We start from the raw sequence: 57,671 nt of genomic DNA on the forward strand, positions 1-57,671 counted from the left end.
TGACCACACTGATGTCCGCAGCGGGGACGTCCCCGATACATTCCACAGTGATGCCCGAAGGGTCGCTCGCCGTGGGATCGGTCGTATCATTGACCGTGATGGCCTGGGTGACGTTGATGCTGTTGCCTTCATCATCAGTTACGCTATAGGTCCTTGTTATTGTTCCGGGGTTGCTCCCCACAAGTCCGCTGTCGCTTACAAAAGCGACTGTAGGCGTACCACAATTGTCCGCCTCGTCGGTGACCACAGTGATGTCCGCCGCTGGGACGTCACCGATACATTCCACCGTGATGCCCGCAGGGTCGCTAGCCGTGGGGTCTTCATTGTCAACAGTTATTGTTGTGACTCCTGTTATACTTAAAACTGGGTCTCCCGTTGTTCCCCCATATTCTACCACATATCCCTGTGCTTGATATGGTCCGGAGGTAGAGGTTGTATTTGGTAAATCATTCCAAGATCCTGGTGTTGACGTCACAGAAACATCTGTAATGTGTGCGTAATCTTCATTTCCCGATTGGTTGGGTTCTCCTGCGTTCCAAAAAGCAAAAAAATCCGGTGCAGTAGTTGTACCTCCTGCAGTTCCAGACCAAAAAGGAGTTCCTGCACCTGCATTGGCAAGGCCTTCTGGACCCGTAACCCATCTCCAATCTCCTTCTGTTGCGGCATCACTACCGCCAATCCAACCCACTCCTGTAGTTTGTGAACCTGAGAAATCCGCTTCTGCCTGAGAAGTTAAGGTTGCTAAATACCCTTGCAGACCAAAATACGTTCTTAAAGCAGCCGCATCCCGAGCGGCAGTCCATGTGATATTAGGGCTAGAAATGAACTCATAATAATGACCTGTGGGTGGCAAAAAGTTAGCACTGCCTGGAGTAATTGAAAATTGCCTACTTCCTGCAGGGCTTACTGCACTGCTAGAATATTCAACAGCCAAAACTGCTGCTTCAAATTCTGCAAAAGTAGTAGGTCCTTGCAAGGTGAGCTCACCTTCGGTAGCATCCCACGTTGCCGTAATATTTGGATGTGTTCCAGTAAGCGTCAATAAATCTTCTCCATTTATATATCCTGAAGATATTTGTATATAAATCGCGTCTGTTGTTGTATCGTCTGGATCTGTTAAACTGAATGTTTCTGCTATAGGCAATGAGGTTCCTGGACAATATGCTTGGTCTCCAGTTACCGTTAGTACCGGGGGTTGATCAACCGTAGGTGAAATTGACTCACTTAAGTCATCTGAAGTTGCATTACTATCTGTTTGGTCTGCAGTTACTGAAGTAATTGTATTTGTAATGGTTGAACCGCTTGTACTACCATCAACACTAGCTGTAATATTTAAGGTTGCTGTATTTCCGTTATTCAAAGTACCAATAGTCCATACTCCTGTACCAGAATTATAGGCCCCATCATCACTTACATAGGACACTCCAGCTGGTAAAATATCTATTAGACTTACATTGGTTGCATTTGTTGGTCCATTATTTACAACACTCAGGGTGTAAACAACATTGGATCCTTCTGAAGGTGTGCTATTATCAACAGTTTTTGAGACTGCCAAATCTGTTGGAGCAGCTGCCGTACAAACCTCAATTGAAAAGCTGTTTAAAGTACCTGTATCTCCATTAAAATCATCAAATATTATTAAAGTCCAGGTTCCACTAGGGTCTTCACCAATAAAATCTGATAGATTTCCTTCGGGTCTAAAAGTACCTGTAAAAGGTGCACCTCCTGCAGTTATTGCCGTTCCTGCGGCATCATCAAAAACCGTGTTTGTATAATTATCTCCACTACCTCCATTATCATCAGATAAATTCACGGTAGTACCGGCAGGACTTCTAAGGCTTATATCTAAATCTGAATCCCAGGTATGGGTGATGTTTATGGTAACATTTACATCGGTAATTGTCCCAGATGCCAAACCGCTTACGTTGGAATTCAAGGTAGTAAGGTCAAAAATTGTTGATCCTGGTGAAGAGGAAATTGAGCTACAGCTCGATGCGGTTCCTTGTACCAAGAAATTGTCAATTTCAAAAAACTCGCTGCCTCCAGTATTGTACATGGTAATCCTGAAGTCTATAGTCCCCCCCGACAAACCAGTTACACTGTATGAAGATTGTATTGGATCAGATGGCGAAGTATCTCCAGAGGCGTTTTCAATTTCTATGTAGGTTCCTCCGTCAATTCGATACTGAATTCTAAAAACATCTATTCCGAAGTCTAATCCTCCTCCAGAATTAGCATCGAGACTGAAAGATACATTGGTATAACCAGTGATTGTTATGGGGTTTGTAGTCCAGTATGCCGTGGTATTATCTGTATTCTGACCTCGTAAAACTTGAGATCCCCCGGATGTGCGGACATCCACATCTCCATCATTAGTGGACCACGTGGCCGTACTAGTGCCTGTTCCGGCCCCTGTTTGAGTACCGTTGGCATAACTTTCAAAATCTTCTGACCAAATTGTAGTCTGGCCAGAAACGGCAAAGGTTCCTAGAAAAAGAATAAATAGGATTAAACTTTTATTATTGAGGTTTTTCATGTACAAACACTAATTTGGAAATTGACGTATCATTTCCGCATCATCAAAATCTCAATAAAAATAGATTGGAAGCCCTTGTGTGCCCAAAAAATGTTGTCTAGACCTCTATTACGCTAGTGAAGACTATAAATAATGGTGTATGTCTTTTCATTAATCCCCAAAAAATGTTAAAATTCAGGTATTTTATCGATAAGGGCTTTAAAATAGAAATCTGACAGAGAGTAGAAACCCAGTTTTTCTGCTATTTTACTAGGTAAATTCTTGAAGTAAATGGGGAGAAAATTATTCAAAAATAATAAACTCCGATCGTCTATTTAGCTGATGTTTTTCTTTGGAACAGGGAGTCCCATTTGCACAGTCATTTACCAATCTAGTTTCTCCATACCCTTCTCCTTGGAGTCGATCGGCAGAAATTCCCTTGGAAATCATATATGCTACAGTAGATTGTGCTCTTTTTTGAGATAACCATAGATTATAAGCATCGTTACCTCTACTATCTGTATGGGAATTCACTTTAATCTTTAAACTTGGATATTTCTCCATTGCCACGATAACCTTTTGAATTTCAATCTCAGCATCAGCCCGAATATCAAACTTGTTCAAATCAAAATAAATCGTACTTAATTGCAGTAGTTTAGCCAAATCATCACCAAAACCTCCTGTTACCACATCGCGTTCTAAGTAAAAGTCAACAATCCTTGGCTTTCCATATGACTTATTAAGGTATTCTTCCGCAGGAACATACCCATCTCTGGATGCTCTAACAAAGTTTCCTTTTGAGCAATCAAGGCCCAAAACGTAATTCCCTTTTGAGTCTGTAATAGTAGAGGAAACTTCATTGTTCTCTTCATCGATAATCTTTACAGTAGCTCCTACTAAAACTTCATTTGATATTCTATCCCTCACGGTTCCAGTAACGTCCTGCAAGCAATCCAAAACCAAAGGTTCAGTTTCTTCAAATTGGTAAATATCATCTTCTCCTAAACCACCCGTTCTGTTTGAGGAGAAATAACCTTTTTTGGTCTCATTCTCTAAGATAAATGCAAAATCATCATGGCTCCCATTTACAGGTTTTCCAACATTTACCACGGGTTCTCCAAAATTCCCAAAGGTGATTTTTGTGGCAAAAATGTCCAATCCTCCTAGTCCTTGATGTCCATCGGAAGAGAAATAAAGCACCCCTTCTTCTGTAATAAAAGGGAATGTTTCTCGTGAACTTGTGTTGATATTCTTTCCTAAATTAACTATTGGTCCGTAAGTACCATCGCCAATAATGTCTGTCATGAAAATATCCGATTCTCCGACAGTTCCCGGCATATCAGAAACAAAATACAACTTCTTCTCGTCTGGACTCAATACAGGGTGCGCAACCGAGTAGGAATCATTGTTAAATGGTAACTCTACTACGTTAGTCCATTCTCCATCAACCAATTCCGCGCTATAAATTTTTAATCGTATAACTCCGTTTTGATCTTTATACTTTTTACCATCCAAGAAGTTGTTTCTTGTAAAGTACATTGTATATCCATCTTTGGTAACTACGGAGGTAGATTCATGAAGTCTAGTATTGACGTCCCCCTCCAATTTTATCACTTTATTGTTGGAAACACTATCAGCGTTTACTTTGTACAAGTCCAAAAAGTCCCTAGAATTCCAGGTATGTCTGTAACGGGCCAAGTTTCCTGTATCTCTATCAGATGAAAAGATTAGTCCTTTTTCGTAGAATGAGGCTGCAAAATCTGAATACTTACTGTTGTAAGGAAAGGGCTTAACATCATATCTTCCAGAATTCTCTTCTATTTTGGCTAGGTAATCTTCATCATAAAAATCACTATAATCATTGATTGAAGTCATTTCCTTGAACTTGGTCATTACTTCTGCAGATTCATCGTAGCTTCCCAGGGTTTTTAAACTTTGGGCGTATCTAAAAAAATAATCAGGTTCAGTTCCATCTGGAAAAGTCTCTACCAGTTTTTTGTAAACATTGGCAGCTTCTTCATATTTGGCATTGAAATAGTAGGCATTTCCCAGACGTTTTAATAAATCTGAAGACACATAACCTTTGTCCAATACTTTTTTATAAATATCTATTGCAGGGCTAAAAGAATATTCATCATACTGCTCATCTGCTTTTGCCTTCACTTTTGCCTGCTGCTTCTCATTCACCTTATCTTGTGCCAAGATATTGGTTACGTATCCTGAAAAAACAATTATGAGTATAAGTATTCTTTTTAGCATTTTACACTGTAATTAAAAGAATCTAGGTGATACGGTTTTTTGAAACGCTTTTAACAACTCCAGCCTTAAAAAAACTTCAAAGGAGCCATCGTTAAATTGGGTTCCTCCTAATTCTGTTGTTTCTCTATCATAAGCCAGACCAAGCATAATCTGATCCGTTACTTGAAATCCTGCTAATGCACTGACCGCTGCATCCAATCTATATGCCGCACCAAAGCTAAATTTATCCGCAAAAAGAAAATTTGCAGAGATATCAACTTGCAATGGTGCCCCACCAACCGCTTTGGTCAACAAAGCTGGTTTAAATTTAAGATCTGCATTTAAATCAAAAACATAACCTGTGATCAGATAGAAGTTTATTCTTTCCGTGGCCAAAAAATTTACCGCTTCTGGGTTATTTGAACCATTGTCAAAGTATTCCGTTTCCAAAATGCTTGGTGCAGAAATTCCAGCATAGAATTTGTCTGTATGATAATATATCCCTAGTCCAAAATTTGGAGAAAATTGGTTATCTATATTATCTTGATTTACCACTTCTTGGTCAAAATTTCGAAGACCATTGAAGTCTAAACTGAGCATGTTACCCCCTGCTTTCAGCCCAAAAGAAAGTTTAGAATCAAGTCCTACATCAATGGTGTATGAAAGCACAGCATCCAAATATGTTTCTTGAACCACGCCATCTCCAATATTATCATTTACAATTGAAACCCCGTAACCTAATCTGCTATTGCGAATGGGTGAATGCAGGTTTAACGTAAAGGTCTCTGGAGCTCCGTCCAACCCAACCCATTGGGAACGATATAATCCTGCAAAACTTAATTGTCCTCTTGATCCAGCGTATGCAGGGTTAACACTCAATGTATTAAACATATATTGTGTGTATTGAGCGTCTTGTTGGGCAACAAGACTCTGAAATATCATTCCAATAAATAAAAACGGAATTAAAAAATGTTTTTTAATCATTCTCTTTCAATATGTTACCTACTTATGTATATGTATTCGGAGTCTGTAAAACTTCCTTCGTCCGTTTCGTAGTCAAATATATAAAAATATACTCCGGCCGGAAGATAATCGTTCGCACTCAAAGTTGATCTTCCTCTAGACCTCCCATCAAAGACATTGTTGATATTATTGTAGTCTTTTCCTTCGTATACTGCGACCCCCCATCTGTTAAAAATTCTAAGTGTACTTGTTTTAATATTTCTAACTCCTCTTATAAAAAGGAAATCATTTTTTAAATCTCCATTAGGAGTCAACATTTGGTTAACCAAAATATTTTCTAAAGATACTGTAACTGTGACAGTAGCAGTATCGCAGTTATCTGAATTAGCGGCCTCACAAATTGTATATTCAATGGTATAAGTACCATCACGGGTACCAGGAATTACACTTACAATTCCATCATCATTGATGGTCAGTTCACCTGTGGGGTTGGAAGTCAGAATCACATCTGACGAGATAATTGATTCACCATTAAGGGTGTCGTTGGAAAGTACATCACTATCCAAAATAACTCCTCCTGAACTATTAGAACTGTATGCATCATCCACTGCATCGATCACATTCATGCCAGGACCGACTTCAACGGTAACAGTTCCCGTATCACAGTTGTCCACATCTGCAATCTCACAAATCGTGTATTCAATGGTGTAAGTCCCTTCGGGGGTTCCAGGTTCTACACTCACACTTCCATCTTCAGTGATGGTCAATTCATCTGTGGGCGTGGAAGTCAGAATCACATCTGATAAGGTAACCGGTTCACCGTTAAGGGTGTCATTGGAAAGTACATCACTATCCAAAATAACTCCTCCAGAAGTATCAGAACTGTATGCATCATCCACTGCATCGATCACATTCATGCTAGGACCGACTTCAACGGTAACAGTGCCCGTATCACAGTTATCGACATCTGCAATCTCACAGATTGTGTATTCAATGGTATAAGTCCCTTCAGGAGTTCCAGGTTCTACACTAACACTCCCATCTTCAGTGATGGTCAGTTCATCTGTGGGCGTCGAGGTTAGAATCACATCCGACAAGGTAACAGATTCACCGTTCAAGGTGTCATTGGAAAGTACATTTCTATCCAAAATCACTCCTCCCGAGCTATTGGAGGTGTAAGCATCGTCCACTGCATCGATAATATTTAACATGTTGGGGTCCAAGTAGTCAGGGGTGCCGTCTTCATCCGTATCATCGTTGGTGGGGTCACCGTCCTGATCCACATCCTCGTCAGGGGTGTCGATACCGTCACCGTCATCATCAAAATCCCTATAGTTCACGTCCTCGGTACCGTCCGTATCGGGAAGGTCGTTCGAAGGGTCGTCTATCTCATCGTTGACATCATAGCCATCGTTCACATCACTGCCCTCATAGCCATCGTCCAATCCGTCGTTGTCCGTATCGGTGCCCGTGTACGTCTGGTCGGGAATCCCATCAAAATTGAAGTCGTTCCCTTCATTGTTGTCCGCCACTAGGTCGTTGTCACTGTCATCGTCCAGATAATCTGGCTCGTCCTCGCCATCCGTGTTCTCGGGGGTAAGACCGCCAAGGTAGGCAGAGTTCACTCCGTCGTTCGCAGTATAGGTCGCCTCGTCATCATCGTTCGGTGCAATATATCCCGTAGTGGGCTGTGCCTCAACATTGTCCGGAATGCCGTCATCGTCACTGTCGATGTCCAAATGATCGGGGCGGCCATCACCGTCACTGTCCAATGGATCCGTCAACGGATCGTTGTCATTGTCAAGGTTCGGGTCCTCCACAGTGTCCAAGATACCATCGTTGTCGTCATCTAGGTCAACACTGTCAGGTACGCCGTCATCGTCCGTGTCATCACCATCTTCATTAGGGTCTAAGTAGTCAGGGGTGCCGTCTTCATCCGTATCGTCGTTGGTGGGGTCACCGTCCTGATCCACATCCTCGTCAGGGGTGTCGATACCGTCACCGTCATCATCAAAGTCCCTATAGTTCACGTCCTCGGTACCGTCCGTATCGGGAAGGTCGTTCGAAGGGTCGTCTATCTCATCGTTGACATCATAGCCATCGTTGACATCACTGCCCTCATAGCCATCGTCCAATCCGTCGTTGTCCGTATCGGTGCCCGTGTACGTCTGGTCGGGAATGCCATCAAAATTGAAGTCGTTCCCTTCATTGTTGTCCGCCACTAGGTCGTTGTCACTGTCATCGTCCAGATAATCTGGCTCGTCCTCGCCATCAGTGTTCTCGGGGGCAAGACCGCCAAGGTAGGCAGAGTTCACTCCGTCGTTCGCAGTATAGGTCGCCTCGTCATCATCGTTCGGTGCAATATATCCCGTAGTAGGCTGTGCCTCAACATTGTCCGGAATGCCGTCATCGTCACTGTCGATGTCCAAATGATCGGGGCGGCCATCACCGTCACTGTCCAATGGATCCGTCAACGGATCGTTGTCATTGTCAAGGTTCGGGTCCTCCACAGTGTCCAAGATACCATCGTTGTCGTCATCAAGGTCAACACTGTCCGGTACGCCGTCATCGTCCGTGTCATCACCATCTTCATTAGGGTCTAGGTAGTCAGGGGTGCCGTCTTCATCCGTATCGTCGTTGGTGGGGTCACCGTCCTGATCCACATCCTCGTCAGGGGTGTCGATACCGTCACCGTCATCATCAAAGTCCCTATAGTTCACGTCCTCGGTACCGTCCGTATCGGGAAGGTCGTTCGAAGGGTCGTCTATCTCATCGTTGACATCATAGCCATCGTTGACATCACTGCCCTCATAGCCATCGTCCAATCCGTCGTTGTCCGTATCGGTGCCCGTGTACGTCTGGTCGGGAATGCCATCAAAATTGAAGTCGTTCCCCTCGTTATTGTCAGCCACTAGGTCGTTGTCACTGTCATCGTCCAGATAATCTGGCTCGTCCTCGCCATCAGTGTTCTCGGGGGCAAGACCGCCAAGGTAGGCAGAGTTCACTCCGTCGTTCGCAGTATAGGTCGCCTCGTCATCATCGTTCGGTGCAATATATCCCGTAGTAGGCTGTGCCTCAACATTGTCCGGAATGCCGTCATCGTCACTGTCGATGTCCAAATGATCGGGGCGGCCATCACCGTCACTGTCCAATGGATCCGTCAATGGATCGTTGTCATTGTCAAGGTTCGGGTCCTCCACAGTGTCCAAGATACCATCGTTGTCGTCATCAAGGTCAACACTGTCCGGTACGCCGTCATCGTCCGTGTCATCACCATCTTCATTGGGATCTAGATAATCAGGGGTACCGTCACCATCGGTATCGTCGTTGGTGGGGTCACCGTCCTGATCCACATCCTCATCTGGGGTGTCGATTCCATCTCCGTCATCATCAAAGTCCCGGTAGTTAACTTCCTCAGTGCCATCCGTATCGGGAAGGTCGTTAGCAGGATCGTCTATCTCATCGTTCACATCATAGCCATCGTTGACATCACTGCCCTCGTAGCCATCGTCCAATCCGTCGTTGTCCGTATCGGTGCCCGTGTACGTCTGGTCGGGAATCCCATCAAAGTTGAAGTCGTTCCCCTCGTTGTTGTCAGCCACTAGGTCGTTGTCACTGTCATCGTCCAGATAATCTGGCTCGTCCTCGCCATCCGTGTTCTCGGGGTTTATTCCTTCCTCTTCACCGCCATCATAAGCATTATCTAGCCCATCCTTATCATCATCTTCTCCAGTAGGTGGAATATAACCTGCTGTAGATTGCCCTTCCACATTATCAGGAAGACCATCATCATCACTATCTATGTCTCTAAAATTGGGAAGTGGATCATCATCACTGTTAACAGGCGTAATACCCTCACCGCCACCAGGGTGAGACTCATAATGATCATCCAATCCGTTACCATCACTATCAACACCGCAAGGTGCTTGAAAGTAATCTGTTTTTTGTGCTTCTACATTGTCGATAATACCGTCATCGTCACTATCAATGTCTCTAAAATCTGGGTGATGGTCAGAATCTGTATCTATTGGAGTCAAGCCTTCACCTCCACCTGGGCAACTTTCGTAATGATCATCCAATCCATTCTTATCCTTATCTATTCCGCAAGGCGCTTGAAAATCTGTTGTGGTTTGAGCCTCCACATTATCCAAAATGCCGTCATCATCTGAATCTATATCTACATAATCTGGGTGGTGGTCATAATCGGTATCAATTGGGGTTAATCCTCCACAAGCACCTGGAGTTTCTTCATAAGCATCGTCTAATCCATTACCGTCTTTATCTTTTCCTGATGGTGGTATATATCCGTGGGTTGTTTGCGCCTCAAGGTTATCTAGAAGACCATCATCATCAGAATCTATATCCAAGTAATCTGGAATATTGTCTCCATCCGTATCTGTTGGATAGGTCCAATAACAATCATCCCCATCTTCATTTTGATCTTCAATGGTATTAATTATTCCATCTCCGTCAATATCTATATCTTTTTTATCTGGAACCCCATCACCATCTGTATCGATATCGGGAAGAACGAACAGTTCCAAATCTATTAAAGTGTCAGGAGCATTACTAAATGAAGTGACCGTAAGATATACGGCAAATCCTGCTATTAAAAAAAGACTGTATGAAACCTTTTTCTTAAAATCTAAGAAAGTATTTTTTTCCATAAATGACAGTTTTGGTCAACTAATCACCATGGCCTGTAGTTCTCGTAAGTGTAAGAAAATGGGGCTTTTCTTATTAAAAAATGGTTATTTGTGTTCTCCTTGCACCAAATAATCTCAAACGCATAATTAATGCATTTAAAGCTTATCACCTATTTTTATCGATAAAAGGCTTATTCCTCATCATTACTAACCACTTATATTAATACGTAGGGTTCTCATAAAAAGATTACGATATAGTAAAAAACAAAAACCTTAAGCGTACGAAAATTACTTTACTTTTTATTTTTAGAGGCCATTTTTTTTCTTTTTTTGTTCTAATTATATTAACAATTATTTATAAACCCCCTAATTAATTATAACAGGGATATTTACGTTATTTTTGCCGAAATTTTCTCCGATGGATTTTGATAAAGAGATAGCAAGACGAAGGACTTTTGGCATTATTTCTCACCCAGATGCCGGTAAAACAACACTAACAGAAAAGTTATTGCTTTTTGGTGGTGCCATTCAAGAGGCTGGTGCGGTAAAAAACAACAAAATCAAGAAATCAGCTACGAGTGATTTTATGGAAATTGAACGCCAAAGGGGAATTTCTGTTGCCACATCGGTGTTGGCATTTATTTACAATGATAAAAAAATCAATATCCTTGATACGCCAGGGCACAAGGACTTTGCTGAAGATACTTTTAGAACCTTAACCGCCGTGGATAGTGTTATTGTGGTCATTGATGTGGCCAAAGGTGTAGAGGAACAAACTGAGAAATTGGTAGAAGTCTGTAGAATGCGGAATATTCCCATGATTGTCTTTATCAACAAATTGGATAGAGAAGGGAAAGATGCGTTTGACCTTTTAGATGAAGTTGAACAAAAACTAGGTTTATCCGTTACCCCTCTTAGTTTTCCCATTGGGATGGGTTATGACTTTAAAGGAATCTATAATATCTACGAAAAAAACATCAACCTCTTTAGTGGGAATAACAAGAAAAACATTGAGGAAACGATTGCTTTTACTGATATAGAAAGTACAGAACTTGAAAACATTATTGGTGAATCTGCTGCATTAGAATTAAGGGACAATCTGGAGTTGGTGAACGGAGTTTATCCGGAATTTGATAAAGATTCCTACTTAAAAGGTCAACAACAACCTGTGTTCTTTGGATCAGCGTTGAACAATTTTGGAGTACGAGAGCTGTTAGATTGTTTTGTTGAAATTGCACCTCCACCAAGGCCTAAAATGGCAGAAGAACGTTTGGTGGAAGCAAGTGAAAAAGATTTCTCAGGCTTTGTATTTAAAATACATGCTAATATGGACCCGAAACATCGCGACCGTTTGGCATTCATAAAGATTGTTTCTGGTACTTTTGAGCGGAACAAACCCTATTTACATGTGAGGCATGGTAAAAACTTGAAGTTCTCAAGTCCGAATGCATTTTTTGCAGAAAAGAAAGAAATCGTTGATATTTCCTATCCCGGGGATATTGTTGGGCTCCATGACACCGGGAATTTCAAAATTGGAGATACGCTTACCAGTGGCGAGAAATTAAGCTATAAAGGTATTCCAAGCTTTTCTCCGGAGCACTTCAGATATATTAACAATGCTGACCCCATGAAGGCCAAACAACTATATAAAGGTATTGATCAACTCATGGATGAGGGTGTTGCCCAATTGTTTACATTAGAACTTAATGGTCGCAAGGTTATTGGTACCGTTGGTGCGCTTCAATATGAAGTTATTCAATACAGGCTAGAGCATGAATATGGGGCCAAATGTACGTACGAAAACTTTCCTGTGCACAAGGCATGTTGGGTAGAAGCAGATGACGCCTCCAATGATGAATTTAAAGAGTTCAAAAGAGTGAAACAGAAGTTTTTGGCCATTGATAAACGAGGGCAGTTGGTCTTTTTGGCCGACTCTCATTTTTCATTACAGATGACACAGCAAAAATACCCTTCAGTTAAGCTTCATTTTACTTCGGAGTTCGACTAGAAATAAGTTTGATAAAAAAAAGCCCATAATCTATGATTATGGGCTTTTTTTACGCCTCTCCTGTAGGCCCAAAATTTAAAGGGATTGGAGGCTGTTCATAATCCTTTATAGTACCATGAGCTTTTTCAAACCTAGTAACGTTATCATTCAAGGCTTTCAAAAACTTTTTGGCATGTTGCGGTGTCAAAACAATTCTGCTCTTAACCTTGGCTTTAGGTGCCCCTGGCATCATACTAATAAAATCTACTACAAATTCGGACACTGAATGATTGATGATTGCCAAATTGGAATATATTCCCTCTGCAGTTTTTTCATCCAATTCTATATTTATTTGCTTCTGGTTTTGATTTTTCTCCGCCATTGTATTTTCATGTATTTGTTAAAAAGAAAACCCTGACGATATCGCCAGGGTTTGTTCATTAGAATTTGAATTCCTCTTTTCGGGCCATGATTTCATCGTATTCCTCCTTTGAGCCTACAATGATACTGTCATAATCCCTCATACCAGTACCGGCAGGAATTTTATGTCCTACGATAACATTCTCCTTCAAGCCTTCTAAGGTATCGACCTTACCACTTACCGCGGCCTCATTCAATACTTTGGTAGTCTCTTGGAAGGATGCAGCTGAGATAAACGATTTTGTCTGCAACGAGGCACGTGTAATACCTTGCAAGATTGGGGTTGCAGTAGCTGCAACGGCATCTCTTGCACTAACAAGGGCTTTATCGGCTCTTCGTAATACAGAATTTTCATCCCTTAATTCACGTGCAGAAATAATCTGTCCCGCTTTAAAGTTTTCAGAATCTCCAGGTTCTTCAACAACCTTCATTCCAAAAATCTCATCATTTTCACGAATAAAGTCATCTTTATGCACCAATTGATTCTCTAAGAAAGTCGTATCTCCCGAGTCTTCAATACGTACTTTACGCATCATTTGTCTAACAACAACTTCAAAATGTTTATCGTTGATTTTTACACCCTGTAAACGGTAAACTTCTTGTACTTCATTTACCAAATACTGTTGTACCGCTGATGGTCCTTTGATTGCCAAAATATCTTCTGGAGTAATAGATCCATCGGACAAAGGCATACCTGCACGAACGTAATCGTTCTCTTGTACCAAAATCTGATTTGAAAGTTTCACCAAGTATTTCTTGATTTCACCCAATTTTGATTCAATAATAATCTCACGATTACCACGCTTTATCTTACCAAAAGAAACTACACCATCAATCTCAGAAACAACTGCTGGGTTAGAAGGGTTACGTGCTTCAAAAAGTTCCGTTACCCTTGGCAGACCTCCTGTAATATCACCTGCTTTTGCAGATTTACGTGGAATCTTAACCAAGATTTTTCCTTCTTTGATCTTATCTCCGTCATCCACCATAATATGTGAACCAACAGGCAAGTTGTAAGAACGTAGTGTTTCTCCCTTACCATCTTTAATCAATAAGGTCGGTATCAGTTTCTTATTCCTTGATTCAGAAATTACTTTCTCTTGGAAACCAGTCTGTTCATCAATCTCAACTTGGTATGTAACTCCTTGCTCAATGTTTTCATAAGCAATCTGACCAGGGAATTCGGAAACAATTACACCGTTATATGGATCCCATTGACAAATTACAGTTCCTTTCTTGATTTTATCTCCGTTCTTAATGAACAATTGTGAACCGTATGGAATGTTATTCGTACTTAAGGTAATTCCTGTGGTACCATCAACAACTTTTATTTCCGAAGTTCTAGAGATTACAATATTTGCTTTTTCTCCATCACTGTTTTCTCCAACAACTGTTCTTAAATCTTCGATTTCTGCAACACCATCAAACTTCACCTCCAACTTGTTATCCTCAGAAATGTTACCTGCAATACCACCAACGTGGAATGTACGTAAGGTCAACTGTGTACCTGGTTCACCAATGGATTGTGCTGCAACGACACCAACAGCTTCACCTCGCTGAACCATTTTATTGGTTGCAAGGTTTCTACCGTAACACTTACCGCAAATTCCTTTTGGTGCCTCGCAAGTTAAAGCAGAGCGTACTTCAATACTTTCAATTGGAGCCGCTTCAACTCTTTTCACATCAGCCTCAGAAATTACTTGGCCAGCGGCCAATACCAATTCCTCATTCAATGGATTATATACATCATGAAGTGACACCCTTCCAAGAATACGTTCTCCAAGAGTTTCCACTACTTCCTCATTCTTCTTCAAGGCTTTTACTTCAATTCCTCTTAACGTACCACAATCTTCAATATTAATGATCACATCTTGAGAAACATCTACCAAACGTCTTGTCAAGTATCCTGCATCTGCAGTTTTCAAAGCGGTATCGGCAAGACCTTTACGAGCACCGTGAGTGGAGATAAAGTATTCCAAAATAGATAACCCTTCCTTAAAGTTGGAAAGAATAGGGTTTTCAATGATCTCCCCACCTCCGGCAGTAGATTTTTTAGGCTTAGCCATCAAACCACGCATACCTGTCAACTGACGAATCTGCTCTTTAGAACCCCTTGCACCAGAATCCAACATCATATATACAGAGTTGAAGCCTTGCTGGTCTTCGCGAATTCTCTTCATCGCCAATTCAGTCAACATGGCATTGGTAGAAGTCCAAACATCAATAACTTGGTTATATCTTTCATTATTTGTAATAAGACCCATGTTATAGTTGGCCATGATTCCATCAACTTGCCCATTGGCTTCGTTGATCATTTCATGCTTTTCCGGTGGAATGATAATATCACCTAAACTAAAGGACAATCCTCCTTTAAAGGCAAAATCATATCCCATTGATTTTATCTTATCCAAAAATGCCGCGGTAGTAGGTACGTCTGTAACCCCAAGAATATCCCCAATGATATTTCTTAGTGATTTTTTGTTCAATACTTCGTTAATATATCCTGCTTCTTCAGGAACAACGGTGTTGAACAGTACTCTACCAACAGTTGTAGCAATAATCTGACTTACAAGCTCTCCTTCTTCATTAAAATCTTTGGCCCTAACCTTAATTCCTGCATTCAAATCAACCATTCCTTCATTAAAGGCAATTTCTACTTCTTCTGCAGAATAGAACGTTAATCCTTCACCTTTGATAGGAACTTCTTTTGTTGATTTTCTTTCCTTGGTCATGTAGTAAAGACCCAAGACCATATCCTGTGAAGGAACGGTAATTGGAGAACCATTTGCAGGGTTCAAGATATTTTGAGATGCCAACATCAATAATTGAGCTTCCAAAATAGCTTCTGGGCCCAATGGCAAATGCACCGCCATCTGGTCACCATCAAAATCCGCATTAAACGCCGTACAAGCCAATGGGTGCAAACGAATAGCTTTACCTTCTATAAGTTTTGGCTGGAATGCCTGTATACCCAATCTGTGCAATGTAGGGGCACGGTTCAATAATACCGGGTGTCCTTTTAGGACATTTTCAAGGATATCCCAAACAACAGGCTCCTTTTTATCTATAATTTTCTTTGCAGATTTTACGGTCTTTACAATACCTCTTTCTATCAGTTTTCTGATAACAAAAGGTTTGTACAGTTCCGCTGCCATATCTTTTGGAAGACCGCATTCGTAAAGGTTCATTTCTGGACCAACAACAATTACGGAACGAGCAGAATAATCCACACGTTTACCCAAAAGGTTCTGACGGAAACGACCTTGCTTACCTTTCAATGAATCTGAAAGTGATTTTAAAGGTCTGTTCGATTCTGTTTTTACCGCCGAAGCTTTTCTTGTATTGTCAAAAAGAGAATCCACAGCTTCTTGAAGCATACGTTTCTCATTTCTCAAGATTACCTCAGGAGCCTTAATTTCCATTAATCGCTTTAAACGATTGTTACGGATAATCACTCTACGGTATAAGTCATTTAAATCTGAAGTAGCGAAACGACCACCATCCAACGGCACCAACGGACGTAATTCTGGTGGAATAACCGGAACTACCTTCATGATCATCCATTCAGGTCTGTTTTCTCTATTATCTTGAGACTCACGTAACGCCTCAACAACTTGAAGCCTTTTTAAAGCTTCTGTTTTACGTTGTTTTGAAGTCTCTGTGTTCGCCTTATGTCTTAGACTGTATGAAAGTTCTTCCAAATCAATTCTAGACAGTAAATCAATTAGGCACTCCGCACCCATTTTGGCAACAAACTTGTTAGGGTCTGTATCTTCCAAGTACTGGTTTTCTGCTGGAATGGATTCCAAAATATTAAGGTATTCCTCTTCGGTCAAGAAATCCATTTTATTGATTTCTTCACCTTCTGGCCCTTTGGCAATACCAGGCTGGATTACAACATATCTTTCATAATAGATAATCATATCCAACTTCTTGGATGGTAATCCCAATAAGTATCCTATTTTATTTGGAAGTGAACGGAAATACCAGATATGCGCCACAGGAACAACAAGGTTAATGTGCCCAACACGATCTCTACGTACTTTTTTCTCTGTTACTTCAACACCACAACGGTCACAAACAATACCACGGTAGCGGATACGCTTATATTTACCACAAGCACATTCGTAATCCTTTACAGGACCAAAAATACGCTCACAGAACAGCCCATCACGTTCGGGTTTGTGCGTTCTATAGTTTATAGTTTCGGGTTTTAAAACCTCTCCACGGGACTCAGCTAAGATTGACTCCGGAGAAGCCAGTCCTATGGAAATTTTATCAAACCTTTTTGGTGCGTTATTATCTTTTATTCTAGCCATAACAATATGGAGATGATATAATTAAAAATGCTTTTCTATAGTATTCTACTCTTCCAGTCTGATATCTAAACCTAATCCCTTAAGTTCATGCATCAATACATTGAAAGATTCTGGCAACCCAGGTTCTGGCATGGTTTCACCCTTAACGATGGATTCATACGTTTTTGCCCTTCCGATAACATCATCCGATTTAACGGTCAATATTTCTCTTAGTGTGGCAGAAGCTCCATACGCCTCAAGTGCCCAAACTTCCATCTCACCAAAACGCTGACCACCAAACTGAGCTTTACCACCCAATGGTTGTTGTGTAATCAACGAATATGGTCCAATAGATCTAGCGTGCATTTTGTCATCTACCATGTGTCCTAATTTCAACATGTAGATAACACCAACGGTAGCTGCTTGGTCAAAACGTTTTCCTGTTCCACCATCATAAAGGTGTGTATGTCCAAATCTTGGTACGCCAGCCTCATCAGTAAGTTCATTGATCTGATCCAAGGTAGCTCCATCAAAAATTGGGGTTCCATACTTTCTTCCCAATTTAAGTCCGGCCCATCCCAACACGGTCTCATAAATCTGACCAATGTTCATCCTAGAAGGTACCCCCAATGGGTTCAATACGATATCCACAGGAGTTCCGTCTTCCAAGAAAGGCATATCTTCTTGACGCACAATACGCGCAACAATACCTTTGTTACCGTGACGTCCTGCCATCTTATCACCAACCTTTAGTTTACGTTTTTTAGCAATGTAAACCTTGGCCAACTTCATAATACCTGCTGGCAGCTCATCACCCACTGAAATGGTAAACTTATCTCTTCTAAGATTTCCTTGAATATCATTCAATTTAATCTTATAATTGTGCAACAAGTCTGCAACCTGTTCATTGGTTTTGCTATCGGTTGTCCAACTTCCACCCACTAAATGAGCAAAATCATCAACAGCGTTCAACATTTTGATGGTATATTTCTTTCCTTTTGGAAGTACTTCTTCACCAAGATCGTTCATTACACCTTGCGAAGTTTTTCCATTGATCAACCCAAACAGTTTTTCAATGAGAACATCTTTCAATTGTTCAAACTTCACTTCGTAATCCATCTCCAATCTAGAGATCGCTTCCTTATCTTCTGAACGTTTTCTCTTATCCTTTATAGAACGTGAGAATAATTTCTTATCGATAACGACACCTCTTAAAGATGGTGATGCTTTTAGTGAAGCATCTTTTACGTCTCCTGCTTTGTCACCAAAAATAGCGCGCAACAGTTTTTCTTCTGGTGTTGGATCAGATTCACCTTTTGGTGTAATCTTACCAATCAAAATATCACCAGGTTTAACCTCCGCACCTATTCTGATCATCCCGTGCTCATCCAAATCTTTGGTAGCTTCTTCAGAAACGTTAGGGATGTCATTGGTAAGTTCTTCAGCACCTAGTTTGGTATCTCTTACTTCAAGCGCATACTCATCAATATGGATAGAGGTAAAGATATCTTCGCGTACTACTTTCTCAGAGATTACGATGGCATCCTCAAAGTTGTAACCTTTCCAAGGCATAAATGCCACTTTTAGGTTTCTACCAAGTGCCAACTCTCCTTTTTCTGTTGCGTAACCTTCACATAAGACCTCTCCTCTTTTAACCTTATCTCCTTTTTTAACAATTGGTTTTAGGTTAATACTTGTCCCTTGGTTCGTTTTTCTAAACTTGACCAAGTTGTACGTCTTGGAGTCTTCCTCAAAACTTACTAAGCGCTCATCTTCAGATCTGCTGTACTTAATTGTTATTTTCTGTGCATCTACATATTCTATAACACCGTCTCCTTCCGCATTGATCAATACTCTAGAATCTGTAGCCACTTGCCTTTCCAATCCTGTTCCCACAATTGGAGATTGTGGTTTTAACAATGGAACTGCCTGACGCATCATGTTTGATCCCATCAAAGCCCTGTTTGCATCATCATGTTCCAAAAATGGAATCAAAGATGCAGATATTGAAGCAATTTGATTTGGAGCAACATCTGTATAGTTAACTTCACTTGGATCTACTACAGGGAAATCACCTTCTTCACGTGCAATGACTTTATCATCCTGAATCTTCCCCTTCTCATCCATTGGGATGTTTGCTTGGGAAATTTTCATTCCTTCTTCTTCCTCTGCACTTAGGTATCTAAACTCTTTAGTATCAACAACTCCGTTTTCAACCTTGCGGTAAGGAGTTTCCAAGAAGCCCATTGGGTTTACTTTTGCAAATACGGACAGCGAAGAAATCAAACCAATGTTTGGTCCTTCTGGAGTCTCAATAGGACATAATCTTCCGTAGTGCGTATAGTGAACATCACGTACTTCAAACCCTGCTCTTTCTCTAGAAAGTCCACCAGGTCCTAATGCCGATAATCTTCTTTTGTGTGTAATCTCTGCCAATGGATTTGTCTGGTCCATAAACTGAGATAGCTGGTTGGTACCAAAGAACGAGTTGATTACAGAAGACAATGTCTTAGCATTAATCAAATCTATTGGTGTAAACACTTCATTATCACGAACGTTCATACGTTCACGAATGGTACGCGCCATACGTGCCAAACCAACTCCAAACTGAGATGACAATTGCTCACCAACAGTTCTTACACGACGGTTGGACAAGTGATCAATATCATCAATCTCTGCTTTTGAGTTGATCAACTCAATCAAATATTTGATGATCGTGATGATATCTTCCTTGGTCAAGACTTGTTTGTCCATTCCAATGTACAACTGTAATTTTTTGTTCATTCTATAACGACCAACTTCACCAAGGTTGTAACGCTGATCCGAGAAGAACAATTTGTCTATGATACCGCGAGCTGTTTCTTCATCTGGCGGTTCTGCATTACGCAATTGTCTATAGATGTGCTCTACCGCTTCTTTTTCTGAGTTGGTAGGGTCTTTTTGCAATGTATTATGGATAATTGCATAATCTGACTGCGCATTGTTCTCTTTATGAAGCAAGATAGTTTTTACATCTGCTTCTATAATTTCATTTATATGGTCTTTTTCAAGAATGGTATCACGATCTAAAATAATCTCGTTTCTTTCAATAGAAACTACTTCACCCGTATCTTCATCCACAAAATCCTCATGCCAAGTATTCAAAACTCTTGCGGCCAATTTGCGGCCCAATACTTTTTTAAGACCTGCATTAGAAACCTTTACCTCCTCAGAAAGGTCAAAGATTTCCAAAATATCCTTATCTCTTTCAAAACCGATTGCACGGAAAAGTGTGGTAACCGGTAATTTTTTCTTTCTATCAATGTAAGCGTACATAACGCCATTGATATCTGTTGCGAATTCAATCCAAGAACCTTTGAAAGGAATTACTCTTGCTGAATACAACTTTGTTCCGTTTGCATGGAAAGACTGTCCAAAGAAAACCCCTGGAGATCTATGCAATTGCGAAACCACAACACGTTCGGCACCATTGATCACAAAGGTTCCACTAGGTGTCATGTATGGAATTGTACCCAAATACACATCTTGAACAATAGTTTCAAAATCTTCGTGCTCTGGATCGGTACAATATAATTTTAAGCGTGCCTTTAACGGAACGCTATAGGTAAGTCCACGTTCTATACATTCTTGAATGGAATATCTTGGCGGATCTATAAAATAATCAAGAAACTCAAGTACAAACTGGTTTCTGGTGTCTGTAATTGGAAAATTTTCCATGAAGGTATTGTAGAGACCTTCATTTCCTCTTTCATCAGATTTTGTTTCAAGTTGAAAAAAGTCTTGGAACGATTTAATCTGAATGTCCAAGAAATCCGGGTATTCCGGTATGTTCTTAGCGGATGCAAAATTTACTCTTTCAGTATTGTTTGTGAACATCTATGGACAAATTTTGATAGTGAATTCTCTAAAGGGTAACGTGTGCCATCACACGTTGCTGTAAAAACAGGCTAAGGTCTAACCGTTTTACGGAAAGACCTTAACCAATATTTGTATGGTAAAAGCTATTATTTAAGCTCAACTTCTGCTCCTGCTTCTTCCAATGATTTTTTGATACCTTCTGCCTCATCTTTGGCAACACCTTCTTTAACAGCTTTTGGTGCGCTGTCAACGATGTCTTTAGCATCTTTCAATCCTAAACCAGTTAATTCTTTAACTAGTTTTACTACTGCCAATTTAGAACCACCGGCAGCTGTAAGGATTACATCAAATTCTGATTTTTCCTCAGCAGCCTCAGCTTCACCACCACCAGCTCCGCCAGCAGCAACAGCTACTGCAGCAGCAGCAGGCTCAATACCGTATTCTTCTTTTAATATGTCGGCCAACTCATTTACCTCTTTTACTGTAAGGTTTACCAACTGTTCTGCAAAATCTTTTAAATCTGCCATTTTTCTATCGTTTAATCAAATTTTTAAAAATATACTTAGTTTATTGTGCGCGAATTATTTTTCAGATAATGTTTTAAGGATACCGGCCAATTTACCACCACCAGATTTAAGCCCAGAAATAACATTCTTGGCAGGTGACTGTAGCAGTCCGATAATATCCCCGATAACCTCTTCTTTAGACTTGATATTAACAAGTGAGTCAAGGTTTTCATCACCTACATAAACAGCCTCCTCTATAAAAGCTCCTTTGAGTAGTGGTTTATCTGATTTTTTTCTGAAATTTTTGATAAGCTTTGCTGGAGCATTTCCTGTTTCGGACAACATCAACGATGTATTTCCTTTTAAAACATCTGGAAGTTCTCCAAACTCCTTATCAGAAGCTTCCATTGCTTTTGCAAGCAAGGTGTTCTTAACAACTGCAAGTTTAATGTTAGCCTTAAAACAAGCCCTTCTTAAATTTGAAGTGGCCACAGCATCCAATCCTGAAATATCAGCTAAATAAATATTAGCGTTATCAGCCAACTGTGCAGTCAAATCTTCTATTACGATTGCTTTTTCTTCTCTTGTCATAGTTAAAATATTGAACTACCAGTTACGAAACTGCTTTTGGATCTAATTGAACACTAGGACTCATTGTACTGGATAAATAAATGCTTTTCATGTACACACCTTTTGCTGCTGCCGGCTTCATTTTTACCAAAGTATCTAACAATTCTTTGGCATTACCAGCAATTTTATCTGCAGAGAAAGATGTTTTTCCAATTGCAGCATGTACTATTCCAGTCTTGTCCACTTTAAAATCAATCTTACCGGCCTTAACCTCGGATACTGCCTTCGCTACATCCATGGTTACCGTTCCAGTTTTTGGATTGGGCATTAAACCTCTAGGCCCTAAAACCCTACCTAATGGTCCTAATTTTCCCATAACGCTTGGCATAGTTATGATAACATCAACATCTGTCCAACCGCCTTTTATTTTATCCAAATATTCATCTAACCCTACAAAATCGGCACCGGCCGCTGTAGCCTCTGCTTCTTTATCTGGGGTCACCAATGCTAAAACTTTTACGTCTTTACCAGTACCGTGAGGTAGTGTAACAACGCCACGTACCATTTGATTAGCTTTTCTTGGATCTACACCCAAGCGAATCGCCAAATCAACGGAAGCATCAAATTTTACATTAGTTATTTCTTTTACTAAAGCAGATGCCTCATCCAAAGAATACAATTTATTCTTATCTATTTTGGAATGGGCCTCCTTTTGCTTTTTTGTCAATCTTGCCATTATAAATTGCTTTAAGATTTTAAAAAGGTCTTTTGCCTGCTACTTTTAAACCCATAGATCTAGCGGTACCTGCAACCATACTCATTGCAGACTCCACTGTAAAAGCATTCAAATCGACCATTTTGTCTTCAGCGATTTGCTTTACTTGATCCCAGGATACAGAACCATTTTTAACTCTGTTAGGCTCGCCAGATCCTTTTTTAATCTTAGCTGCTTCCATCAATTGAACTGCCGCTGGTGGTGTCTTTACAACAAAATCGAAAGATTTGTCTTTGTAAACGGTGATCACAACAGGTAATACTTTACCCGGTTTGTCCTGTGTACGAGCATTAAACTGCTTACAGAACTCCATGATGTTAACACCTGCAGCACCTAAGGCGGGTCCAACCGGTGGCGACGGATTCGCAGCACCTCCCCTAACTTGTAATTTAACTACCTTATCTACTTCTTTTGCCATTGTTTTTAATTAAATTGAAAGTGTGTCAATTGGAAGCAACACAACTTTATATGTAACAGCTCTCTTATACTTTTTCTACTTGCATATAACTTAATTCCAACGGTGTTTTTCTTCCGAAAATTTTCACCATGACCTCAAGTTTACGCTTTTCCTCATTGATTTTCTCCACAGTTCCATTGAAACCATTGAAAGGACCATCAATAACCTTAATTGTCTCACCCAGCACAAAAGGAATCGCCACGTTGTCTGTATTGACAGCAAGCTCATCCACTTTTCCTAACATTCGGTTGACCTCCGATTTCCTTAAAGGAACCGGGTCACCCCCTTTGGTCTCACCCAAGAAACCTATTACATTGGTAATGGAGCGAATAATATGTACCATTTCTCCACCCAAATTGGCTTTTATCATTATGTATCCTGGAAAGTAAACTTTTTCTTTATTGATTTTCTTTCCGTTACGGATCTGCACTACTTTTTCTGTTGGAACAAGAACTTCTTCTAGATAGTCGCCAAAGCCATTGCGTTCCACTTCACTTTCGATATAGCCCTTGATCTTATTCTCCTGGCCACTTACCGCTCTAACTACATACCACTTTTTCTCCAGAACCTCAGACATACCCAACTATCCTATTACGTTATCAAAATACAATCTAATCAACTTACTAAATAGGGAGTCTACACCCCATGTGGCCAACGCGAACAAAATTGAAAAAACAGCAACCACTACCATTAAATTAGAAGCTTTCTCCCGATCTAACCAAGTTACATTGCTCTTTAACTCCTCGAATGATTCCTTTATGTAAGTGAACATATTCTAATTGTATTTTCTAGCACGGGCGGAGAGGCTCGAACTCCCGACACCTGGTTTTGGAGACCAGTGCTCTACCAACTGAGCTACGCCCGTAAATATGGCGTCTTACTATCTCAAAATATCAGAGATGAACTACACCCGCTTCTATTTACGTCGAAAGGTATCCGTCAAATGACGGACACCCTCTTAACGTAAACTATGATTATATAATAATTTTAATCTAAAATCTTAGTAACCTGACCAGCACCTACTGTTCTACCACCTTCACGGATAGCGAAACGTAGACCTACACTTAGTGCAATTGGCTGAATCAACTCTACAGTAATAGTCAAGTTATCTCCAGGCATAACCATTTCAACTCCACTAGGAAGAGCAATGTTACCTGTTACGTCTGTTGTTCTAACATAGAACTGTGGACGGTAGTTATTATGGAAAGGAGTGTGACGACCACCTTCTTCTTTCTTAAGGATATAAACCTCAGCTTCAAATTTAGCGTGTGGCTTAACAGAACCTGGCTTACAGATTACCATTCCACGGCTAATCTGAGCTTTCTCAATACCTCTTAACAAGATACCTACGTTATCTCCAGCTTCACCTCTATCCAATATCTTACGGAACATCTCAACACCAGTGATTGTAGAAGCCAATTTCTCAGCACCCATACCAATGATATCTACAGCGTCTCCTGTGTTTGCAATACCAGTCTCAATACGTCCTGTAGCAACAGTTCCACGACCAGTAATCGTAAATACATCTTCAACAGGCATTAAGAAATCTTTATCAACATCTCTTTTAGGAAGCTCGATCCACTCATCTACAGCAGCCATCAATTCCATTACAGTGTCAACCCATTTTTGCTCTCCGTTCAACGCACCAAGTGCAGATCCAGAGATAACAGGTCCATTGTCACCATCGTACTCGTAGAAAGAAAGCAATTCTCTTACTTCCATTTCAACAAGCTCTAAAAGCTCCTCATCATCAACCATGTCAACTTTGTTCAAGAAAACAACGATTCTTGGAATACCTACCTGACGTCCTAGAAGGATGTGCTCACGAGTTTGAGGCATTGGTCCATCAGTTGCAGCTACAACCAATATTGCACCATCCATTTGAGCAGCACCAGTAACCATGTTCTTTACGTAATCCGCGTGACCCGGACAGTCAACGTGCGCATAGTGACGGTTTTCTGTTTGATACTCTACGTGAGATGTGTTAATTGTAATACCCCTTTCCTTTTCTTCAGGAGCATTATCAATAGAATCAAAGCTTCTAAGCTCTGACAACCCCGCATTTGCCAATACAGTAGTAATAGCAGCAGTCAATGTTGTTTTACCATGATCCACGTGTCCAATAGTACCAATATTTAAGTGCGGTTTGGAACGATCAAAAGTTTCCTTTGCCATTTTAAATAATTTTAATCTTAGTTTATATTAGTGTACAAATCGTTTTGAGCCAATGACGGGAATTGAACCCGTGACCTCTTCCTTACCAAGGAAACGCTCTACCCCTGAGCTACACCGGCGTAAAGTGTTGAAACAACTACTTTAAAATAGTCCTCCCATAATTGGAAGAGATTCTTGTCTTCACAAGAATGACTTTAGAGCGGGAGACCGGGTTCGAACCGGCGACATTCAGCTTGGAAGGCTGACGCTCTACCAACTGAGCTACTCCCGCATTTTTTTTGGGCCAACACCCAAAATAATTCAATATTTCAAATTTAAAATTCCAAAAACCGTTTTTAAACAGGTTTTACTAAAGGAATTTCAACGCTCCTACTTTTTGTGTGGGGAGAGCAGGATTCGAACCTGCGAAGACATAGTCAGCAGATTTACAGTCTGCCCTCGTTGGCCGCTTGAGTATCTCCCCATTCTTGATTTCCAGTACATTAAGAGCCGATGGAGGGACTCGAACCCACGACCTGCTGATTACAAATCAGCTGCTCTAGCCAGCTGAGCTACATCGGCATTTTACCACCTTTTTAACACAAAAAAAGCCCGCTATTTCTAACGGACTGCAAATGTATATATTTATTTATTTAATCAAAATAAAATCGCAAAAATTTTACTTAAGCTTTTGCTCTCATTTTTTCTTTCTTTTTTACTAATTTTCTTTCCAATGAATGGCAAGCGGAATCTACTGCTTCCTCAAATGATTTACATTGTTTTTTTACAATCAGCTTATCTCTGGGCACTAATAACTTAATCTCTACTATCTTATTTTCTTTTGCACTTGTGTTTTCAACTTTTAAATATACGTCAGAACCAATGACCTTATCATAAAAATGTTCTAGCTTGTCCATTCTCTTTTGGATAAAATCCATAAGTTTTCCATCCGCAACAAAATTTACCGATTGTGCATTTACTTTCATAAGATGTAGTTTTTAGTGCTACCAAATGGCAGCTAGGTTAAACAATACAAGGAATATGCTACTCCTTGTTTCTAGGATGGGCCTTTAGGTGAACCTTTTTTAGTTCAGCTATACTATTGTGGGTATATACTTGCGTAGATGCCAAACTTGAGTGACCCAATAATTCCTTAACAGAATTTAAATCCGCTCCCCTGTTAAGTAAGTGTGTTGCAAAAGTATGTCTTAAAATATGTGGACTCTTTTTTACCTTTGGGGATACCAAACTAAAATACTTATTTATAGTCCGATAAACAAGTGTTTCATAAATTTTAAGACCGCCTTTTGTTAAAAACAGATATGAATTATCGGTTATTTTTTCCAGTTTAGATCGGAGCGATACATATTCTTGCAGCATATAAACTGTAGATGTCAAGAGGGGAAGAATGCGCTCTTTGTTTCTTTTTCCCAATACTTTCAAAGTATTATTTGAATTATTGATGTCCTTTAGCTGAAGACCCACCAATTCTGCCCGGCGAATACCTGTAGTATACAGCAACTCTATGATGAGTTTATCTCGAACACCCTCAAAATCATTATTAAATGGTATTTCTGATAATATTTTTTCCATCTCTTTTTCTGAAAAAGGGACTTCTATCTTTTTATTGGTTTTAAGGGCTTTGTGCTTAACTAAAGGTGAAACACTTATTTGATTGATTTTTTGTAAAAATCTATAGTAGGCCCTCAATGAAGAAATCTTTCTATTTATTGTCCTGTTTGTTACTCCTGCATTGGACATAAAAACAATCCAGCTTCTAATAATGGAATAGTTTACCTCAATAATGGTAGCCATATTGTAGTGAGCCGCACAGAATTCAGAAAATTCGGTTACATCTTTTTCATAAGCGCCTATTGTGTGTTGGGAATAGTTTTTCTCTAACCTTAAATATGATATAAACGAGTCTATAGGCATTGTTCAAAGTTACCTAAATCTATCATATAGAATTACAAAACGAAAAAATCCCGCTCCAATAGGATTGGAACGGGATTTGTAAATATCATTGGCAGAAAACCTTAAATTTCTTCTTGGTCTCTTAGTCCTTGTATATATTCAGCTTTTTGAATTTCAGCTCTTCGTTTTACTGAAGGTTTGGTAAACTGCTGCCTTTTTCGCAACTGGCGCATAGTGCCGGTCTTATCAAACTTACGCTTGAAACGCTTTAAAGCTCTATCGATGTTTTCTCCTTCTTTTACTGGTATTATTAACATTGGCTACAACCTCCTCTCTTTAAAATTATACCCCGTGTTGAACGGGGGTGCAAATATACAAATGTATTCTTGGCAGAAAAAGATTTATTTTAAAATATTTTTTGAAATAACCACTTTCTGTATTTCTGTAGTGCCCTCACCAATTGTACAGAGTTTAGAGTCTCTATAAAACTTCTCTACAGGAAAGTCCTTTGTATATCCATATCCTCCATGAATCTGTACAGCCTCATTCGCAATTTTTACGCAAACTTCCGAAGCATACATCTTAGACATTGCGCCAAGAGTGGTAACCTTTCTTCCAGAGTTTTTTAAGAACGCTGCCTTATGCAATAAAAGCTCAGAAGCCTCAATTTCCGTAGCCATGTCCGCTAGTTTAAAAGATATTCCTTGAAACTCACTGATTGGTTTACCAAACTGCACTCTTTCTTTTGAGTATTTTAATGCCGCCTCATAGGCTCCCTTGGAAACCCCCAGTGACAAAGCTCCAATTGAAATTCTGCCTCCATCCAACACTTTCATAGATTGAATGAATCCATCCCCAACTTCACCTAAACGGTTTTCATCAGAAATTCTACAGTCAGAAAAAATGAGCTCGGCTGTCTCACTAGCTCTCATGCCCAGTTTGTCTTCCTTCTTTCCACTGGTAAAACCGGGAGTACCTTTTTCAATGGCAAAAGCTGTCATACCATGGCTATCTCCTTTCTCACCAGTTCTGGCAATTACAACTGCAATATCACCGCTTTTTCCATGTGTAATAAAGTTTTTGGCCCCATTCAGCACCCAAGAATCTCCATCTTTTACAGCTGTAGTATTCATACCCCCTGCATCTGAACCTGTATTGTGTTCGGTCAAGCCCCAAGCGCCTATCCACTCTGCAGTAGCCAATTTAGGAATCCATCGCTGCTTTTGCTCATCGTTACCAAAAGATAGAATATGATTGGTACATAAAGAATTGTGAGCAGCAACAGAAAGCCCAATAGAGGGGTCAACTTTTGAAATCTCTTCTAAAATCGCAATGTACTCATGATAACCCAAACCGGAACCGCCCAATTCTTCTGGCACCAAAACCCCCATAAATCCCATTTCCCCGGCTTTTTTAAAAACCTCAATTGGAAATGTTTGCGACTCATCCCATTCCATTACATGAGGTAGAATATAATGTTGTGCAAACTCTCTGGCAGATTCTGCGACCATCTTTTGGGTTTCCGAATAATCAAAGTTCATTGTGGACAAAGTATCCGTTATCATAGTACAATTTTATAGGGTCAAATATAGCTTAATTCTATCAATCCTCTCAACAGGAAACGTCTTAACGCCTACTAATTCGTCTACCTTCCCATATGCACCGTTAACTTCTCTAAAAGCAACTATTTCCTTGGCCAAATCATAGTTGATATAGACCAAACGGGACAGTTCTTTTGCTGTAGCCGTATTAATATTGATTTTTTCTATTTTGGGTGGTTGAACAACCTTGAAATTACTCAATACTCGTTTTACCACATCTGGTTTCAATCCGTAGACATCGTTCAATTGTTTATTGATAACAAAACCACCCAATCGATCTCTAAACTTTACTATACGAGCCGAAAGCTTGTCACCTATTCCCCTAATGGTTTTGAAATCATCAATTGTGGCCAGATTTAAATCCCTGACCTTATCAACTTCCTTTTCCTTGAACTGGCTTTTTGAGTTGTTATGTACCGGTATTTGCCTATTCTTCTGGGTCCACTCAGGAAATTTAAAATAGGGGGCGATGGTCTTTAAAAGAGAATCTGAAACCTTTGTCACCTTTTGAAAACTTTCTGCAGAATTAACAAACCTCTTCTGTTTTCTATATGCAAACAATCGGTCCAGTTCTTCAGGAGACATACCTAAAGTATAGCCTTTATAATCTGTAATATAATTTGGATTGAAAGGGAAAATCTTTTTTGAGTCTTTTTGGTGCACCAGCTTTTTGATACTGTCCAATTTAGATTCCGCCAACATATTTACCGAAACTTTTGGTGAAGTATCAAAAGGATTTGCCTTTACAAAAAAACTCACCCCATATAAGGCTATGATAATAAATAGCAAAAAGAAAATCCCACTCCGTTCCTGTTTATTGAACTTAAAGTGGGACTTGAAATTATTCAATTAAACGATATTATTTATTCTTAACAAAGTTCTTGATATCCGTAAGATATTTGTCCATTTCTTCTCGAACTTTTGGAAACAGAAATAGAAGTCCTATCATATTTGGGAAAACTAGAGCCAAAATCATTGCATCTGAAAATTTGATTACAGCATCAAGCGTGGCCGCAGCTCCGACAACGACGAATAATAAAAACAATACCTTATAAACGATATCCGCTGTTCTGCCTCTTCCAAAAAGAAATTTCCAAGACTGCAATCCATAGTATGACCAAGATATCATTGTAGAAAATGCAAAAAGAATAATAGCAATGGTCAAGACATACCTAAATCCTGGTATTACGGAATCGTATGCCATAGAGGTCAAATCCACTCCACCAACATATGCTCCAGATTCACTAAGCAGAACTGTACTACCAACTGCATTTCCATAATCAAAAGCTCCGGCGTCCATATTAAAGAAGATGATTACCAAAGCTGTCATGGTGCATATTACCACGGTATCTATAAATGGTTCCAATAATGCAACCACACCTTCACTAGCAGGGTATTTTGTTTTAACCGCTGAGTGGGCAATTGCCGCTGAACCAGCACCTGCTTCATTAGAAAAGGCCGCTCTCTGAAAACCAACGATGATAACACCTACAATACCACCTAAACCGGCTTCTGGAGTAAATGCTCCGGCAAAAATCATCCCAAAAGCATCTCCTATGTATTTGATATTGGCAAAAATGATGACCAACGAAGCAAGCACATAAACCCCTGCCATAAACGGTACAATTTTCTCCGTTACACTGGCAATTTTCTTGATACCGCCAATTATTACGATTCCAACTAGAATAGCTAAAATTACTCCAATGATGACACCTATTGCACCACCTTCAAGATTAAGCATTGTGGTTAATTGAACTGCGGCTTGATTTGATTGAAATGCATTTCCACCTCCGAAGGAAGCTCCAACACAAAGAATTGCAAAAATTACTGCAAGTACTTTTCCCAAACCTTTAAAACCTCTTTCTTTAAGTCCTTTTGACAAATAATACATTGGCCCGCCATATACCGTTCCATCCGGTCCAACATCTCTATACTTTACTCCCAGGGTACATTCCACAAATTTTGTTGACATTCCTATTAAACCACAAACGATCATCCAAAACGTTGCTCCGGGTCCACCAAGAGCTATTGCTACCGCAACCCCTGCAATGTTCCCTAAGCCAACTGTTCCTGAAACTGCTGTCGCCAGTGCTTGAAAATGACTTACTTCTCCTTCTTTGCTTTCATCTTTTATAGTGTGCGGTAAATCTCCATCTACAGTATTCAGTTCCGTTTTTTCAACGCTATGATGATCCAACTCATCATATTTTCCTCTGACCGTGTTAATGGCAAGTGAAAATTTTGTAATGTTTGGAAACTTAAATGCAATCGTAAAAAAGGTGGCCCCTGCAATAAGAAGGATAAGTACAATTGGCATATTGTAACCCCCGATTGGTATTGTTGTCAAAACAAAACCTTCCCACCAAGTAGCAAAAGGCATGAATGCATCGTTCACTTTTTCATCTAAACCTTTCTCTTGAGCTATACTTAAAAAGGGAATCAAAAGCGAAAAAACTGTAAGAAGTCTATACTTCATAATGTATTATTTGGTTATGTTAATTTGATGTAAAGGCGACAATATCCTAAAAAAATTCAACGGAATCAAATATAAAAGTTATAAAACTATCCTATCTGAAACATTTCATTAAGCTTTCTAATTTGTTCCGGCCTCCCTAAAACAATGACTTTGCCTTTTGGTTGAAGTACCAAATCTGCCTCTGGGTTGATAATGTAATTGCCACCTGGTTCTATGTAACCTATTATTGTACATCCGGTTTTCTTTCTTAGATCCAAATCTCTAAGTGAATTACAATCAATTTGATCCGTAAAATCCTCAATCTCCACTTCCTCCAAATTTGTGGTATGTTCTCCCTCCATAGAGAGCTTGTCCATAAAGGTTATCAAATCTGGCATTACTACTAGCGAGGCCATATGGTCCCCTCCAATTTTATCTGGCATTATCACTTTATTCGCGCCTGCCAATTGCAATTTTGCCTGCGAGGTAATTTGTGATGCCCTGCTTATAATAAAAAGATTCTTGTTTAGCTGACGTGCAGAAAGCACAATGAACAGGTTTGCCGCGTCATCTGGCAATGCGGTGATAAGGTATTGTGCCCTTTCAATTCCCGCGGCATACAGGACCTCATCTTCATTGGCATCTCCTTCTATAAAAAGAACATCGTCCTCATGGTGTTCCACTATCTCCTTATCTCTTTCAATTACAACAAAAGGTTTCTTGTACTCTTTTAATCTTTCTGCCGCTTGCATGCCGTTTCTTCCATATCCGCAAACAACAACATGGTTGGTCAAATTATCTATTCTCTTTTTCACTTTTTTCTTTTTTAATATCTGAAGCGAATTTCTTCCTAATAGGTATTCCGTAATAACGGATAAAGCAAAACCAAAAATAAAAACACTGGTAACGATTAAAAATACAGTAAAAATCTTTGCATTTGGGTCTAGTGGCCTAACTTCAGAAAAACCAACTGTGGTCACCGTAATGATGGTCATGTAAATTGCCTCGACCCATGTAAAACCAGATATAATCTTATATCCTATTACACCAAACAGCAACACAAACAACATTAAAGAAAATGCCCAAACTATTTTAGAACGCAATAATCTTATCATAATTAGAGGTCAAATACTGAGGTTCTTTTAGTGTAAATCAAATCTTTTATTCGTAACCAAAATGCCATAAAAAGGTAAAGGGCAAAACCAAAGCCCAAAGTTGCAAAGGTTAAATATATAAAGGTAGTTCTAACCACTCTGGCTCTAATGCCTAAACGCTCCGCAATGCGCCTACAGACCTCAAAGCCTCTTTTTTGGAAGTAATAGAGTGTATTGTAAAACAAACTCATACCTAAAATTATGTATTTCTGTTCAATAAATGTGCTCCTAAACTACACTGTAAACATTTATTTTTTGAACAATAGTTATTATAAAGTTGAATTTTTGCTTGGCTCTGCAACGCATTTCTGGTTTTGGACCCAAGATTTTCAAAACCAGAAATTACTGAATTCTCCTCTTTTTTCACTTGTGAAATCAACATCATTAAGTCATCATTCATATCCTTCCCCAAATGTTTGGAATAGCAAAATTTCATAGGAACAATCGTGTTGATCACAAGCAAATCTACAAAACGCTTGGAAAGCTTCTTTTTTCTTTTTTTGGAAACTTTACCAAAAGTGAAATGATCATCCCAATAATGGCTGGCGGCAGTTTCAAAAATGGTGTATACATCTTCAATACCATCTGTTTGCATTAGTTTTGAAAACAGGTTTTGGTGTTTTGCGTACAAATTGGCAAATTGAGATAAGCGAATTGTGGGAAAGTTAGATGGTCTTAATCCAAAGAATTCAGGTTTTTCAGTAGTGGTGGATAATTCAAACTTTTTGGAAAGATACTCGTATTCCTTTTTTAATGTTAAAAAATAATTGTCTGGGCAGTCCTTATCCTCCAATAATCCAAAATAACCAAAAAGCAGGCTTTCTAATTCCTCCAAACTATTTCTGGATTTACGGATAATGGAAAAATTTAGGCTTTTGGCTCTCTCTAAAAAGAACTCGCCATTCACTTTGGAACCAAAGTTCTTCATCAGCATTACAAAAAGAACTTTCTCCCAATCATTCTTTGATTTTTTTAAAAGATCAAAAATCAAACTGGATTTCTGTTCTAAACGATCAATGTACAGTCTATCCATCCAATTTTGAAACAAAAAATCATCAATCGCCCCAAAATCCTTTTCGCAATTAATAAAGGAAGAGTTTGAATGTTCCATCAAACTCTGGTACTTTTCCAAAAGTTGGAAAGAGACATGGTCATTTAATCTTAACGTTGGAATAATTGTGCCATCCTTTCTAAAAACATGCATATCGTCTTCCCAAACAACATGAAGTATCACATTGTCATACTTGGGATCCTTTTCATGGTGGTGCGCATACCAATCTGATGATTTAAGGTGCATCTCTACATTACCTGCCCATGTTTGGCCATTGATCTCCACTATAGCATTGAAAAAATCCGGGCCTGAAAACTGGTTCAAGCTTCCAGAATTCTTTATTTCTATTTGCTCCAGGGCAGAGGTAACAAGTTGTTTTCCTCGGAGTTTATTATGCCTCCAAATAAAATGAAGTAGGTCTTCTCGCATGATTTGGGATTAACGAGAACTATTCGGCTACTTCACCCTCCCAATTCATGAATCCACCTTCTAGGTTATAGGTGTTTTCTATTCCAACACTGTTCATGATCGCGCATGCCTGCGCACTTCTGTTGCCAGATCTGCAGTATACATAATAGTTTTTTGACTTGTCCAGCTTTTCAATTTCATTCAGAAAATCTTGACCCAAATAAATATCTATATTGGCGGAATTTGGTATATGGCCTTCCTCTACTTCTTCGGTTGTTCTTACATCCAATACAAAGGCGTTATCATCATTGCTTAACTGATCCGCCCATTCTTCTTGTGATAAATCTGACATTTTTAAAAGTTTAAGTTCTGCAAAAATAAAAATCCGGAGCATAACCCCGGATTTAAATCTACTTATTCTTCTTATTAAACTTTTATACTGCATCCAATGGCCCGTGTAGTGGTAACCTTTATCTCCTTTCCGGCCAACATTGCATCCACAGCATTTTCCACAAATTTTTCTTCAACGTTGGACGCATCTCCGGAGTTGTCATCTATTGCGCCGATATATTTTACTACGTTACCTTTTAAAGTTTTCTCTAGCAAGAAAACATGCGGTGTTCTTTTTGCTCCGTATTCTGGGTATATTTTTTGCCCTTCATCCAATAAATAGGGAAAGGTAAATCCTTTTTCTGTGGCCCTGGTTTTCATAGCTGCAAAACTATCTCCAGGTTTTTTTTCTGGATTATTGGGGTTTATGGCGATGACCGGGACACCTAATGGCTTGTATTTGGCATCCAAAGCATTTATTCTATCTTCATATGCAACTGAGTATGGACAAGTATTGCAGGTGAAAATCACTAAAAACCCTTTTGCACTTTTGTAATCTGAGAGCGAAATCGTTTCACCATCCACGTTTTTTAATGAGAAATCCGTAGCAGTATCTCCTATATTGTAACCATTATCAATAACAATTGATTTTGAAGAAAACCCAGCCAGCGTGATTAGTACTGCCAACAGGACAAAAGCTTTAAGTGTTTTCATTATACTTTAGTTTATGAATTTGTTCAACTCTTCATTTAGTTCTTCATAGGTAAACCCTTGTTCATAAAAACTACGCTTATCTTTATTGTAGATTAAAGTAGCGGGTATTCCCCCACCCCATTCTTCCGCAACTTTTGGAATCCAATCATTTTGTTTGGGATCATCCAGAATAACAACAGTAGACTTAATCTCTTTCTTCTCAACAAAAGGTTCCAGTTTGGATTTCCACATGGAAGGCATATCAAGACTTACTAAAATCACCTCAACATTGTTATCTTTCTGTTCAGCATTTAACCTTTCAAAATAAGGAAGTTCCACAATGCATGGCTTGCACCATGTGGCCCAAAAATTTACCACATAGGTTTTGTCATCGTCCTTGTATAACAATGGCTCAAAGCTTTGAAAATTATATATGGGAAATTTAACCTCATCATTCACTTTAGATTGAATTTCAGCATATTCAGGCTGAGAGTCTTTCACTTTTTCTTCGCTCTTGGCTTTGTTGTTACAACTAAATATCATTACCAAGACTATGGGACCCAAAAGCAACAAATGTTTCATTCTCTGCATTTTATGGTATTAAAAGTAAATAAAGTGATATTCCACAATTTTTTTTTAACAAAATTTTATCTGTTAAAGATGTCAAAATCAAGAATAACCATTATACATTTGTATATACAATTATTGTATAAACATGAATGTTGAGGAAATCATAAAGACAGAAAAGGAGCTCCCTTTAAAAACAAGGACCATGATTCATTTTGCCTTGGTAAGCAATAAAATAAGTGAGCAATTTGCATTAGCTCTTAAACCATATGAAGTTTCCGAACAACAATTTAACGTATTGAGAATTCTACGTGGGCAAAATAACAAGCCCGCGAACCTATCCACTATAAATGAAAGGATGGTCACAAAAATGAGCAATACAACACGCTTAGTGGACAAACTTATTGCAAAAGGCTACGTGAAAAGGTGGGTATGCGAATCCAACAGACGTAAAGTAGAGATTTTGATTACCGATAAAGGGAAAACTATTTTAGAAAAAATAGACAAGACCATGGAAGGTGCAGAAAAAGAAATTCTCAAGAATTTTACTGCAAAAGAACTTACAGAGTTAAATATATTATTAGATAAATTTTAAAAATGAACAACGTTTTAGAAAACAGAACATGGCGTTACGCCACTAAAAAATTTGACAGCACAAAAAAAGTATCAGATAGTGATTTGGAAATATTGCTAGAGGCCACCCGACTCAGCGCTTCTTCATATGGTTTGCAGCCCTATCACGTTTTTGTAATTGAAAGTCAAGAGATAAAAGAACAATTGAAGCCGGTTTCCTGGGGGCAATCACAGCTAACAGATGCTTCCCACATAATCGTTTTTGCCAACATCACGGATTTTGGGGAAGAGCTTATGGATGATTATTTAAATAATGTTAGCACAACCAGAAACATACCATCAGAGGGGTTAAAAGGCTACAGTGATTTTATGAAATCTAAATTACTGGATTTACCCGAAGACACAAAGGGTGTTTGGACAGCAAGACAAGCCTACATTGCCTTTAGCAATATGATGCAGGCTGCCTCAGAATTAAAAATTGACACCTGTCCCATGGAAGGTTTTGAGTCTGAAGCTTACAATGAAATTCTAGGCCTTTCGGAAAAAAACCTTAATGCTTCCGTAGTACTGGCAGTGGGTTATCGCTCAGATGAAGATGAAACCCAGCATTATGCAAAAGTTAGAAAGTCAAAAGAAGAATTATTTACCATTATATAAATATTAAACCTTAATTAAAACAAGAATTAAAGCACACAATCATGAAAAAGACAATTTTAAGTTTAGCGTTGACAGCAGTATTTGGGTTAACTGCTCTTGCCAATCCAATTGACGGCGAAAAGAAAGCTGTAAAAGTTGATGAAAGTACCGTAACATGGAAAGCCTACAAAGTAACGGGCTCACATACGGGTACCATAGCACTAAAATCAGGTAATTTAGAATTTGATGGAGACAAACTTACAGGCGGGGAATTTGTGGTAGACATGACTTCTATAACAAATACCGACCTGGAAGGCGAGTATAAAGGGAAGCTTGAAGGACATCTAAATTCAGATGACTTTTTTGCGACCGCAACAAATCCAACATCTAGTTTGGTGTTTACAAAAGTTGAAGCCTCTGGAAAAAACTCCTATAAGGTAACTGGAGATTTAACCATTAAAGGAATTACAAAACCCGTTGCATTTGACGTATCTATTTACGGAAGCAAAGCCACCGCTACCTTAAAAGTGGATAGAGCGGCTTACAACGTAAAATATGGTTCTGGCAGTTTCTTTGACAACTTAGGGGACAAAACAATTTATGATGAATTTGATTTGGTAGTTGATCTACAACTATAATCAATGCTAGTTTAGTGTTTGGAAATCCCGCTTAAGGCTATCTTAAGCGGGGTTTTTATTTTTAAAGACCAAAATTTGCCAGTTTCAATTTCCTTTCTATCTTTGATACAATGAATTTAAGAACAGTTAATACTTGGTGGTGGATTAATTTACGTCGAATGTCGTGAACCAGTCCCCCATTGTAATCATATAGAGGCTTGTCATCACGACAAGCCTTTTTTAATTTATCACTATTTTGAAATGACCTATACATTACAAACACATTATAAAAAAATACTAGCGGACACCATTACTCCAGTGAGTGTTTACCTAAAAATTAGGGATAAATTCCCAAACAGTATCCTCTTGGAAAGTAGCGATTACCACGCCAACGATAATAGTTTCTCCTATATCTGTTGTAATCCAATTGCTTCCATAAAGGTTCAGAACGAAATTATTACTCAAATCTTTCCAGATGGCACAAAAGAAGAGCTTCCAATTTCATCTACAACCGATGTTACCGAAGTGATACATGATTTTGGTAAAAAGTTTTCTGTTTCCAACAATGGCTTCAAATTTATAAACAATGGCCTTTTCGGTTATATGTCTTACGATGCAGTTCGCTATTTTGAAGATGTGGAGATTTCGTCCAAGGAAAACTCTATTCAAATACCGGATATTTATTATGCGGTCTATCAGAATATCATTGCCATTAACCATTTTAAAAATGAGGCATACCTCTTTGCCCATTGTTTTGGGAGCGAAAGCAATGTTGATGAAATAGCTCAATTGTTCAATGTAAGAAACTTTGCGTCTTATAATTTTTCAAAAGAGGGAGAACCAAAATCCAACTTAGAAGATGAGGAATATAGGGAGCATGTGAAATTGGCCAAAAAACATTGTCAGCGAGGTGACGTATTCCAGTTGGTGTTGTCACGTAGATTTTCCCAAGCCTTTAAAGGAGATGAGTTTAATGTATACAGGGCATTGCGGTCCATAAATCCATCACCCTATCTCTTCTATTTTGATTATGGTGACTTTAAAATTTTCGGTAGCTCACCAGAAGCGCAACTCATTGTAAAAGAAGGAAAAGCTGAAATCCACCCTATTGCCGGCACTTACAAAAGAACAGGAAATGATGAGCAAGATGCTGAATTGGCAAAAAAACTAGCCCAAGATGATAAGGAAAATAGTGAACATGTAATGTTGGTGGATTTAGCACGAAACGACCTCAGCAGAAATGGAAACACCGTGAATGTGGAAACCTATAGAGAAGTGCAGTATTTCTCTCATGTTATCCACTTGGTATCTAAAGTAACAGGGCAAAAGAAAAAGGATATCTCAACCATGAAAGTTGTTGCGGACACCTTCCCAGCTGGTACTTTGAGCGGTGCACCAAAACATATGGCCATGCAGCTGATTGAAAAGTATGAGAAAACTGGGCGCGCATATTATGGTGGTGCCATTGGCTTCATGGATTTTAAGGGAAACTTTAACCATGCCATTATGATCAGAACTTTTTTAAGTAAAAATCATGAATTGCATTACCAAGCAGGTGCTGGTCTTGTAGCTGCATCTGACCCAGAAATGGAATTACAAGAAACCTATAATAAATTAGGTGCTTTAACCAAAGCATTGGAAATAGCGGAAACAATCTAAACATGGGAAGAAAGATTTTAATGATAGACAATTACGATAGTTTCACCTATAACCTGGTGCACTATTTAGAAGACTTGGATTGCGACGTTACCGTAAAACGTAATGACCAATTGACTTTGGAAGAGGTTGATGCTTTTGATGAAATTGTCCTGTCTCCTGGCCCTGGAATACCAGATGAGGCGGGTTTTCTCAAAGAAATCATCAAAACCTATGCTCCCAAAAAGCGTATTCTTGGAGTTTGCTTAGGGCAACAGGCCATCGGAGAGGTTTTTGGCGGAACACTGGTCAACCTTGATCAGGTATATCATGGGGTTGCAACCTCCATAACGATTACCAAAAAAGATGTCATTTTTGAGGGTATGCCCAATACAATAGAAGTAGGACGCTACCATTCTTGGGTTGTGCATCCAGACTTGCCAGAAAGTTTAGAAGCTACCTCAGTTGATGAAAATGGACAGATAATGTCCCTAAAACACAAAACGTATGATGTAACTGCAGTTCAGTTTCATCCGGAATCTGTTTTGACACCAGAAGGAAAACAAATGCTAAAAAATTGGTTAGAAAATGAAAGAGACACTCAATAGACTCATCAATCACGAAATACTCTCCAAAGCTGATGCCAAGCAAATCTTGGTGAACATTGCCAAGGGTGATTACAATACATCACAAATAGCAGCATTTCTTACAGTTTATATGATGCGCAGCATCACTATAGAAGAGCTTGAAGGCTTTAGAGATGCTCTTTTGGAGCTTTGTATGGCAGTAGACCTATCCGACTATAACGCTATTGACCTCTGCGGTACCGGAGGAGACGGAAAGGATACCTTCAACATATCTACATTAGCATCATTTGTTACGGCCGGGACAGGAATAAAAGTAACCAAACACGGAAATTACGGGGTTTCCTCTAAATGTGGTAGTAGCAATGTCATGGAGTTTCTAGGCATTAAGTTTAGTAATGAAGCGGACTTTCTTAAAAAATCTATTGATAAAGCAGGAATATGTGTTTTGCATGCCCCACTATTCCATCCAGCCATGAAACATGTAGCCCCAATTCGTAGGGAACTTGCCGTTAAAACTTTTTTTAATATGTTGGGGCCAATGGTGAATCCTGCATTCCCCAAAAACCAAATGGTGGGGGTTTTCAATTTGGAATTGGCCAGAATGTATGGATACCTCTATCAAAACACCGATAAAAACTTCACTGTTCTGCATGCGTTGGATGGCTATGATGAAATTTCTTTGACTGGAGCCACAAAAACCATTTCCAAAGATTCAGAAGGAATGCTCACTCCTGCAGATTTTGGAGTGAAAAGCATTTTACAAAAAGAGATAACAGGAGGAGAAGATGTAGCACAATCAGCCCAAATATTTTTGGATATTCTGAACGGCAGAGGTACCCAAGCACAAAACAATGTGGTCTGTGCCAATGCCGGAATTGCCATTTCCACGGTTGAAGGTACAACACCAAAACAAGGTTTTGAAAAAGCAAAAGAATCGCTCTTAAGCAAAAGAGGATTAGGAGCATTAAAAAAATTACAAGAGTTAAGTGCCCAATGAACATCCTTGATAAAATAGTAGCGGACAAACGCAATGAGGTCGATTTAAGAAAATCATTGATTCCTATTTCGCAATTGGAACAATCGGTGCTTTACAATAGAAACACTGCCTCTTTAGCTGCCGCATTAAGAAATAGCAACTCTGGAATTATAGCAGAACACAAACGACGTTCCCCTTCAAAATCCTTAATCAACCAAAAGTTGAATGTTCAAGATGTGGCAACAGGTTATGAGCAAGCCGGAGTTTGCGGAATGTCTGTTTTAACCGATAGCAAGTATTTTGGGGGCTCTTTGGATGATTTATTGCTGGCTAGATCGGTTACAAAGATTCCATTATTGCGAAAAGAATTTATTATTGATGAATACCAAATTTTGGAAGCAAGGGCACATGGTGCAGATGTAATCCTGTTGATTGCGGCCATTCTATCAAAAAATGAAATTAAAACCTTATCAGAAGCGGCTAAAAGCTTAGGGCTCGATGTACTTTTGGAAGTTCATAATATAGAAGAGCTCCATAAATCCATTATGCCCAGTTTAGATATGTTGGGGGTAAACAACAGAAACTTGAAGACTTTCGAAGTAAGTCTAGAGACCAGTAAAAATCTATCAAAGCTTATTCCAGATGAGTTTGTAAAAGTTTCGGAAAGTGGTATCAGCTCAATTGAGGCGATAAAAGATTTAAAACAATATGGATACCAAGGTTTTCTGATTGGAGAGAACTTCATGAAAACAGAGAATCCTGGAAAGTATGCATCCGAATTTATTAAAGAATTGGAATCATGAAACTAAAAGTCTGTGGAATGCACCATAATCCAAAAGATGTTGCTCAATTGCAACCAGATTATTTGGGCTTTATTTTTTGGGAACCTTCCACCCGCTATTTTGATGGTGACATGCCCGATTTGCCAAAATCCATTAAAAAAGTCGGGGTTTTTGTAGACGAATCAGTTACCAAAATTATCTATAAAATTATGAGTCATAAGCTTGATAGTGTTCAATTACATGGTACTGAAAGTGCTAAATATTGCCAAGCTTTAAGAGACGTCATCCTAGAAAATGAAATTGGAGAAGACAACTTTGAAAGAATCCAATTTGATATCATCAAAGTTTTTTCCATCAAAGATGATTTTGATTTTTCAGTTCTTGAAGCGTATGAAGCATCCTGTGATTATTTTATGTTCGATACCAAAGGAAAACTGCCAGGAGGCAACGGATATACATTTGATTGGAATATTCTAAAAGAATATCCGTCCACAAAACCTTACTTTTTAAGTGGGGGTATTGGACTAGAAGAAATGGACAGTTTATTGGCTTTTTTGGAGAGTCCAGCCTCAAAACAATGCTATGCCATTGACGTAAACAGTAGGTTTGAAGTAAAACCAGGTCTAAAAAGCATTGAACAACTAGAAAAATTTAAAAAATTGCTGCTAAACTAGCATCAACTTTAAACTGTTACCCAGATATGAGTTATCACGCTAACGAAAAAGGATATTACGGAGAGTTTGGAGGAGCATTCATCCCAGAAATGCTTTATCCAAATACGGAGGAATTACGGCAAAATTACATTCGCATTATGGAAGAACCTTCTTTTAAAGAAGAGTTCAACCAATTACTCAAGGATTACGTAGGGCGCCCTACCCCACTCTATTTCGCTGAGCGACTATCCAAAAAATACAACACCAAAATCTACCTGAAACGAGAAGATTTGTGCCATACCGGTGCGCATAAGGTCAACAACACCATAGGTCAGATATTAATGGCCAAAAAGCTCGGCAAAAAAAGAATCATTGCAGAAACTGGAGCTGGCCAACATGGTGTTGCAACGGCCACCGTTTGTGCCTTAGCTGGTATTGAATGTGTGGTTTATATGGGTGAAATTGACATTGCCCGTCAAGCGCCAAATGTAGCACGTATGAAAATGTTGGGCGCAGAAGTACGCCCTGCGTTATCAGGCAGTAGAACCTTAAAAGATGCTACAAATGAGGCAATTCGTGACTGGATCAATAATCCTGTTGATACCCATTACATTATTGGTTCTGTAGTAGGACCACATCCGTACCCAGATATGGTGGCTCGTTTTCAATCGGTGATCTCTAAAGAAATCAAAAAACAATTGCTAGAAAAAGAAGGGCGTGAAAACCCAGATTATATTGTTGCTTGTGTGGGTGGAGGAAGTAATGCCGCTGGTGCCTACTATCACTATTTAGACACTCCAGAAGTTGGAATCATAGCCGTAGAAGCCGCTGGGAAAGGCATTGATACTGGAGAAAGCGCTGCCACTTCGGCCTTGGGAAAGGTGGGAATCATTCACGGTAGCAAAACGCTGTTAATGCAAACTAAAGATGGTCAAATTACTGAGCCCTATTCCATTTCTGCAGGATTGGACTACCCTGGTGTTGGGCCAATGCATGCCCATCTATTCAAATCGGGTAGAGGAGAATTCATCTCTATAACAGATGACGAAGCCATGACGGCGGGATTGGCGTTATGTCAACTGGAAGGCATTATTCCTGCCATTGAATCATCTCACGCGTTTGCGATTTTAGAACATAAAAAATTTAACCCTTCAGATATTGTTGTCATTAATCTATCTGGGAGAGGTGATAAAGATTTACAGAACTATATTGATTACTTCAAATTATGAACAGAATCAACCAAAAATTGAAGGAGGATAAAAAACTTCTCTCCATATACTTTACTGCTGGTTACCCAAATTTAAATGATACTGCAAAAATCATTCATGACCTTGAAAAGTACGGTGTGGACATGATTGAAATAGGTCTACCTTTTAGTGACCCTTTGGCTGATGGACCAACAATACAAGAAAGCTCCACCGCTGCGTTGCGCAATGGTATGCATACTGAATTACTCTTTGAACAACTCAGAGATATTAGAAAAACAGTTTCCATTCCACTAATAGTAATGGGGTATTTTAATCCTGTATTTCAATACGGTGTTGAATCCTTTTGCAAAAAATGCCAAGAGATAGGTATCGATGGTATTATTTTGCCAGATCTACCCTTAGATGTTTACCAAGAAGAATATAAAACCATTTTCAAAAAATTTGGGTTGATCAATGTCTTTTTGATAACTCCACAGACCAGTGAGGAAAGAATTAGACAGATTGATGCTGTTTCTGATGGTTTTATTTACATGGTAAGTTCTGCCAGCACTACTGGAGCAAAAACAGGCTTCGAGAACAAAACCCAAACCTATTTTGAACGAATCAATGCAATGAATCTTAAGAATCCCCAAATTGTTGGTTTTGGTATAAGTAATTCAGATACTTTCAGTCAAGCCACCAGAAAAGCAAAAGGGGCTATTATTGGTTCAGCATTTATTAAGCATCTCACTAAAAATGGGGTGGAAAAAATTGATGAGTTTGTGAATGGAATTCGTTAAATTGAACTCAAAATAAATTCAATGTCAACACTCAAAAGATTTACATTTCTATTTACTGTAATCTCTTGTTTTTCAGTTTTTTCCCAAGATTCTATTGCCGTAAAATCTCAAGTGGCCAATGCCATAGAAGAGCTAAAGGATTTTGTTTCCATCCCTAATGATGCTCTTAATGCTGAAGATATAGATGACAATATTTTTTGGTTAAGGAAAAAGTTTGGTGAACGTGGATTTAATACCACAGTGTTGGAAACAGAGAATTTGCCACTTTTTTTTGCGGCCTTGCCCATGGATGACTCCAAACCGACCATGCTTATTTATATGCATTTGGACGGCCAATCCGTGGACCCATCAAAATGGAATCAACCCAATCCATATGAAACTGTTCTGAAAAAACCCATCGAAAATGGGTATGAAACCATTTCTTTTGATGCTTTAGGTGATGATGTTAACTATGATTGGAGACTATTTGGTCGTTCCACTTCTGATGATAAAGGGCCCATAGTCATGTTTTTGAATGCCATTGATTTGCTAAAAAAAGAAAACAAAGAGCTTCCTTTTAACATTAAGGTCATTTTGGATGGCGAGGAAGAAAAAAGCAGTAAACCACTGCCCAAAGCTGTAAAACAATATAGAGAATTACTTGATGCTGATTTTTTGGTCATAAATGATGGTCCCGTTCATCCTTCAGGAGACCCAACTGTAATCTACGGTTGTCGTGGCATCACCTCATTGACCTTAACCACTTATGGTCCAATAACGCCACAGCATAGTGGGCATTATGGAAATTATGCTCCAAATCCAGGATTTCAACTTTCTCAATTGTTGGCGAGCATGAAAGACAAGGAAGGTCGTGTAATCATTCCTGGGTATTACAATGGAATTTCCTTGGACGATACTGTTCAGGAGGTTTTAAAAAGTGTGCCTGATAGTGATGCCACCATTGCGGAGAAACTTCAATTTAAATCTGCTGAAAAAGTAGGAGGCTTCTATCAGGAGGCCCTGCAATATCCATCCTTGAACATTAGAGGGCTAGGTTCTGGCTGGATTGGAAAAAAAGCGCGAACCATAGTCCCCGAAAGTGCAACCGCAGAACTCGATTTACGTTTGGTGCCAGAAAGTGATGGCACTCGTTTGAAAGGGCTGGTTAAAGACCACATTACCAAACAAGGATATTATGTCTTGGACCACATTCCATCCAAAGAAGAGCGTATGGCACATGATAAAATCGTCACAGTGACCGAGGGCAGTGTCACTGACGCTTTCCGCACCAACTTGGACAATTCCTATGGAAAATTCTTGGTGGAGGCCCTACAGACAGCTTTCAAAAAAGATGTGGTACGAATTCGAATCATGGGAGGAACCGTTCCCATTGCCCCTTTTATTAACGAATTAAAGATTCCTGCATTTATTGTTCCTATGGTAAACGCGGACAACAATCAGCATAGCCCCAATGAGAACTTGAAAATTGGACAATTGGATTACGGGATTAGAGCGTTTTACAGCATCATTTCCACTCCGATAAACTAATCGCAAGGCTCTATACTCTAGCTCCGCAAACTGCAGTTTACTTCGATTAACAAAAAACCTGTTCTCCATGAAATGGATAAAATCATGATTTTATCCTGATAAAAAAGTAATACATCCTATTTTTCTTTACAATAGTGTAGGCAAAACTAACTTTGATTCAAGTTATTTACCTACTTATTATGAAATATAGTACCATAGTTATTGATGATTCGTCAATTCAGCGTTTAGCTACATCTGTATTGGTCAAAAATCACCCAAATCTCCACTTTGTTGGTTCTTATGAAAGTCCATACAAAGGAATAAAAACCATTTATGATCAAAAGGTGGATATTGTTTTTCTTGATGTGTTGATGGAGAACGTAGATGCTTTTGAGCTACTTGACAACATTGAAATAAATTCGGCCATTGTTTTGAACTCCACCTGGGAAAATTTTGCTGAGAGGGCTTTTGATTATGGGATAAATGATTTTTTAATGAAACCCATGCCCAAAAGGAGGTTTGATAAAGCAATAGACAAAATCATCAAGCAAATTGAACAAAAGAAGGTCAAACAAATCAAAGTCTTTCCTTTTTCAGAGTTGTTATCCAATTTTGACCTTAACTAAGAGGTTCCTAAAAAAACTCTTCGTACTGCATCACTCTGAAATCCAGCGTGTTGAAATAAGGATTTTTGTTTTTTAAATCTTTATAGGCTTGCAGGCTACCAACTGCTCTATTGGCAGCACCAGAGGGTGCAGTCAACGATACCGTTTTAATCATTCTAGATTTATTGATTCCTCTCGAAGTGACCGGAAGCATAAACTGATGGATTCTTGGCACTTCTCCAGAAACCACTTCTAATTGCAAGCCATATTCTTTCAATTGTTTCCTAAAAAAGTATTCAGGGCCATTTTTGCTATTTCCTCCAGTGAACAAAAGTGTATTTATATTGGTATACTTCTGTAGATACTTTACCAGGTTCCGAAGTTTAGCATTTTGCATTCCCAGATCAGAGGCATCAATTTTACTTCTCTCTGCACTTCCCACAATATCACAAACACCTATTTTTCTTTTCAATAAGAACTTTTTACGCTGTTCCGCAGCTTCGTCAGTGGTTTCATACTTAAGGTTCAAATTAAAAATCCTGTCCAAAATAGGCCAGAGCATGCCATTTCTGCTACCGTAACAAAAGTCAACATCATCGTCCTTTAACTCACCGGTAGTGAATCTTGGTGGCGGAAGGGTACCTACAATCAGTTTTGTGGCCTCCGGAAAAAGAAATGGCTCATAAGGATGGGTATGAACGAACAGTTTTGAGCTCAAGATTGTAAATTGTTATTAAATCTATTTTCAAACTTAATGGTTTAAACCCTAAGCTGAATTTCTACTGGCATTAATGTTACCGTATAGTGACCTTGTAACTATTTTTTCGTACAATTCCTTGTATTCGGAATTCTGGGTAATATGGTACAATGCGTTTTGTTGAATGACCAACAATGGAAGAACGATCTTTTCTCTAATCTTTACAGATTCTCTTGAGACCGCTTCGTCCTCCATTAAAATCTTATGCCCAGAAATCTCTAAAAGCATCTTTTTAGATAGTTGATATTCATCATGGAGTATGTTCCAAAATTCTCCGAACTCTTTATCTTCTCTCATATAACTGGTCAACTCAAAATTGGTCTTGGCCAATGACATCATACTATTCATCATCAATGCTCTAAAGAACGGGACTTCTTTGAACAGTTTTTTTACTTCTTTCAACCTTCCTTGTTCCCTAAAGGCCTCAATAGCTGACCCTAATCCAAAATAACCGGGGACATTCTGCTTTAGTTGGCTCCATGATCCTACAAACGAAATCGCCCTTAAATCTGAAAGCTCCAACTGTTTTTTACTGCCTCTTTTTCCTGGACGACTTCCAATATTAGCTTTGGTATAATACTTTAACGTACTCCTGTTCTCTAAATATGGAATAAACTTTTCATGTTTTTTTAAGGCATCATACTTGGCAAAACTTAATTCTGACAGCTCTTCTATCAACTTACGTTCCTTGGTCGAAATCACATGCTCTTTGCCAAAAAGGTTATTGCTCAACCCAGCTGTGAGCAACTGTTCGGCATTATGAATAAACTGCTCTTTGGTACCGTAGGTACTTGTAATGGTCTGGCCCTGTATGGTAAGCTGTATCTCGTGATTGGCCACATCTTTGGTCTGTGCCGCGTAAAAACGGTGTGTTTTGCCTCCACCCCTGGCCGGTGGTCCTCCCCTGCCATCAAAAAACATGGCCCTTATACCATTCTTTTTACAGACCTTACTTAGGGTCTCCTTTGTTTTAAGAATAGACCAATTTGCTTTTAGATAGCCACCGTCTTTGGTCCCATCTGAAAAGCCCAACATGATGGTATGGTCATTTCTCCTACGCTCTAGGTGAGCGCGATAACTAGGGTTATCAAAAAGGGTTTGCATTACTTCTTCAGATGCATCCATCCCTTTCATCGTTTCAAAAAGTGGCACAATATCGAAGGTAATATCCTTTTCTTCCCAACCACACCATCTAAACAATCCAAAAACAAATAGAACCGCATAAATGTCTTCAGAATTGCTGATTATGTACCGATTGCATCCCTCCTCACCATTCTTAGATTGAATCTCTTTTAATTGTTGAATGTTGGTTATGGTATCTTTAACTATTTCTTCGTTGTAATCTTTTGGATTTAGCTTTAAATCTTTTTCTAACAGCCATTTTATTAATTCTTTATCACTAAGCTCTTCTATATTCTCTTTAATTGCCCCGTTCTTTTTTAAGATTGACTCCACCGTCAAATAGTGCTTGCTATGGTCTTGACGAATATCTAAAGTGGCAAAATGTGTTTTAAAAATATGAACTCTGTCTATTAGGATATTTAGGTCATCTAAATACAATCCGTGATAATCCTCATTTAATGTCTCACGGATTTTAATAAGTGATTCAATTATTTCAGGATAACCAATAATGAACTTGGCATCAAACATGGCGCGATACAGCTTATTGCTTAGTCCCGTCAAGTCCTGTTGCAAATTTTTAAAAGTCAACTTTTTCCGTAATGCCTTTAGCTCGTTGTAATAACATTTCATCAGTGTCAACCTAAGTTCGTCTGCCACTTGTCTTGTTATTTCCGCTGTAACGAATGGGTTGCCATCACGATCGCCTCCTGGCCAAAAACCCAATTTCATTATGTTGTAGTTGGAAAAGTCTTCTGCCCTAATATTACTTTTTACATACTGAAACAATTCACCAATAGCATCATAATAAGTGTGCCGTAAAATATAGATGATATTTTTTGCCTCATCCAAAGGTGTGGGCTTCTTTGCGTTTATAAGAGATGTCAATCCCAATTGTTGCAGGGTAACATCAATTTCATTGACCTCATCCTCATTGATCAACGACTGCATTTTAGAGATAATGTCCAATACCGCAGGGGTGTAGAATTGGGTAGGATGAGCCGTGAGCACAATTCTTGCACTGAATGTTGACAATTTCTTGGCTATTTTATCCCAGTTCTTATTTTGATCCACCAACTCAAAATAGTCCTTTATAGAAAGTGAATTGCTATATTCCTGTAATTTAGAAAATGCGGCGTCCTCAACACTATCATACAGCACAACCTGGCGTTCAACGTATTGAATAATTCTGAACATGAAATCCAACCTTTCCCTCTCATCTTTGATTTCCACAAAATTTGTAAAAAAAGTGTCCAAAATTTCTTGAGGGGTCTTCCCATCTTTTAAACCTTTTTCGCATTGATCGAACAAAAGTGGGACCAACATGATTACATTTTCTATATGTCGATATGGTAATGTTAAAAATAGGCTGTTATAAATATTGAATTTATTGGTTACCGATTTTTTAAACTCCTCTAAACGCTTTGCTTGTTGTACTGAATTCATCGGTGAAATGTATTTCTAGATTAATTTTAAAGAATCAAAGATGGTGATAAAAGTCAAAATTAGCGGCCTATTTTATTTACATCACAATTTAAAGCGTGACAAGGCATAAACCTAACATCTTTGCAAAAAAAATGGGTGCAAACAGTAGAAATTACCTGATAAAAACAGGTTGATTTTCTTTTAGGGTATGTTCAGCACTAAACACATAATTGTCATAATCAAAACCTTTGACGTCCTCCAAAGTCTGTGCATTGGTATCCAAAATATAACGGACCATTGAACCACGTGCCTTTTTGGCAAAAAAACTAATAACTTTTAGCTTGTCATTTTTCCAGTCCTTAAATATTGGTGTGATTACTGGTACTTTAAGCTTTTTCTCGTCTATCGCCCCAAAATATTCGTTGCTAGCCAAGTTGATAAATAGCTCCCCATCTTCCAATTCAGAATTTAAATGTTCCGTTAATTGTTTGCGCCAAAACTCATAAAGGTTCTTTTTACGTGCCACTTTTAATTGAGTTCCCATTTCCAGACGATAAGGCTGTATCAAATCAAAAGGTTTTAAAATTCCATAAAGCCCAGATAAAATACGAAGCGTATCTTGAAGTTTATCCAACTTGTTCTCTGGAATGGTATGGGCATCCAACCCCTGGTATACGTCTCCATTAAATGAAAATACTGCAGGCCTTGAATTTTCTGTGGTGAATGGAGTTGAAAATTGTTGGTTTCTTTGCCAATTAAGCTCAGCCAAATTATCTGATATTGACATAAGCTTGGACAATGCCTTTGGCTTTTTCTTGGCCAATACAGCGTTCAACTTTTTAGACTGCTCCAAAAATTCGGGTTGGCTGTATTTTGATGTAGGCAAGGTCGTTTCAAAATCTAACGACTTAGCTGGAGAAATAACAATTTTCATGAAAACTAATTTTAAGTAAAAATATGGAGAAAAAGCATTTTTATGTTATTTGTGCAACAGGTGTTTTCAATCCTTCAATTGAGGAAAACTATTGTTCACTTTGCTTTGTATAATTTCTCCATTTTTCAATACAATTTACCATATCCTCTGGCAGTTCAGTGTTAAATCGCATAAATTCTCCGGTTTTAGGGTGTTCAAAACCCAAGGTTTTGGCATGAAGTGCTTGTCTGGGTAATATTTTAAAGGCGTTTTCCACAAATTGCTTGTACTTGGTAAAAGTGGTTCCCTTTAAAATTTTGTTTCCTCCATACCTTTCGTCATTAAACAATGTGTGTCCTATATACTTCATATGAACACGAATCTGGTGGGTCCTTCCGGTTTCCAATTGGCAAGAAACCAAGGTGACATAACCTAATCGTTCAACTACTTTGTAATGTGTAACAGCTTCTTTTCCTTGGTCTCCATCTGGAAAAACCATCATTTGCAGTCTATTTTTAGGGTTTCTGGCTATATGCCCCTCAACGGTTCCCTCATCTTCCTTTAAATTGCCCCAAACCAATGCCAAATACTCCCGTTCACTACTTTTCTCAAAAAATTGTTTGGCCAAATGAGTCATGGCAGTTTCTGTTTTGGCTATTACCAGAAGACCAGAGGTATCTTTATCTATACGATGCACCAATCCTGGTCGTTCAGAACTGTTCTTGGGCAAATTATCAAAATGGTGGACCAAGGCATTGATTAGAGTTCCTGAATAGTTACCATGACCGGGATGCACAACCATTCCTGCGGGTTTGTTCACCACAAGAAGTGTTTCATCCTCATAAACTATTTCCAATGGAATATCCTCTGGAGTAAGCAAAAACTCATAGGGAGGGTGTTCGAATAGCACTTTTACCTCGTCCCCAGCTTTAACCTTATAGTTTTGTTTTACTATACTATCATTCACCCAAATATGTCCCTGTTTGGCTGCCTGTTGAATCTTGTTTCGGGTAGCGTTCTCTATAAAATTCATTAGAAATTTGTCTACCCTCAAAGGTTCTTGTCCTTTGGATGCTACAAATTTATGGTGCTCAAAAAGTTCATCTTGCGAGGGCTCTGTATTTTCTGAAGTATCCATAGTTATTGGGAATCTGCCTGTACGCGAGCACTCCCTGTAATTGTTCCATTACCACAAATCAACTCTATCTTAGACGTTTTGGGCAGCTTATCACCAGGTTTTAAATACTTTCCCTTATACTTCATTCTATAGACCATATCTTTCCCCAACTCATCTATATAGGTAACTCGCTGGACATCTAACCCTACCGCTCTTAGCATAGATGCCGCATTGCGTTGGGTAACTTGTATAATATCCGGAACAGTCACCTTTTTATAGCCTGAAGGGTTTACGGTGAAATATATTTTTCTATTGGATTTTACCTTGTTTCCAGCTGGCGGTTCTTGATCTAAAATTGAAAATCTAGGATAATCTGGGTTATAATTGGATGAATCCAAAACCTGATAACGAAGCCCTGCATTTTCCACTGCATCCCTCATTTCCATTACTGACATTTTTGAAAAATCTGGCACTTCCACAAACTCTCCATGATTTGTAGAACCTTTTAACCATTGCAACACCAAAAAGCAAAAGAGTACAACAGCAACCAAGGCCAAACCAATTTGGATTAGGAAAATCTTACTTTTTAAAAAACTTAAAAAATGTTTCATGCATATGCCTTATCTGAACAAATATAGGAAAGCCAGTCCTTTTTTCTTTACTTTGACATAGTGATATTCGATAAGCTGATGAAAAAAAACATTGCCATCATTATGGGTGGTTACTCCAGTGAATATGAAATTTCTATTAAAAGCGGTAACGTGGTACATCAATATTTGGATAAAACTATCTATGCTCCATACCGTATTATCATCACGGACAAAAAATGGGTTTACTTAGATGAAGATAATATAGAAACCCCAGTGAATAAATCCAATTTTAGTATAAAAGTTGAGGGTGAAGCAATCCATTTTGACTGTATTTTTAATGCAATCCACGGAACTCCTGGTGAAGATGGATTATTGCAAGCTTATTTTGAATTGTTGCAAATACCCCAAACATCCTGTGGCCATTATCAAGCTGCTCTTACCTTTAACAAGCGCGATTTACTAAGCGCTCTTAAGCCATATGGAATACTTTGTGCCCAGTCTTTCTATTTAAATTTGGGAGATCCAATTAATGCAGACACCATTGTAGACAAAGTAGGTCTTCCTTGTTTTGTAAAAGCCAATAGGGCCGGTAGCAGTTTCGGTATATCTAAGGTCTACGAAAAAAAGAATCTAAACAAGGCCATATCAAATGCATTTAAGGAGGACAATGAGGTCATAATTGAATCTTTTTTGGATGGAACAGAAGTATCTGTGGGGGTAATTACATATAAAAATCAAATCAAGGTACTCCCCATAACCGAAATAGTCTCAGAAAACGATTTTTTTGATTATGAGGCAAAATATCAAGGAAAATCACAAGAAATTACACCAGCAAGAATTTCCAAAGAACAAGAGGAACGCGTTGTAAAATGGGCAGAATATATTTATAAGACACTAGGATTAAAGGGTTACACCCGCAGTGAGTTCATTTTTATAAAAGATGAGCCCTATCTACTAGAGGTAAACACCACACCCGGTCTTACCAAAGAAAGCATCTTACCGCAACAGGCCAAAGCCGCAGGAATATCTTTAAAAGAGCTATTTGGTAGTGCTATAGAAGAAACATTACGATAGAAAATCTGTATTTTTAAACAAACTTTCCAAACATGAGACGCGCCATTTTTCCTGGTTCTTTTGACCCACTTACTTTAGGCCATTACGATATTATAAAAAGGGGCATTACTTTATTTGATGAACTTGTGATTGCAATTGGCATAAATGCGGATAAGAAATACATGTTCTCTTTGGAAGAAAGAACAGAATTCATTGAAAATGCATTTAAGGACGAACCAAAAATTAAGGTTGTAACCTATGAAGGGCTTACGGTCGATTTTTGTAAAAAAATAGATGCCAATTTTATTTTAAGAGGGTTGAGAAATCCAGGAGATTTTGAGTTTGAAAAGGCCATTGCGCATACCAATAGAAAGCTTTCCGAAATTGAAACGGTATTTTTGCTTACCTCTTCTGGAAAATCTTATATCAGTTCATCCATTGTAAGAGATGTGATTAGAAATGGTGGAGACTACACTGGCTTGGTCCCAGATACCGTGATAGTTAAGCCATAGCAATCATTCACAACATTCTAAATTTTGTAAAAATCTGTGGTAAGTCATAATTCTTTGATCTTCCACCTTTCTAACTTCTTGTTTCGTATAAGAAACAACAGATTTGCGTTAGTTCACAACAATAAATAAGAGAAAAAGGTTAATACCTATATTTTAGTAAGAAATTTCTTATAAATTAAAGAACCCCCAAATCTCAACCTTATTTTGAAAACTGTTGAATCTGTTCCCCACAATTACCTAATTAAGCAACTACCCAAAGCCACTGCTCTTGTTGACACTAAGTATTCGGTGGTTGAAGCCTCAAACTCATGGTTGTCCATTTTTGATTTAGAACCAAAAGACACTCGTGGAAATAACAAGAATATTTTTGGTTTTTACGATAATCATGAAGAATTTTCAGCTAAAACCTTGAAGGAATGCTTTCTGGAAAATTGTAAGCATGTCATTCGTCATAAAAAAAAGAACAAGGAAAACGAGAAATGGTTCGAAAGTGTTTTTGTACCCTGGTTTGATGAAAAAGAAAACATAATTGGAACAATTGTACAAACCGAAGATATAACACATATTATTGAAAAAGAACTGGAACTGGAAAGAACCAAAACTTTACTCAAAGCAACATCAGAAGTTTCATCAGTTGGTAGTTGGGAATACGATATTGCAACAGAGAAACTTAATTGGTGTGAGGTAACAAAACAGATTCACCAAGTCCCAGATGACTTTGAACCTAAAATAAACCAAGGTATAGAGTTTTATAAACAAGGGTATAGTAGAAACAAAATTTCTATGTTGTTCCATAAGGCATTGGAAGAGGGAACACCTTATAGTGAGCGTTTAATCATAATCACGCACAAAGGAGAAGAGAAATGGGTAACAGCAGGTGGAAAAGCAATCAGAAAAAATGGGAAAATAGTCAAGCTTTTTGGAACTTTTCAAGACATTAACGATCAAGTTTTAGCGGAGATCAAAACAAAGGAAAGTGAACAGTTACTGACCACCTTGATTGATAATCTTCCCATAAACGTTTTCATAAAAGATAAGGACTCTCGAAAAATATTGGTAAACAAAGCAGAGTGCGAGTATTTGGGAACAAAACCAGAGGATCTAGTAGGGAAAACGGATTTTGATCTTTATGATGAAAAAGTGGCGCAAATTTCTAGAGACGAGGACCTAGAGGTAATGCGCACATTAAAACCCATGATTGGGAGAGAGACCATTAACATAAAAAAAGATGGTAGTGCCACCAATTTCCTTACCTCAAAAATTCCTCTTCTGGATATAAAAGGCAAAGCATACGGACTTATAGGTATGAGTATGGATATTACCCATATAAAACAAAAGGAAGATCAATTGCAAGACTTAATCAACGTAACTGCAATACAAAACAAAAAGCTTATCAATTTTGCGCATATTGTTTCACATAATCTGAGGTCGCATACTGCTAATTTTTCAATGCTTTTGGAATTTCTCATCAAAGAAAAAGAAGAAAAGGAAAAAAAGCGAATCATGAAAATGTTGTCTCATGCATCTGACAACTTATTGGATACATTGGAAAATCTTAATGAAGTAGTTGATATAAGCACCAATGTTAATCTAGATAAGAAATCATTAAATCTAAATGAAAACATCCTTAAAGTTCAGCAAAATTTGGCTGGTTTCTTAGTAAAGAACAAGGTGAAATTCATCAATTCGGTTCCAGACAACGTAGCGGTCATGAGTGTTCCCGCTTATTTGGAGAGCATCATTCTAAACTTGATAACCAACGCGGTAAAATATAGCAAGCCAGAAGAAAATGCAGTTGTTGCCCTAAATGCCAAAAAACAAGATAAAAGTGTTGTTTTAAGTGTAAGTGACAAAGGCTTGGGCATTGATTTAAACAGGTATGGAGGTAAAATTTTTGGAATGTATAAAACCTTCCATAACAACAAAGATGCTAGAGGTCTAGGACTATATATCATAAAGAACCAGGTAGAAGCAATGGGCGGAAATATAACTGTAAGTAGTGAAGTGGATAAAGGTTCCACATTCAACGTTTATTTTAATGAAGAAGATTAACAGTATATATATCATAGATGATGACCCAATAACTATTTTCGGCATAAAAAAAATGTTGAAAACCACTGTTATTTGTAAGGATATTAAGGCCTTCGAAAATGGAAAAGCTGCATTGGAGGGATTGACAAAAAGGATTCATAAGGGAGCATCCATACCAGAAGTTATCTTTTTGGATATAAATATGCCCATTATGGACGGATGGGAATTTTTACAGGAATTTGTGAACATGGATGTCAAGGAAAAAATAATCATTAATGTTATCACATCATCGATAGATCCATTAGATTACCAGAAATGGAATGACTTTAGACTAAAGTCTCCGCACTATCTTAATTTCAAAAACAAACCTATTTACAAAATTGAAGCTTCTGACCTTAACAGGGTCAATATAGCATCATAATTATTTTATTGACTATTTTTATCATTGGAAAGAATTTTCCCCCAATTTATTTTCAACTAGCATTCCACACCTTGAAGTATTTTGTTCTTTTTATATTACTAATGTTCTTTTTATCCTGTGAAACACAAACACAAGATAAAATAGACTCCTACCAAACTTTTTTTGAGACCACAGAAGGAAAAGAAACTCCAACTTACCTGGAAACCATTGCTTTTTATATAAAATTGGCCAAGGATTTTCCTGAAATCAATATTCAAACATTGGGAAACACAGATAGTGGATATCCATTGCATATGGTCACCTTCAATCCTGATGGAGATTTTAATTTTGAAAACGTAAGAAATGAAAAAGCCATTATCCTAATAAATAATGGCATACACCCGGGAGAGAGCGACGGCATTGATGCTACCATGCTTCTTTATCGTGATTTGGCAACCAAAAAAATAGCTCACCCAAAAAATTCCATTTTGGTGACCATTCCTGTTTATAATATTGGAGGAGCACTGTATAGAAATTCAACTACCAGAGCAAATCAAAATGGACCCATAGAATATGGTTTTCGTGGTAATGCCTTGAATTATGACCTTAATAGGGATTTTATAAAAATGGACACTAAAAATGCGAAGACCTTTACACAGATTTTTCATTTAGTGGAACCTGACGTTTTTATTGACAATCATGTTAGCAATGGAGCGGATTACCAGTACACGCTTACTCACCTTTTTACTCAACATAACAAATTGGGTGGAAAACTCGGTAATTACCTACATAAAGAATTTATGCCAAAAGTGGAGAAATCATTGGCAGAAAAAGATTTGGACATTACACCCTATGTTAATGTCTACAATAGGCCACCAGAATACGGGTTTAGCCAATTTATGGACCATCCCAGATATTCAACGGGATACACGACCCTTTGGAGTACCTTGGGTTTAATGGTGGAAACCCACATGCTAAAACCTTATGCAAAAAGAGTGGAAGGTACATACGAACTTATGCAAAGCATGATATCTGTTGTTGAAAAAGAATATGGAACAATAAAAACCATGCGTAAGGAAACTTTGGAAGGGAACACAAAACTCTCTGAGTATTATTTTGATTGGCAGGTAGATACTACACGAACATCTGAATTAAATTTTAAAGGGTATGAAGCTGAACAGATTAAGAGCGAAGTAACAGGGCTGTCCAGGTTAAAATATGACCAATCCAAACCTTTTACAAAAAAGACCCCTTATTATAATTATTATAGCCCACAAGATACTGTAACCGTTCCTGCCGCCTACATTGTTAAACAGGGTTGGCAAAAAATAATGGATAGACTGAATGCCAACAAGGTTCAATATTTTAAGATAGAGAAAGATACTGTACTAACAGTGGAATCCTATAAGATTTTGGATTACGACACCAGAGAAAACCCATATGAGGGCCACTATCCACACTATAATACTCAAGTTGATAAAAAAATGGTCAAAGCCACCTTTAGGGCAGGTGATTTTATAGTGCCCACAAGTCAACAAGGAATTAGATATTTACTGGAGACCTTGGAACCTATGGGAGCAGATTCCTTCTTCAATTGGAACTTTTTCGATACCGTGCTTCAACAAAAAGAGGGGTTC

At 38.6% G+C, this 57,671-nt stretch carries 49 protein-coding genes and 5 tRNA genes (1 of these 54 running past the window's edge); 18 read left to right on the forward strand and 36 right to left on the reverse strand.

The features are described from left to right. The 4 genes from DKG77_RS15565 to DKG77_RS15580 all read right to left on the reverse strand — a co-directional run. Positions 1 to 2,536, reverse strand: a 2,536-nt coding sequence (locus tag DKG77_RS15565; RefSeq protein ID WP_207785472.1) for a proprotein convertase P-domain-containing protein, incomplete at its 3' end; no start/stop codon positions are given. 282 nt (positions 2,537 to 2,818) lie between these two features. Continuing rightward, complete coding sequence (locus tag DKG77_RS15570; RefSeq protein ID WP_109665048.1) at positions 2,819 to 4,774, reverse strand: OmpA family protein; 1,956 nt, start codon at positions 4,772 to 4,774, stop codon at positions 2,819 to 2,821. Between the two features lie 12 nt (positions 4,775 to 4,786). Beyond that, complete coding sequence (locus DKG77_RS15575; protein WP_109665051.1) at positions 4,787 to 5,737, reverse strand: PorP/SprF family type IX secretion system membrane protein; 951 nt, start codon at positions 5,735 to 5,737, stop codon at positions 4,787 to 4,789. Positions 5,738 to 5,751: 14 nt separating this feature from the next. Further along, positions 5,752 to 10,383, reverse strand: coding sequence for a T9SS type B sorting domain-containing protein (locus tag DKG77_RS15580; protein ID WP_109665054.1), 4,632 nt, complete (start codon positions 10,381 to 10,383; stop codon positions 5,752 to 5,754). A 397-nt stretch (positions 10,384 to 10,780) separates the two neighbouring features. On the opposite strand from DKG77_RS15580, the gene DKG77_RS15585 reads away from it, so the two are divergent. Further along, on the forward strand, positions 10,781 to 12,370 hold the full coding sequence (locus DKG77_RS15585) for a peptide chain release factor 3 (protein ID WP_109665057.1): 1,590 nt from the start codon (positions 10,781 to 10,783) through the stop codon (positions 12,368 to 12,370). Positions 12,371 to 12,419: 49 nt separating this feature from the next. Here the strand turns inward: DKG77_RS15585 and DKG77_RS15590 are convergent, their stop codons facing one another. The 27 genes from DKG77_RS15590 to DKG77_RS15720 form a co-directional block, all read right to left on the reverse strand. Next, positions 12,420 to 12,731, reverse strand: a complete 312-nt coding sequence (locus tag DKG77_RS15590; RefSeq protein WP_109665060.1) for a DUF3467 domain-containing protein — start codon at positions 12,729 to 12,731, stop codon at positions 12,420 to 12,422. Between the two features lie 58 nt (positions 12,732 to 12,789). Next, complete coding sequence (rpoC, locus tag DKG77_RS15595) at positions 12,790 to 17,088, reverse strand: DNA-directed RNA polymerase subunit beta' (RefSeq protein WP_109665063.1); 4,299 nt, start codon at positions 17,086 to 17,088, stop codon at positions 12,790 to 12,792. A gap of 45 nt (positions 17,089 to 17,133) precedes the next feature. Then, entirely contained in the window at positions 17,134 to 20,943 is a 3,810-nt protein-coding gene (gene rpoB / locus DKG77_RS15600; RefSeq protein ID WP_109665066.1) for a DNA-directed RNA polymerase subunit beta, read from the reverse strand. 128 nt (positions 20,944 to 21,071) lie between these two features. Continuing rightward, positions 21,072 to 21,452, reverse strand: a complete 381-nt coding sequence (rplL, locus tag DKG77_RS15605) for a 50S ribosomal protein L7/L12 (RefSeq protein ID WP_109665069.1) — start codon at positions 21,450 to 21,452, stop codon at positions 21,072 to 21,074. A gap of 54 nt (positions 21,453 to 21,506) precedes the next feature. Further along, positions 21,507 to 22,022: a 50S ribosomal protein L10 gene (gene rplJ, locus DKG77_RS15610; protein WP_109665072.1), complete on the reverse strand. Its 516-nt coding sequence runs from the start codon at positions 22,020 to 22,022 to the stop codon at positions 21,507 to 21,509. 22 nt (positions 22,023 to 22,044) lie between these two features. After that, the gene (gene rplA, locus DKG77_RS15615; protein ID WP_109665075.1) at positions 22,045 to 22,737 is read right to left on the reverse strand and encodes a 50S ribosomal protein L1; all 693 of its coding nucleotides are present in this window, start codon (positions 22,735 to 22,737) and stop codon (positions 22,045 to 22,047) included. Between the two features lie 19 nt (positions 22,738 to 22,756). Next, positions 22,757 to 23,194: a 50S ribosomal protein L11 gene (gene rplK, locus DKG77_RS15620; RefSeq protein WP_109665078.1), complete on the reverse strand. Its 438-nt coding sequence runs from the start codon at positions 23,192 to 23,194 to the stop codon at positions 22,757 to 22,759. Between the two features lie 64 nt (positions 23,195 to 23,258). Beyond that, complete coding sequence (gene nusG / locus DKG77_RS15625; protein WP_109665081.1) at positions 23,259 to 23,810, reverse strand: transcription termination/antitermination protein NusG; 552 nt, start codon at positions 23,808 to 23,810, stop codon at positions 23,259 to 23,261. Between the two features lie 6 nt (positions 23,811 to 23,816). Further along, a complete protein-coding gene (gene secE, locus DKG77_RS15630; protein ID WP_109665083.1) occupies positions 23,817 to 24,005 on the reverse strand; it encodes a preprotein translocase subunit SecE in 189 nt (62 codons plus the stop codon). 20 nt (positions 24,006 to 24,025) lie between these two features. After that, positions 24,026 to 24,098: transfer RNA gene (locus DKG77_RS15635), tRNA-Trp, on the reverse strand. Between the two features lie 122 nt (positions 24,099 to 24,220). Further along, a complete protein-coding gene (gene tuf, locus DKG77_RS15640) occupies positions 24,221 to 25,408 on the reverse strand; it encodes an elongation factor Tu (protein WP_109665086.1) in 1,188 nt (395 codons plus the stop codon). Positions 25,409 to 25,455: 47 nt separating this feature from the next. Further along, positions 25,456 to 25,527: transfer RNA gene (locus DKG77_RS15645), tRNA-Thr, on the reverse strand. Positions 25,528 to 25,606: 79 nt separating this feature from the next. Continuing rightward, positions 25,607 to 25,679 (reverse strand) — tRNA-Gly (locus tag DKG77_RS15650). Between the two features lie 110 nt (positions 25,680 to 25,789). Next, a tRNA-Tyr gene (locus DKG77_RS15655) sits at positions 25,790 to 25,871 on the reverse strand. Positions 25,872 to 25,895: 24 nt separating this feature from the next. Next, positions 25,896 to 25,969 (reverse strand) — tRNA-Thr (locus DKG77_RS15660). A 101-nt stretch (positions 25,970 to 26,070) separates the two neighbouring features. After that, positions 26,071 to 26,373: a ribosome hibernation-promoting factor, HPF/YfiA family gene (gene hpf / locus DKG77_RS15665; protein ID WP_109665089.1), complete on the reverse strand. Its 303-nt coding sequence runs from the start codon at positions 26,371 to 26,373 to the stop codon at positions 26,071 to 26,073. A gap of 58 nt (positions 26,374 to 26,431) precedes the next feature. Then, positions 26,432 to 27,322, reverse strand: coding sequence for a tyrosine-type recombinase/integrase (locus tag DKG77_RS15670; protein WP_109665091.1), 891 nt, complete (start codon positions 27,320 to 27,322; stop codon positions 26,432 to 26,434). Between the two features lie 101 nt (positions 27,323 to 27,423). Beyond that, positions 27,424 to 27,618, reverse strand: coding sequence for a 30S ribosomal protein S21 (gene rpsU, locus DKG77_RS15675; RefSeq protein ID WP_055393644.1), 195 nt, complete (start codon positions 27,616 to 27,618; stop codon positions 27,424 to 27,426). A gap of 84 nt (positions 27,619 to 27,702) precedes the next feature. Further along, positions 27,703 to 28,842, reverse strand: coding sequence for an acyl-CoA dehydrogenase family protein (locus DKG77_RS15680; RefSeq protein WP_109665437.1), 1,140 nt, complete (start codon positions 28,840 to 28,842; stop codon positions 27,703 to 27,705). A gap of 33 nt (positions 28,843 to 28,875) precedes the next feature. After that, positions 28,876 to 29,751: a ComEA family DNA-binding protein gene (locus tag DKG77_RS15685; protein WP_109665094.1), complete on the reverse strand. Its 876-nt coding sequence runs from the start codon at positions 29,749 to 29,751 to the stop codon at positions 28,876 to 28,878. A gap of 10 nt (positions 29,752 to 29,761) precedes the next feature. Continuing rightward, on the reverse strand, positions 29,762 to 31,378 hold the full coding sequence (locus DKG77_RS15690; protein ID WP_109665096.1) for an alanine/glycine:cation symporter family protein: 1,617 nt from the start codon (positions 31,376 to 31,378) through the stop codon (positions 29,762 to 29,764). An 86-nt stretch (positions 31,379 to 31,464) separates the two neighbouring features. After that, positions 31,465 to 32,472 carry a potassium channel family protein gene (locus DKG77_RS15695; protein WP_109665099.1) on the reverse strand — a complete coding sequence of 336 codons (1,008 nt, stop codon included), beginning with the start codon at positions 32,470 to 32,472 and terminating at the stop codon, positions 31,465 to 31,467. 2 nt (positions 32,473 to 32,474) lie between these two features. After that, positions 32,475 to 32,702 carry a PspC domain-containing protein gene (locus tag DKG77_RS15700; protein ID WP_109665102.1) on the reverse strand — a complete coding sequence of 76 codons (228 nt, stop codon included), beginning with the start codon at positions 32,700 to 32,702 and terminating at the stop codon, positions 32,475 to 32,477. A gap of 8 nt (positions 32,703 to 32,710) precedes the next feature. Further along, positions 32,711 to 33,991 (reverse strand): DUF2851 family protein, encoded by a 1,281-nt coding sequence (locus DKG77_RS15705; RefSeq protein ID WP_109665105.1) that lies wholly within the window; start codon positions 33,989 to 33,991, stop codon positions 32,711 to 32,713. Between the two features lie 19 nt (positions 33,992 to 34,010). Then, positions 34,011 to 34,322, reverse strand: coding sequence for a rhodanese-like domain-containing protein (locus tag DKG77_RS15710; RefSeq protein ID WP_109665440.1), 312 nt, complete (start codon positions 34,320 to 34,322; stop codon positions 34,011 to 34,013). Between the two features lie 74 nt (positions 34,323 to 34,396). Continuing rightward, positions 34,397 to 35,014 (reverse strand): thioredoxin family protein, encoded by a 618-nt coding sequence (locus tag DKG77_RS15715; protein WP_109665108.1) that lies wholly within the window; start codon positions 35,012 to 35,014, stop codon positions 34,397 to 34,399. 6 nt (positions 35,015 to 35,020) lie between these two features. Then, entirely contained in the window at positions 35,021 to 35,575 is a 555-nt protein-coding gene (locus tag DKG77_RS15720; protein ID WP_109665111.1) for a TlpA disulfide reductase family protein, read from the reverse strand. A 133-nt stretch (positions 35,576 to 35,708) separates the two neighbouring features. Between DKG77_RS15720 and DKG77_RS15725 the strand changes: the two genes are divergently transcribed. The 12 genes from DKG77_RS15725 (at position 35,709) to DKG77_RS15785 (ending at position 46,138) form a co-directional block, all read left to right on the forward strand. Then, entirely contained in the window at positions 35,709 to 36,155 is a 447-nt protein-coding gene (locus DKG77_RS15725; RefSeq protein WP_109665115.1) for a MarR family winged helix-turn-helix transcriptional regulator, read from the forward strand. 2 nt (positions 36,156 to 36,157) lie between these two features. Continuing rightward, a complete protein-coding gene (locus DKG77_RS15730; protein ID WP_109665117.1) occupies positions 36,158 to 36,790 on the forward strand; it encodes an NAD(P)H-dependent oxidoreductase in 633 nt (210 codons plus the stop codon). Between the two features lie 41 nt (positions 36,791 to 36,831). Next, positions 36,832 to 37,407 carry a YceI family protein gene (locus tag DKG77_RS15735; RefSeq protein ID WP_109665120.1) on the forward strand — a complete coding sequence of 192 codons (576 nt, stop codon included), beginning with the start codon at positions 36,832 to 36,834 and terminating at the stop codon, positions 37,405 to 37,407. 240 nt (positions 37,408 to 37,647) lie between these two features. Continuing rightward, positions 37,648 to 39,045 (forward strand): anthranilate synthase component I family protein, encoded by a 1,398-nt coding sequence (locus DKG77_RS15745; protein ID WP_109665125.1) that lies wholly within the window; start codon positions 37,648 to 37,650, stop codon positions 39,043 to 39,045. A 2-nt stretch (positions 39,046 to 39,047) separates the two neighbouring features. Beyond that, a complete protein-coding gene (locus tag DKG77_RS15750) occupies positions 39,048 to 39,629 on the forward strand; it encodes an anthranilate synthase component II (protein ID WP_109665128.1) in 582 nt (193 codons plus the stop codon). Beyond that, entirely contained in the window at positions 39,610 to 40,605 is a 996-nt protein-coding gene (trpD, locus tag DKG77_RS15755) for an anthranilate phosphoribosyltransferase (RefSeq protein ID WP_109665130.1), read from the forward strand. The genes DKG77_RS15750 and trpD overlap by 20 nt, the downstream gene beginning before the upstream one ends. After that, positions 40,602 to 41,387, forward strand: coding sequence for an indole-3-glycerol phosphate synthase TrpC (trpC, locus tag DKG77_RS15760; protein ID WP_109665133.1), 786 nt, complete (start codon positions 40,602 to 40,604; stop codon positions 41,385 to 41,387). Before trpD ends, trpC begins: the two co-directional genes overlap by 4 nt. Further along, positions 41,384 to 42,040, forward strand: coding sequence for a phosphoribosylanthranilate isomerase (locus DKG77_RS15765; RefSeq protein WP_109665135.1), 657 nt, complete (start codon positions 41,384 to 41,386; stop codon positions 42,038 to 42,040). The genes trpC and DKG77_RS15765 overlap by 4 nt, the downstream gene beginning before the upstream one ends. Before the next feature lie 26 nt (positions 42,041 to 42,066). Further along, positions 42,067 to 43,248 (forward strand): tryptophan synthase subunit beta, encoded by a 1,182-nt coding sequence (trpB, locus tag DKG77_RS15770; protein WP_109665138.1) that lies wholly within the window; start codon positions 42,067 to 42,069, stop codon positions 43,246 to 43,248. Continuing rightward, a complete protein-coding gene (gene trpA, locus DKG77_RS15775) occupies positions 43,245 to 44,006 on the forward strand; it encodes a tryptophan synthase subunit alpha (protein WP_109665140.1) in 762 nt (253 codons plus the stop codon). The genes trpB and trpA overlap by 4 nt, the downstream gene beginning before the upstream one ends. A gap of 21 nt (positions 44,007 to 44,027) precedes the next feature. Beyond that, on the forward strand, positions 44,028 to 45,533 hold the full coding sequence (locus DKG77_RS15780; protein WP_109665143.1) for a M20/M25/M40 family metallo-hydrolase: 1,506 nt from the start codon (positions 44,028 to 44,030) through the stop codon (positions 45,531 to 45,533). 179 nt (positions 45,534 to 45,712) lie between these two features. Next, on the forward strand, positions 45,713 to 46,138 hold the full coding sequence (locus DKG77_RS15785; protein ID WP_109665146.1) for a LytR/AlgR family response regulator transcription factor: 426 nt from the start codon (positions 45,713 to 45,715) through the stop codon (positions 46,136 to 46,138). Between the two features lie 7 nt (positions 46,139 to 46,145). On the opposite strand, the gene DKG77_RS15790 is transcribed toward DKG77_RS15785, so the two are convergent. From DKG77_RS15790 to DKG77_RS15810, 5 genes are all read right to left on the reverse strand, one after another. After that, positions 46,146 to 46,835 (reverse strand): uracil-DNA glycosylase family protein, encoded by a 690-nt coding sequence (locus DKG77_RS15790; RefSeq protein WP_243414944.1) that lies wholly within the window; start codon positions 46,833 to 46,835, stop codon positions 46,146 to 46,148. A 48-nt stretch (positions 46,836 to 46,883) separates the two neighbouring features. Then, positions 46,884 to 49,439, reverse strand: a complete 2,556-nt coding sequence (locus DKG77_RS15795) for a phosphoenolpyruvate carboxylase (RefSeq protein WP_109665149.1) — start codon at positions 49,437 to 49,439, stop codon at positions 46,884 to 46,886. Between the two features lie 151 nt (positions 49,440 to 49,590). After that, positions 49,591 to 50,352: a peroxide stress protein YaaA gene (gene yaaA, locus DKG77_RS15800; protein WP_109665151.1), complete on the reverse strand. Its 762-nt coding sequence runs from the start codon at positions 50,350 to 50,352 to the stop codon at positions 49,591 to 49,593. Between the two features lie 88 nt (positions 50,353 to 50,440). Next, positions 50,441 to 51,469, reverse strand: coding sequence for an RluA family pseudouridine synthase (locus DKG77_RS15805; protein WP_109665153.1), 1,029 nt, complete (start codon positions 51,467 to 51,469; stop codon positions 50,441 to 50,443). Between the two features lie 2 nt (positions 51,470 to 51,471). Further along, a complete protein-coding gene (locus DKG77_RS15810; RefSeq protein ID WP_109665156.1) occupies positions 51,472 to 52,059 on the reverse strand; it encodes a PASTA domain-containing protein in 588 nt (195 codons plus the stop codon). A 78-nt stretch (positions 52,060 to 52,137) separates the two neighbouring features. Between DKG77_RS15810 and DKG77_RS15815 the strand changes: the two genes are divergently transcribed. From DKG77_RS15815 to DKG77_RS15835, 5 genes are all read left to right on the forward strand, one after another. Next, entirely contained in the window at positions 52,138 to 53,112 is a 975-nt protein-coding gene (locus DKG77_RS15815; protein ID WP_109665159.1) for a D-alanine--D-alanine ligase, read from the forward strand. A gap of 32 nt (positions 53,113 to 53,144) precedes the next feature. Next, positions 53,145 to 53,603, forward strand: coding sequence for a pantetheine-phosphate adenylyltransferase (gene coaD, locus DKG77_RS15820; RefSeq protein ID WP_109665162.1), 459 nt, complete (start codon positions 53,145 to 53,147; stop codon positions 53,601 to 53,603). Positions 53,604 to 53,807: 204 nt separating this feature from the next. After that, positions 53,808 to 55,655, forward strand: a complete 1,848-nt coding sequence (locus DKG77_RS15825; protein WP_243414945.1) for a PAS domain-containing sensor histidine kinase — start codon at positions 53,808 to 53,810, stop codon at positions 55,653 to 55,655. Continuing rightward, entirely contained in the window at positions 55,642 to 56,055 is a 414-nt protein-coding gene (locus tag DKG77_RS15830; RefSeq protein WP_109665168.1) for a response regulator, read from the forward strand. Before DKG77_RS15825 ends, DKG77_RS15830 begins: the two co-directional genes overlap by 14 nt. A gap of 101 nt (positions 56,056 to 56,156) precedes the next feature. After that, a protein-coding gene (locus DKG77_RS15835; RefSeq protein ID WP_109665170.1) for a M14 family metallopeptidase crosses the window boundary here: on the forward strand, positions 56,157 to 57,671 show its 5' portion. The gene runs 231 nt beyond the window's last position; the window shows 1,515 of its 1,746 coding nt (coding positions 1-1,515); the start codon lies at positions 56,157 to 56,159; its stop codon lies beyond the right edge, outside the window.

This window comes from Flagellimonas aquimarina (assembly GCF_003149745.1).
GTDB lineage: Bacteria > Bacteroidota > Bacteroidia > Flavobacteriales > Flavobacteriaceae > Flagellimonas > Flagellimonas aquimarina.

What these genes read in the sequence shown, in the direction of transcription:
- DKG77_RS15705 (WP_109665105.1), bottom strand. Translation starts at nt 33,991, where the DNA reads ATGCGAGAAGACCTACTTCATTTTATTTGGAGGCATAATAAACTCCGA.
- DKG77_RS15690 (WP_109665096.1), bottom strand. Translation starts at nt 31,378, where the DNA reads ATGAAGTATAGACTTCTTACAGTTTTTTCGCTTTTGATTCCCTTTTTA.
- DKG77_RS15695 (WP_109665099.1), bottom strand. Translation starts at nt 32,472, where the DNA reads ATGATAAGATTATTGCGTTCTAAAATAGTTTGGGCATTTTCTTTAATG.
- DKG77_RS15815 (WP_109665159.1), top strand. Translation starts at nt 52,138, where the DNA reads ATGAAAAAAAACATTGCCATCATTATGGGTGGTTACTCCAGTGAATAT.
- rplL (WP_109665069.1), bottom strand. Translation starts at nt 21,452, where the DNA reads ATGGCAGATTTAAAAGATTTTGCAGAACAGTTGGTAAACCTTACAGTA.
- DKG77_RS15715 (WP_109665108.1), bottom strand. Translation starts at nt 35,014, where the DNA reads ATGAAAACACTTAAAGCTTTTGTCCTGTTGGCAGTACTAATCACGCTG.
- DKG77_RS15795 (WP_109665149.1), bottom strand. Translation starts at nt 49,439, where the DNA reads ATGAATTCAGTACAACAAGCAAAGCGTTTAGAGGAGTTTAAAAAATCG.
- DKG77_RS15570 (WP_109665048.1), bottom strand. Translation starts at nt 4,774, where the DNA reads ATGCTAAAAAGAATACTTATACTCATAATTGTTTTTTCAGGATACGTA.
- coaD (WP_109665162.1), top strand. Translation starts at nt 53,145, where the DNA reads ATGAGACGCGCCATTTTTCCTGGTTCTTTTGACCCACTTACTTTAGGC.
- trpC (WP_109665133.1), top strand. Translation starts at nt 40,602, where the DNA reads ATGAACATCCTTGATAAAATAGTAGCGGACAAACGCAATGAGGTCGAT.
- DKG77_RS15765 (WP_109665135.1), top strand. Translation starts at nt 41,384, where the DNA reads ATGAAACTAAAAGTCTGTGGAATGCACCATAATCCAAAAGATGTTGCT.
- tuf (WP_109665086.1), bottom strand. Translation starts at nt 25,408, where the DNA reads ATGGCAAAGGAAACTTTTGATCGTTCCAAACCGCACTTAAATATTGGT.
- DKG77_RS15725 (WP_109665115.1), top strand. Translation starts at nt 35,709, where the DNA reads ATGAATGTTGAGGAAATCATAAAGACAGAAAAGGAGCTCCCTTTAAAA.
- rpsU (WP_055393644.1), bottom strand. Translation starts at nt 27,618, where the DNA reads ATGTTAATAATACCAGTAAAAGAAGGAGAAAACATCGATAGAGCTTTA.
- DKG77_RS15730 (WP_109665117.1), top strand. Translation starts at nt 36,158, where the DNA reads ATGAACAACGTTTTAGAAAACAGAACATGGCGTTACGCCACTAAAAAA.
- DKG77_RS15585 (WP_109665057.1), top strand. Translation starts at nt 10,781, where the DNA reads ATGGATTTTGATAAAGAGATAGCAAGACGAAGGACTTTTGGCATTATT.
- DKG77_RS15780 (WP_109665143.1), top strand. Translation starts at nt 44,028, where the DNA reads ATGTCAACACTCAAAAGATTTACATTTCTATTTACTGTAATCTCTTGT.
- DKG77_RS15710 (WP_109665440.1), bottom strand. Translation starts at nt 34,322, where the DNA reads ATGTCAGATTTATCACAAGAAGAATGGGCGGATCAGTTAAGCAATGAT.
- nusG (WP_109665081.1), bottom strand. Translation starts at nt 23,810, where the DNA reads ATGTCTGAGGTTCTGGAGAAAAAGTGGTATGTAGTTAGAGCGGTAAGT.
- trpD (WP_109665130.1), top strand. Translation starts at nt 39,610, where the DNA reads ATGAAAGAGACACTCAATAGACTCATCAATCACGAAATACTCTCCAAA.
- rpoC (WP_109665063.1), bottom strand. Translation starts at nt 17,088, where the DNA reads ATGGCTAGAATAAAAGATAATAACGCACCAAAAAGGTTTGATAAAATT.
- DKG77_RS15680 (WP_109665437.1), bottom strand. Translation starts at nt 28,842, where the DNA reads ATGAACTTTGATTATTCGGAAACCCAAAAGATGGTCGCAGAATCTGCC.
- DKG77_RS15805 (WP_109665153.1), bottom strand. Translation starts at nt 51,469, where the DNA reads ATGGATACTTCAGAAAATACAGAGCCCTCGCAAGATGAACTTTTTGAG.
- hpf (WP_109665089.1), bottom strand. Translation starts at nt 26,373, where the DNA reads ATGAAAGTAAATGCACAATCGGTAAATTTTGTTGCGGATGGAAAACTT.
- DKG77_RS15735 (WP_109665120.1), top strand. Translation starts at nt 36,832, where the DNA reads ATGAAAAAGACAATTTTAAGTTTAGCGTTGACAGCAGTATTTGGGTTA.
- DKG77_RS15575 (WP_109665051.1), bottom strand. Translation starts at nt 5,737, where the DNA reads ATGATTAAAAAACATTTTTTAATTCCGTTTTTATTTATTGGAATGATA.
- DKG77_RS15785 (WP_109665146.1), top strand. Translation starts at nt 45,713, where the DNA reads ATGAAATATAGTACCATAGTTATTGATGATTCGTCAATTCAGCGTTTA.
- rplA (WP_109665075.1), bottom strand. Translation starts at nt 22,737, where the DNA reads ATGGCAAGATTGACAAAAAAGCAAAAGGAGGCCCATTCCAAAATAGAT.
- DKG77_RS15590 (WP_109665060.1), bottom strand. Translation starts at nt 12,731, where the DNA reads ATGGCGGAGAAAAATCAAAACCAGAAGCAAATAAATATAGAATTGGAT.
- DKG77_RS15700 (WP_109665102.1), bottom strand. Translation starts at nt 32,702, where the DNA reads ATGAGTTTGTTTTACAATACACTCTATTACTTCCAAAAAAGAGGCTTT.
- rplK (WP_109665078.1), bottom strand. Translation starts at nt 23,194, where the DNA reads ATGGCAAAAGAAGTAGATAAGGTAGTTAAATTACAAGTTAGGGGAGGT.
- DKG77_RS15580 (WP_109665054.1), bottom strand. Translation starts at nt 10,383, where the DNA reads ATGGAAAAAAATACTTTCTTAGATTTTAAGAAAAAGGTTTCATACAGT.
- trpA (WP_109665140.1), top strand. Translation starts at nt 43,245, where the DNA reads ATGAACAGAATCAACCAAAAATTGAAGGAGGATAAAAAACTTCTCTCC.
- DKG77_RS15830 (WP_109665168.1), top strand. Translation starts at nt 55,642, where the DNA reads ATGAAGAAGATTAACAGTATATATATCATAGATGATGACCCAATAACT.
- yaaA (WP_109665151.1), bottom strand. Translation starts at nt 50,352, where the DNA reads ATGAAAATTGTTATTTCTCCAGCTAAGTCGTTAGATTTTGAAACGACC.
- rplJ (WP_109665072.1), bottom strand. Translation starts at nt 22,022, where the DNA reads ATGACAAGAGAAGAAAAAGCAATCGTAATAGAAGATTTGACTGCACAG.
- DKG77_RS15745 (WP_109665125.1), top strand. Translation starts at nt 37,648, where the DNA reads ATGACCTATACATTACAAACACATTATAAAAAAATACTAGCGGACACC.
- DKG77_RS15750 (WP_109665128.1), top strand. Translation starts at nt 39,048, where the DNA reads ATGGGAAGAAAGATTTTAATGATAGACAATTACGATAGTTTCACCTAT.
- rpoB (WP_109665066.1), bottom strand. Translation starts at nt 20,943, where the DNA reads ATGTTCACAAACAATACTGAAAGAGTAAATTTTGCATCCGCTAAGAAC.
- DKG77_RS15720 (WP_109665111.1), bottom strand. Translation starts at nt 35,575, where the DNA reads ATGAAACATTTGTTGCTTTTGGGTCCCATAGTCTTGGTAATGATATTT.
- DKG77_RS15810 (WP_109665156.1), bottom strand. Translation starts at nt 52,059, where the DNA reads ATGAAACATTTTTTAAGTTTTTTAAAAAGTAAGATTTTCCTAATCCAA.
- trpB (WP_109665138.1), top strand. Translation starts at nt 42,067, where the DNA reads ATGAGTTATCACGCTAACGAAAAAGGATATTACGGAGAGTTTGGAGGA.
- DKG77_RS15670 (WP_109665091.1), bottom strand. Translation starts at nt 27,322, where the DNA reads ATGCCTATAGACTCGTTTATATCATATTTAAGGTTAGAGAAAAACTAT.
- secE (WP_109665083.1), bottom strand. Translation starts at nt 24,005, where the DNA reads ATGTTCACTTACATAAAGGAATCATTCGAGGAGTTAAAGAGCAATGTA.